Origin of the sequence: Arcticibacter tournemirensis (genome assembly GCF_006716645.1) — a bacterium.
Lineage (GTDB): Bacteria > Bacteroidota > Bacteroidia > Sphingobacteriales > Sphingobacteriaceae > Arcticibacter > Arcticibacter tournemirensis.
On record NZ_VFPL01000001.1, the window covers coordinates 1,671,492 to 1,729,162 of the forward strand.

Below are 57,671 nucleotides of genomic sequence, written 5' to 3' on the forward strand. Positions count from 1 at the left end.
TTTTTAGATTAAAAGTCACGGTTTTTGCACGCGGGTAGGCGGAATAGTCAAAGCCCGGAGTTAATGCCGAATTACGGACGGAGACCTCAGGGTCGATGCCCGAATAGTTCGTCCAGGTAAAAAGGTTCTGTGCAGAAGCTGAAATATATACACTGTTTACTTTAAGGGTGCTCAGGAACTTTGCAGGAACGTTGTAACCAAGAGAAACGGTTTTCAGTCTGAGATAAGAGCCGTCTTCAATTTCTCTTGACGAATATACTCCTCTTGGACCCTGACCGCCAACACGGGCCAGCGTATTACTGGGATTATCAGGCATCCACCGATTGTTATAGCTTGCATACTGGTTCAGGTTTTTATAGTTTAGCGCATTCCCCTCGAATATAATCCTGTTTGCGTTTAAGATGTCATTGCCGTATGACCACTGGAAGAAAACATTCAGGTCAATACCCTTATACCGGAAATTATTCGTAAAACCTCCGGTATGTTTAGGCATCGGATTTCCAATCACTGTTCTATCATCTGCATTCACCTTAAGGTCTCCATTCAGGTCTTTATATTTAATGTCTCCTGGCTGAACCGTACCGCCGTTATTTGTTATCCCTGGCTTAAGGGTGTAAACACCGTTCGCCACATCGAAATCCTCGTACTGGTATATGCCATCCCACTGGTATCCGTAGAATTGGGCAACAGGGTGTCCGACTTCTGCGACATAAAGCGGAGTTTTTTCGTAAGCTACCTCCCAGTTTATGGTCGAAAATAATGTCGATTCTTCTCCCGAGAGCCCCAGGACCTTGTTTTTGTTGAAGCTGATATTGAAATTACTGCTCCAGCTAAAATTTTTATTCTGAATATTGACCGTATTCAGGCTGAGCTCTACACCGCTGTTTTGCATACTGCCGATGTTCTTCAATGCTTTTACATACCCTGTACTGTAGGGCATGTTAGCATTCAGTAACAAGTCTTTGGTCTCTTTTTTATACCAGTCGGCCGATACAGAGATTCTGTTTTTAAACAAACCAAGATCATACCCAAGATCCAATTGTGTGGTAGTTTCCCATTTCAGGTCTCTGTTTTCAAGGGTTGCGGGAATCACCCCTTTTCCGGGAGTCTGGTTGTTAAATGAGTAGTTATTTGTCAATGTGATCAGAGGGTTAACTGGTGAAAAGCTAAGTGCGGAGAGTGCGGCGAAATCCGGGATCCTGTTATTACCTGTTAACCCATAGCTAACCCTTAACTTGGCATCTGAAACAGCAGTGAGCTTTTTCATGAAGTTTTCGCTACTCATACGCCATGCAAAGGCTGCCGAAGGAAAATATCCCCACTTATTATCGTCTACAAATTTCGACGAACCGTCTGCCCTGAAAGAAGCGGTAAGAAGATATTTCGATTTGTAATTATAGTTAATCCTTCCTAAAAAAGAGGCGAGTGTGTTTTCCGTCTCCGCTGCCACGGTGGAATAGGGAACCCCTTCATCTAAGCCGCTTAGACCCAGACTTTCATTTGGAACCAACTGCGAAGTAAACCCGTAGTTATTAGATGATCTGCCTTGTAAGGTAAATCCGCCGACCGCATCAAGCGTGTGCTGCCCAAATTTCTTTTTATATGAAAGAGTATTTTCATTCATCCAGGTATTGACTTCTTCATTTGCAATGGTCCCGAATACACCCCTGGTATTCGTCGGAATTAGCGGAGTACCTCTGGAGGTTTGAGAATTATAAAAGGCATCCTCCCTTAGCATCCGGCTATTAATGCCACCGGTAACCTTAAGGGTAAGATCCTTGAGAATTGAATATGTAAAATAAGCGTTCGCCGTTAGGCTGTTATTCTTTGAATGGAGCTGTTCATTATTTGTCGAGATGACCGGGTTTACCCGAAAATCGTTGGTGCTTTCAATTTCCGGGTCCACGAGGTTGCCGAGCAAATCTGCATTATTTCCTGCAACAGGGCGGTAACCCCAGATACTATAAAGCAAATAACTCGATGCAGATCCGCTGCTTCCCATTTCAGAAGCAATCCGTCCGTTGTTTTTGACGACACTGTAATTCGCTACAATTCCCGCTTTAAGTTTGGAGGAAATTGTCTGATCAAGAGAAATCCTTCCCTGATATCGTTTATAGCCAGAATTGATAATGATTCCGTCCTGATCATAAATAGACCCGGAAAGGGCGTAGCGTGTCTGATCAGAACCTCCGGAAAGCGATAAATTGTGAATCTGAACCGGTGCGGTTCGAAACATTTCAGATTGCCAGTCATATCCTGCTTCGGCACGGTACGAGTCAAGATCGCGGTCAGAAAGGTATTGTGCAGACGATAATACAGGATCAAGTTCCTGTTGCAGTTTCACGAATTCATAAGGGTTCATCAAATCCATTGTCTTCACAATGTGCTGAAATCCAAGAGAAGCGTCGTAGGTTAAAACGGGTTTGCCAACTTTACCTTTTTTCGTTTCGATTACTATAACTCCGTTCGCGGCCCTCGAGCCGTAAATAGCAGCAGCGGAAGCGTCCTTAAGTACGTCTATGGAAGCAATATCGGCTGGGTTAATAGCTGCGTTGGTAGGATCTTCAATTGGAAAGCCATCAATAACATAAAGAGGTGAGTTGCTTTGCGTAACCGAGTTTGCTCCGCGGATCACGATATCCACTCCAGCTCCTGGTTGGCCCTCATTAGATGAAACGCTAACTCCGGCTACCCGGCCCGCTAATGCATCCTCAAATGATGCGACCGGAGCTCTGTTCATATCCTCAATGTCAACTTTTCCGACAGATCCCGTGAGGTCCTTCCTGTTTACTGTCCCATATCCGATTACTACTACCTCATTCAGAGATTGAATATTCTCTCTTAATATCACGTCGATTACTCGTCTTGATCCAGCAACCTCTTCTAACGGATAAAAGCCGACGTAGCTGAACACGAGAACACTTGATCCTGAAGGTACCTTTATTTGGTACTTCCCATTTATGTCAGTAGCAGATGAAATAGCTGTTCCTATTACCCTGATACTCACTCCGGGTAATAGCTGATTTGCTTTATCTCTGACTACTCCACTAATTGTTATCTCCTGTTTAAAAATGGATATTGGAGATTCGCGTTTCAAGGATAATGAACTTCCGTGTGAGAAAGTCGGTGTTACCCAAAGGACTAAAGAAAGGATTAACAAGCGTCGCAGACACGATTTGTTTAACAAACTCATTGGATTAATCATTTAATGCTAATTGTTGGCGTGATTTAAAGAAAGGCTCCGGGTGCGTACCCGTTTTTAAAAATCTTTTCAAGAGGATTGTGAAAGAACTCATATTTAAATTTTAGTGAAAATGATGCTATGAACGCGAATGGTTATTATTTCTTTCTACGGTTACGTACACGAAAATAGATTATCCAATTTAAACATGCAAATAATAGTTAATATTTGTTAAAAAAAGATTTTATAAGCAGGATTTGGCGCTTTAGTGACTTGTGGATTTAATTTTGATCAAAATATATAGTTTTTATTAAATAAATTTAAGTATAAAGCATTAATTTCTATAAAATTGGTAATTTTCACATGTAATAATATCAATTGGCATATAATACGTGCGGTCTATGGAGGCGGAATGAACAAGATGGTTATATAGAAACATAATACCCCTGTATCCCTGTTCCTGAGGTTTCTGACAGATCAGGAAGTCAATTTTTTGTCTTTTGAGGTAGTCGATATTTTCCTTTATAAAATCATAACCTATTAAAACGATATCCCTGATGCCTGATTCTTCCAAAAACCGGGAAACAACAGAAACTCTCGAATTGGTTACAAATATGAGTCTCACATCTTTTGCCTGAAGAGCAAGTGTCAACTCCTTTTTTACCGAAGGATAATCTGTCCGCCTGATATCAGCCTTGGCTATACTCATTGATTTGCCATTTTCGCTAAAATATGCGCGAAATCCTTCTTCCTTGCGCAACAGATGATGGTGGTTGTCCATCTCCTGTGAAATATTCACAATTAGAATTTTATCCTCGTTGTTTATTAAATAATTGGCAAGATGAGCCCCAAGATATCCGCTACGATAAAGATCGGGCCCTATGTAGGAAAGGCAATTTGTACCTGGAACATCTGAGTTTATAAATATATAGGGTATGTCCCTCTTCTGGCACGCTTCAACAAATTCTTTTGACTCTTCCACAAACATGGGAGCCAGGAGCACGCCATCGTAATAGTCCTTTAAGACATTTCTGGCCTGCGCATGAAACGAGGCCTTATCATTCTGATCGAACAGAAATTTTTCAACTGTTATACCGTACGCCTTAATTTCCGCTTCAGCCTGAGAAACTCCCGTCAGAGGAGCATCCCAGTAGTCGGTTTCGGACGAGACAGAAGGTATAAGTACAGCTATACGAAGCACTTTTTTTGAGGCAAGTCTTCTGGCCATGATGTTTGGACGATAGTCTAGTTCCGCTATAATCGCATTTATCTTATCTTTTGTCTTCAAAGATACTCCTGTCCGATTATGCAATACACGGTCTACTGTAGCTATGGAAACATTTGCCCGGCGCGCTATCTCTTTTACACCGACCAGCTCCGTATCATTATTTTCTGTCATATTCAGGAAATGGTAATAAATAATAAAATACGAAAATACAATGTGTACGTAAACGAGAAGAAATAATCTTCAAATTTTGGATAAACAGATAAGTCTTTTTGACGGAGATCCGCTTCGTAGAGGATAAAACCGTGTCTGCAGTAAGAAACTGGCCCGCTATTTTAAAAATTGACGGATAAGAGTTTCCGTTTTGAGCATGTGTTTTATTTCCGCATATGGAACGAGCAGTTCCGTTTTTCCATCTGCATAGGGCTTTATTTCGTATTCGTTGTACAAGAACATAATTCCCTGAGGTGTGAAAACGTAGTTATTTGCAAGGCTAAACCTGTTGTTTTCAAAGAAATATGCGTTCGGCTTTAAAGGCTGGCCAGGATTCAGTCCCTCATTCTTTTTGAATATACGTTCAGCAACTTTCACTAAACAGTCCTGGTAATTATCATTTATAACGTCGTCGATGAAAATCATCTTTTTGTTTCTGATGTCGTAATTAAAAAAGTGGGTAAATGAGGCGCCATGGGCTCCGCCGCTGTAAGTATATGCATCCAACTGTAGAGTGAGGAGGTTGCCGAGCTCCTCCATGACCTTGGTAGAACTGATTAACCCGTATTTCCGTCCCTGCGAGTAGGGCTCTTTTTTAAATTCCTCGTATTTATCCATAAACTCCTCAGTTTGCTTATCAAGAGAAGGCATTACTGATGGATCCGTTCTTTCGAACGGATAAATTGCAAGAAGCATCGTCCTGATGGAATCGTTTAAAACCGGGTGATTGTCAAAAACATGATATTTAATGTTGACGATTCTGCAGTTTTTTTCCCTGGAAGTATCACATTCCGGATCGTCCTTCGTGATTGTTTTAAGAGTGTAGGTAACTGTGTCGAAGTCCAAACCCGGGCTTTTGCTGCTCTTTAGTTTATTCTGTGGTGTATTATTGCAAGCGGAGAGTAACGCTAATACGATTGATAGCGGATATATAAGTGAATTAAAGATCTTCATTGAGTCTCTTAACATCATCATGCTGTAAATGTTTAGTATTATACTATCAACATTTTCTTTTCCTGCTCTTGCATCTTGCGGTATTTTAGCACAGATATAACCGAAATAAGAAGCAGGATGCCTACTGCCCAGTACACCCAAACCGGTATGGGCACAGGATCTCCGGCAGCGTATGAATGAAGGCCCGAGAGGTAGTAGTTCACGCCAAACGATGTCATGACGATAGAAGAAAAAGCCCATAGACTGGCCAGGCTATAGGTAAGCATATTCTTCAGCGCCGGAATCAGACGGAGGTGCAATACAAAGGCATATACAATAACCGATATAAGCGCCCACGTTTCTTTCGGATCCCATGCCCAGTATCTGCCCCAGCTTTCATTCGCCCATACGCCTCCAAGAAAAGTACCTATCGTTAGCAGGAATAAGCCGATGGTAGCCGACATTTCGCTTACAATAGTTAACTCCTGCATGCTTATCCACCAGTTTGGTTTAGGGGATGCGGGCTTAAAAATGAGCAAAAGCAGGCTAAGCAGCCCGAGTATAGCAGTCAACGCCAGGGGCGCATAAGAGCTTACAATGATAGCCACATGAATTTTGAGCCAGTATGAATGCAGTACGGGCATCAGGTTGGTGATTTCAGGATTTAGCCAGTCGAGGAAACTTACGAAAAGCAATGTGCCCGAAAACAGCAGTGCCAGCGGAACTGTAAACTTCGACTTTGCCGAAAAGATCAGGCCAAATAGCAGCACACCCCATGCAACAAAAACGAGCATTTCGAAGCCGTCGCTCCAGGGTGGATGCTTTGCGATATACCATCGCAAGCCAAGATGGAAGGTAAAGATCAGGAGTCCCAGCCAGCTCAACGCCTTTCCGGCAATCCAGCCCCATGTTATGAGCTTCGACTCTTTAAATAACATCAATATCACGAGGGCAAGCATCAATATGCCTGTTAACCAGAAAGGGCCAAACAGTTTATTGCCGAGGCTTAATTTGTTGTAAAGGAGTTCGGCTTTAATGAGGCGCTCTTCCGGATATACTTTTTTTCCTGCTTTCTGCTGAAAGAGGTGCATATAACTTAGCGCCTCATCGGCCTGTGTCCAGTTTCTTTCCTGCAAGCCCTTTTGCAAGCCCGAAAGATACAGGGCAGTAATATTTTCAACAAAGCGAGCATCTTCTTCAGCAAATCCCTTTTGCGATTGCTGACTGGTAAACCAGGTATTGTTCGGGTCGTCTTTGTTCGGGAAGATACGCAGGAAGTCGCCGGTAAGAAGAGCATAGAATATATTAAACCGCTCATCTGTTTTAAGCAGTTCTTTATGCCCTTCGTTCCGCTCTGCCGGTTTAAGTTTGTTGGCCTCCTCTACCAGGTCCTGAAGCAGGTATTCGCCATCCTTATTAACAAAATCGCTGAAACTGATCCTTTCCGCCGGTTTTATTCCAAGGGCCAGGAATGCCAGGTGAGATTTTTCTTTGTCGATCCGGATAAGTGGAAGCCTGCTTGATAACACCGGATCCATCTGCACTGCCAGCAGGAATTGTTCAGGACTAAGTTTCGCACCACCGGAACTGTCGGGGAGGGCGATAGACGACTTGCCATTTAACTTGCGCAGAATTTCATTGGCAAGCGTATTGAGCGGCTTCATGCGCCCATCCAGGTCCTGGACGATAAGTTTTCCATATTCAGCCGCTTTTTCTGCAGGTACCAGGGGTAGTGTACCCGGCGACTGCGCGTTTGCGGATATGCACAAGAAGGTAAGGAGAGCAGTTAAGGCTGCGCCCGTTCTTTTTCGTATCGCTGTCAGTTTTTTATTCACGAGCCGGAAACGACTACCCTTGGTAAATAGTGTCAGAAACATACCAAGGCCGAGTAAGGTATATCCGAGGTAAGTGAGGTAGGTGCCGGGACGGTCACGGTTTACAGATAATACCGTACCTTTCTCGTCGGTGTCGTACGAGGACTGGTAAAAGCGGTATCCTTTGTAATCGAGTACATTATTCATAAATACCCGAAACCGGAAGTCATTTTCTGAATCCGTCACTCGTAGTTCGCTTGCATAACTCTCGGGACTCTGACTGCCGGGATAGCGCTCCAGCTGAAAATCTCTCAGATGAAGATTAAAGGGGAGTTTCTTAGCTTTAGGACCATAGGTCACCATATACTGTTTCCCTTTGTAAGTGAAGGGCTGCCATGAAGGATCAAGGCTGCTCATTCTGATATAGCTATCAACCAAGGGTTTTCCATGCTCGTCCGTTACTTTCAGCTTCACAACTTCTGGCAGATTCTTCGCCAGCTTTTCGTCTTTCTCTTGCCGGTATTTCAGCGTAGCCTTCTCATGAATCGCTTTTACAAGAAAAGCCACTCCTTCTGCCTGGTAGAGTGAGCGGAGCTTCAGGGGCTTGGTTTCTCCGGCGTGAAGTACGCCAATCTGCTGCGTTGCCATGTCCATCTGCTGCAGATGAACGGCCGAATGGATCATCCACGTTTTGCCCTGTTTAAATATCTTAACGGGATTCCGGCTGCCTTTTTGCGTTCCGAGTGAAAGTCCGCCCATCTGCAGTCCGTTGCCCTCTTTTATAACGTAATCTTGTCTTCCCTCTCCTGATGCCACTGCAAATTCCAGAAAAGTATCAGAGCCTGCCACGATCTCTTCTCTGGCGCCCGTTGTATACTCCTCAAAAATTACGGTAAATGTTTCATCGCCGAGGTTTGCCGAAGTAGCTTGAGGTTTGAAATTATGGCTGATCAGTGTGACCGGCTTTTGAAACTGTTTTCCAGATCCTTTATCTATTTGTTTGAGCTGCAGATAGCGTGCGTTGGTGTAGAAAGTGTCTTCCTTTTGCCCCTCCCGGATATGAATGACGCCTTCTTCGCTGAAATACCTTGTCACACCAGCTCCTATGATGATGATGACAAATGCGATGTGAAATAAGCCGATAGGCCACCTGTTTCTGTGAAAAAGTTTGTATTGCCTGATGTGGGCCAGGAAATTAACAGCGAGCCAGAGCAGAATGAACTCAAACCACCATGTCTCGTATACCAGTCCCCGGGCCACCGCTGTGCCATGGTCATTTTCGATAAAGGTGGCCACGGCCATAGCAGCGGCAAATGCAATAAGTAGTACAAGGGAAGTGCGGGTGGAAGTCAGGAATTTATAATATGTCATCCAGTATTAGTTAAGCATATTTACTTTTTGCTTTGCTTCCCTGGCTTTTCCTTCTTTGAGCCATTTAGGTACTACCTGTTCAAGGAAATTTGCTTTCTCCATTTTCTCTTTTTCGAGATCTACTCCTATATACGCCTGAAGGGCGGCTTTGCTGTTCAGGTCCGGCATTTTTACAGGCTGGTTATAACCAAGGGATGCGAGAACCCTTGCCAGTTCAATCCTTGCTTCCTGAATGATAGCAGAACCAGAAGCGAGGATACGGCTTGATTCGAGCGGAGCGTGGAATCCGGCGCCGTGCGAAGCTGCTATGTAATCCCAGCGCCACTGCGCGTGTCTGATCCCTTTCAGGATCTTTGCCATCTGGGGTTCTTTAGCTCCCAGCTTCCAGGCTTTCTCTGCCTCGAGGTGTGCCATCGCTATATGACGTTGTAGTTGAGATATGCCTTGTTTTACTTTAGTTTGCCGTTCGTAAACATCGCTTACCAGGTCGGATACTTTTTCCCTATGGCATACAAAGCAGGAGTTTTCGACGTTGGAGAGCGGCGAGCCTATGTGGTGGTCCGTAAATTTCTGTCCACCTTCTGTTCCATAAGGCATATGGCAGTCGGCACATGAAACCCCTCTTTTTGCATGTACGCCGAATGAGTAGATTTCGAAGTCGGGATGCTGAGCTTTGAGCATTTTCGCTTTACTCAAAGGGTGTACCCAGTCGGCAAATTCAATCTTGTCGTAATAAGCTTCCATCGCTTCAACGGTATGGCCATCTTTCCATGGAAAAGTGACATACTGGGCTTTTTCTTTACCTGGCTTGTGCTTATCGAAATAATATTCCACATGACACTGCGCACAAACAAGCGAGCGCATTTCCTGGTGTGAGGCTTTATTGATATCGCGTCCCATAGCCTGAAAAGCTTCTACTAATGCAGGTCGGGTGATCGTTAAATTCATCGTTTTTGGGTCGTGGCAATCAGCACAACCAATCGGATTAATGATCTGGCTGCCGAAATCTGACAATTTCTTGCTGTAAAACTCTGTTACGCCGAGTTCCTTCATCAGCCGGGGAACATCCGGGCTTTTGCATGTCCAGCAGGTGCTTGGCATTGCCCCGGAACCCGGCTCTTTAGGAGCCCCGATCCTCACCGAAGCGAGCACATCCCTTACCGCGTGATTATGCCCCCGGGGCTGGTTGTATCCTTTGCTGAAGGCATAGCCAGCCCATAGAATGATCGTCTCGGGATTTTCCTCTAAAGCATCACGAAATCCGCTGGTGTTGTATTTGCTTTTAAACGTAGTATCCTGAGTTTTCTGGTACGACTGATACTGCCGGGGATAGTTTAATCCCCAAAGTGAATCACGCGGCTCTATGCCTTTAATCTCAACCCGGGGGTGATAAGCAAATCTTGCCTCTGTCTTCCTGTCCATAACAGAATAAACAAGCATGGACAGTAAAAACACTATTAACACGGTCGCGATAAAAAGGATCCAGTTTCTCATCTTTAAATTATTTGGATTGTGCTGTTTTCTGTTCGTTCATCGATTCTTTGAGCCAGTCAGGTACTATCTTCGTTTCGGGAGTTGTATAGGCACGGATGGGTTCTATTTGAAAACCGACAGACGAGAGACTTTTTACTCTTCCGTGAGGTACCTCCCTGTGGCATTCCCAGCAGGTCCGGTCTGTCCTTTTTTCATAATGGTCTTCCACAAAGCCAGCCATCTTTGCGTCTGTAACCTGGTCCTGATGACAGCGGATGCAATTATCCTGTATGACCTCCACAGAAGCTCCTTTCGCTTTTATGACCTGTGGTTCTGCGCGAAGTGTGAAAATGGAAGCATGATACAGTCCATCTTTCGCCTTAAAGTAATATTTATTAAAAACGTTGTTATGAGGCACATGACAATCGTTGCAATGTGCAACCTCGCGGTGCGAACTATGATTCCAGGTGATATATTGAGGCGTCATCAAATGGCAGTTTACACAAGCTTGCGGATCGTCTGACAGATAGGAAGCAGCATTACTAAGCCTTATGATATATAGTCCCAAACCCACAAAAGAAGCAACTGCCATTATAGCGGCCGGCCGCCATTTTCTGGGTGGTATTAAGCTGTATTTGAAAAGAAAACGTTTGAATTTACGAAATCTAGCCATTGGTTAGCTCTTTTAATGTGCCCCTTCTCAACCATTCCCCCTTCGAATGATGTCTAAGATACTCAAAATACTTCTTTAATAACATATAGTAAAGAAGATGGTTTTAGAGAATAGTGCAATAAGGCACAATAGTCCCTGGAGGTTCATAGGTTACCTGAATTAAGGTTTGAGGCCGTGCTTTTGTATTATCGCAGGGTGTAAGGTGTCGGGCCTTTAAAGATTCCGTATAGGAACTTTAAAGGAATAACAACCAGAGGTATATTAACAAGCTATTTGATAACTTTTTTAACTCTTACCGCATTTAAGCCTTTTTGGCCCTTTTCGGTTTCGAACGTAACTTTGTCGTTCTCTTTTACAGGTTCGGTCAAGCCGTTAATATGAACAAAAATACTTTCCTGGCTCTGCAGGTCGTTGATAAAGCCGTAACCTTTAGCTTCGTTGAAATGTGTTACCACTCCATTTCTGATTGCATCTTCAGGCACATATTCCTGCCGGGCAATACCGATCTGAATATCCTCGGTGTTGATTTTTTGTTTTTTACCAGGATCTGGAGGTGTTGATGAAATATTTCCATTCTCATCCACGTAAGCCATCATTTCTTCCAGGCTTTTTCCTTTGTCAGAATTCGCTTTGCGGTCCTCTGCTTTTTCCTTTTTTTCCTTTTGCTTTTTTAATCTTTTCTTTTCTTTTTCTTTTTTGCTAAACGTTTCCGTTGATCTACCCATAGTATTAATCGTATTGTATTAAAATTGTTGCTGAAATAGCACTGCAAATATTCTCTTTATATTTTATAAAAGACAATTTGCGAAAATGTTTTTATAATTACTTCTTATTTATTTGTTATTTGATAGATGATATAAAATAAAAAAGCATTCTCCTCAAAAGGAGAATGCTAGACAAATGACTTTATAGTAAATTAAGCTATCTTTACATTTACTGCGTTAAGCCCTTTACGGCCTTCTTCGACATCATAGGTCACGGTGTCGTTTTCACGGATATTATCAATCAATCCTGAAGCGTGAACGAAAATTTCACTACCGCCATTTTCAGGTGTGATAAATCCAAAACCTTTACTCTCATTAAAAAATTTTACTTTTCCTTGTTGCATTATTTCATTAATTTTTATAAAATTAGTTAAAATAATTTAATTCTGCAATAATTTACTTCCCGCCAGAGGCACGGTCCCTCTATATTTGTTCTGACCGAACACTCTATTCCCTGCAGAGATATTACGTTAGTATCGTGTTGAACAGCCAGTCGCAGGGGTTGACACCAGGGTGATATTTTTTAAGGATCTCCTTGTTATACAGTTACTGAGTCGTATACAATTACTTTTTCCCAGAGATGACTGCAATCTTTAATAAACTGAAGATGGATAGGGTGAGTCTGGTAAACAGCCTGGCTATTGAGGTCACTAAAGAAAATGAGTTCCGACACCGACCAGCTGTTGTCTACAACGTCGCGCTTTTCGGTGCCGGCAACAATACCTACACGGATTTCTTTCACTGTTTCTATCTTCGACAATGTTTTCAGTCCGGTAATTAATTTATCCCGGTCTTCTGGTGATGCCGGATTCTTTAACCAAAAGAATACCTGGTGGACTACCGGATATTTTTTTTGAACTTTCGTTAATGTAATAGCTGATGCTGCGACTGTCCCTGCGGCAACAGTGGCGGCGGTGGCAATAAATTTTCTTCTGTTAGTTTTGCTCATAGCTGTATATGTGAAGGCTTAATTTACAAATAATTAATTGAAAAGAACTTTTACTCTTTATGGGATTTTGCTTCTAAAAGCTATTTCTATAAGTTTGTGTCGGGTATGTTTTATAGAGTAGCAGCAATTCTTCTGATTCCCCTGGTTATAGGCGTTAGCTTTTCGCGCCTGTTCGTTTATGCCTCTTTTGAAATAAACAGGGATTATATAGCTGCAGCTTTATGTGAGAATAAAGATAAGCCCTGGTTGCACTGCGAAGGGAAATGTTATCTGACAAAGAAGTTGAGGCAGGTTGAAGAAAAAGAAAAAAGTCAGGAGCGACAGCAGCAGAAAAACCTTATTCAGGATGCATTCCTTCCTCAGAAGTTCAACGTGCTATTTTTAACAAAGCTCATCAGGATAATCGGAATAAGAAATCCCGCGTTCATTCTTGGGAAACACTACGCTCTCATCTTTCAGCCGCCAAGGTTTTATTCTATTTCTTAACCTTCAGGATGGCGTTGATATGCAAAGTTCGGTCATCGATTGTTGTGTATCATTTTCGCCAGCGCTTGTCTGTTAAGACGAGTGAATAGAGATATCTTTTGTCTGTTTAATAACATTTAAAACCCTGCGCTATTGCGTCGTGGTCATACTATTTTAATATGAAAAAAATACTGTTGCTCATTATATCGGCTACCATTCTCCTTGGTTCATGTAAAAAAGATCACAAGGCGGAACCTGAACCTGTGAAAATTAAGATTGCAGAAAAAACAACGTCAGGCGGGCTTCGTATTGCTCTTTGGGCTGATAAAAGCGAATTCACTGTGGCCTATAATAAAGTTTATGTCAGCCTTGCAAAGCCCGACGGCTCGGAGGTAAACGATGCAAGCCTAACTTATCATCCGCTGATGAATATGATATCTATGCAGCATTCCAGTCCGGTAGAACAGCCTGTGTACATAAGTACAGAGCACCTTTATGGGGGAGCTGTGGTCTTTTCAATGCCTTCGGGTGAAATGGGAAGCTGGCAACTGACCGTCAATGTAAATAATGAACCGGTCGTTTTTGATGTTGCGGTAGCGCCGCTACCATCGGGCACCAAGTATACGGGGACGTTTGTTGGTACAGATGGAAATAGTTACACGGTTTCATTGGTAGAGCCGGTATTGCCTAAAATCGGTATCAATGATATCGATGTGCTTGTAAACAGAAGAGCAGATATGATGAATTTTCCTGCCGATGAGGGCTTTATCATTGAGTTAAACCCCGAAATGCCTTCGATGGGGCACGGTTCTCCCAACAATGTTAACCCGGCCCATAAAAGCAACGGGCATTATAAAGGAAAGGTCAATTTTACTATGACGGGCGACTGGCGTCTGCATCTAAAATTAAAGAAAGGTGAAACTGTGGTTGTAGAGGATGCAGCACTGGATCTTTTCTTCTGATGAACAATGCATGTCGTTTGGCTTTGCCTCTAATTGTGAATTAAATGAGAAACTACATAGTAGTGGCCTGCGGTATTATTGCCGCATGCCAATCTGCTTTTGCGCAGAAAACTGATTCGTCCGTAAATTACAATGTTTATAAATCATTGTTGCTGAGAGAGGTTTATATACAACCCGGTAAAAGTGTATCGCAGTCTAACGAGGAGCTGCAGACGGGAGGCCTTCAGGCTTTGTCCGATCAGATTCTGGAGAGAAACCCGGGAATTAATATGATTCGCAGAGGGAACTTTGCAATGGAACCTTCCATCAGAAGCTTAAGCGGAGGCCGTATAACAATGACAATAGACGGAATGCGCATTTTCGGGGCTTGTACTGACCGGATGGATCCGGTCAGTTCGTATATAGAACCTACAAACCTGGAAAGTATCCTTGTGAGTTTTAGTCCCGGTGAAGACCTACATGGCACCAGTATCGGCGGTGGCGTTGATTTTAAACTTAAAGAGCCGAAGTTTACTGAAGGAAGTCAGCTGAACGGCATGGTCGGTTCTGGGTTTGAATCGAACGGCAATGCCGGTCAGTTATTGGCCGGCATTGAATACAGTAGCGCGGACTTTGCCTTCCATGCTGACGGGATTTATCGCAGAAGCAGTAATTACCACGCCGGAAGGGGAACCGAAGTGTTCTTTTCTCAGTATCAAAAGTGGAATGGCAATATATCTGTAAAGGCAAAAACAGGTCTGAATAGCTACATAAAGGCCGATTACGTTCAGGACGAAGGTCGTGATATCGGCTATCCCGCGCTTACTATGGATGTTGGTTTCGCCAAAGCGAAGATTGCGGCCTTATCCTATATGCAAAAGGATCCGGAGACACATACGATGTGGGAGACGAAAGTGTACTATAATTTTATTGATCATGCGATGGACGACACAAGGCGGCCTGTTGAACAGGTGGCTATGCACATGGACATGCCCGGGACATCACGTACATTCGGTGCCTTTTCTTCCATTTCTTTTAAGCTTCGGGAGCACCATTATTTTAAGTTTCAACTCGATGGGTTCAGCAATAAGCTAAGTGCAGAAATGACAATGTATCCTGAAAACGCGGCCCCGATGTTTATGTATACGCTGCCCGATCCGGCCCGCACCAGCATAGGGTTTGATTTCTCAGATAAGGTTTTCTTAAATAGCCGTGCCAGCATTAAAATAGGAGGGAGGCTTGAATATCTGCATGATTTTCTTTTTACACAGGCCGGAAAGGATCAGGTGTCCGGGTTGTACAACGGAGATATTTCCCGGCAGAGGTGGATGAAGAATCTGAGTATTCAGGGTAGTTTTCATGTTAGTCCACGGTTTGATCTCTCAGCGCAGGTTGCTGCAGGCGCCCGCGCGCCCACTCTTCAGGAGGAATATAGTTTCTATATTTATGACCGTTTAGACGGACATGATTATATCGGAAATCCTCAGTTAAAACAGGAAAAGTCCATTAATTTAGATCTCAATGCCAATTTCCACACAAAGGAATTTAAGGCCGAGACAAATGTATTCAGCTATTTTCTACGCGACTACATTACAGGGAGCATACTTCCTGGTTACAGCACTATGACCATTGGCGCCAACGGTGTCAAGCAATTTATCAATATCTCTTCAGCAAGGCTATACGGTGCTGCTTTAGCGTTAAGTTGGTCTCCTTTTCCAGCATTTAACATTACAAGCACCAACACGTATACCAGAGGTACAGATCACAGAGCCAATGCTCTCCTTTTAATTGCCCCGTTAAAAAGTGTTAATACAGTGTCTTTCCAGGCAGGCAGGGGAACAATCTTTCATGTTGAATCTGTAAGCAATGCAAGGCAAAATCGTGTGAATACCGAGCTATATGGAGAAACTCCTACGAAGGGATCAACCATTCTGAATTTTGGTGCTAGCAGAAACCTGTTGTTTACTCCTGCAAAAGTGTTAAAGTTAAGCGGAGGAGTTACAAACCTGATGGATAGTCAATACTCGCAGCATCTTGATATAATGAAGGTTTTGCGGCCGGGCAGGAACTTTTTTGTCCGCATGACTTTGCTGTTTTGATATGCCCTGTCGACAAAAGTATAAGTAATTGCAGCAAATGTTTTAATTTGAGCGTATCTAAAATCGTTAGAATTGAGAAGTTTTAATTGACAGGTCACGCAGGGCCGGAAGTGATCCCATACTGTTTTTATCCTGAGGGCCGCTAAAGCGAAAGTAGGTATGAAATATATTAAGTTACTTGTTACTTCAATCGTTGCTATTTTCTCCTCAGCCTCTATGGCGCAGAAAAAGCCTAATATCATTGTGATCCTGGCAGATGATATGGGCTTTTCGGATATCGGAAGTTATGGAGGTGAGATACAGACGCCAAATATAGATAAATTGGCTTCAGAAGGGATACGTTACAAACAGTTCTACAATGCTGCCCGGTGCTGCCCTACGAGGGCTTCTCTTGTAACAGGTCTTTATCCGCATCAGGCAGGGATGGGATGGATGGCAGCCGCAGATCTGGGCACTCCTGAATATCAGGGAACAATTAATAATAAATGTGTAACCATTGCCGAAGTTTTAAAGACAGCAGGCTATTCAACCTACATGACAGGCAAATGGCACCTTACAAACGAACGGAAAATTGATGGAATGGTTACCGATAGCTGGCCGATGCAACGTGGATTTGATCACTATTTCGGAATTATCCCAGGGGGAGCGAACTACTACACCCCTACGTTATACAGTAATAACAGGAAGTATCCGGCCCCTGCAAATTTCTATTTAACCACAGCTATTTCGGATACCAGCGTGAAGTATATAGATCAGCATTTTTCGCAAAAAGGTACCGAACCCATGTTCATGTATGTAGCGTATACATCTCCGCACTGGCCTCTGCATGCTTTACAAAAGGATATCGATAAGTATAAAGACCTGTATAAGGCAGGATGGGATAAGATGAGAAGGAGCCGCTTTGAGCGACAGAAGGAGTTAGGACTAATGCCGAAGGATGCCGTGATGAGTCCCCGTGATGAAAAGATAGAAGCCTGGGATTCTCTGTCCGAAGAGAAGAAAAACGAGATGGCTATGCGGATGGCTATATACGCTGCCCAGATTGACGTTATGGATAATGGAATTGGTAAGATAGTGCAAAAGCTAAAGGAAAAGAATCAACTGGATAATACCTTAATCTTCTTCCTGAGCGATAATGGAGCCTGTGCCGAGTTCATTAGTAGCGGCAAGAGCAAAGAAGTAGATGGCAGGGAAGATACGTTTGAAAGTTATCGCATTAACTGGGCTAATGTAAGCAGCACACCGTTTAAGGAATATAAGCATTTTACACACGAAGGCGGCATTGCAACTCCCTTGATTGTACACTGGCCGAAAGGGATCGCCTCCTCTTTGAACAATAAATTTGTAGGCGAGTACGGGCATCTGACCGATATCATGGCTACCTGTGTTGATGTTGCCCAGGCCAGCTATCCTTCGAAGTTCAGGGGAAATGCGATCATTCCAATGCAGGGAAAAAGTCTTGTTCCTCATTTCTCCGGTAAAAGCAATAACAGGGGCGTTATCTATTGGGAACATGAAGCAAATATTGCAGTGAGGGATGGAAAATGGAAGCTTGTTGCAAAAACAGCCGAAAATGAAGAACTTTCAAAAGATGCCCTGGAGCTCTACGATATGAATGCGGACCCTGTTGAAATGCATAACCTGGCTTCGAAGTATCCGGAAAGGGTAAGTTCATTATACGAGGGATGGTTAAAATGGGCCAGGAGTATAAATGCCTTTCCATTGGATACGAGGGAATACAACATAAGGGCGCAGGAGTATAGAAAACAGGTTAACGGCTCTTTTGACGACAATCTTGGCGGCTGGACAGTGAAGAAAAATCAGGCACTTCGCGGCAGTATTGACGTGGATACTACTTCTCAAATAAGCGGGAAGAATTCAGCAAGGATCTCTGTAACCGAACCGGGCGAAAGGCTGGCCGCCCTGTCAATGAACTGGAGATTTGCTTCTAAAAAAGGAGAAAAATATATGATACGATTAAAAACCAAAGCGGCCGGGAACTCCTCGTACATTTTGCGCCTCGAAAAACCATCCGGCGAAGCGAAGTTAATCGATCAGGTAATAAACGCATCTGACAAGGTTGTCTCGATGAACACAGGTGTCGTTGAAGTTTCTGAGAACGGGCCGTATCAGTTAAGTCTATACTTTGGTAAGCTAAATAGGGGAGATGTGATTTGGGTTGACGACATTGACCTTATAAAATTGAGAAATTAATGAAATCAACCCGGGTGCCGGGGATGAGTTTTAAATGGTTTAATCAAAAAATCAATAACCTGGGGGATTATCTTCATTAAAGTAATACCTTTACAGGCAAACATGGAAGAAAGAAAATATTTAGCGACCTGGAACAGATATCTTCCGGTCATTCGTCTGCATCTTAAAAAAAGTCTCACAGAAGAACAAAGCTTTAAATTAAACATAACGGATTTTGAATCAGCGGGGGGCAGGGGAAAATCAGGTTATACTTTTAATCTGGCCCTTGAAAATGGAAAAGTGTCCAATAACATCAGTGGTTCTGCTGTTGCGCGCGATCTTTATGAAGCTCTGAAATCCGATGAGGCGATAAAAATGTTGTTGCAGAATAAGAGTGTAAAGATAAGTGTCGGAAAATCCTTTGTGCTGAGCATAAAGACCAGTCATATTTCTGCGTATAAATAGGAGAACCCTGTATAAGCAGCAGGTATCCGGAGCTATGTTAGCGATAGCTCATATTCTGAAGCTACAAGAACGTTGATCTGCCGGAATATTGCCGACAATAACTGAAAGAGCGGGTACAATAAAGTGCCCGCTCTTTTGCAAAAAGGTTTTTTTTATTACCTGTGTTGTTTCCACGCTCCCTTAAACAAGGTTCGATTGCTTTTCCAGAACCGATCTGGTAAACTCATGAACCAGTTCGCCCTGATGAGTAATCAAGGTTCCTTTCGTGATCTCTTCCTCCAGATGAAGGTTAAATCCTTCGGGTGTGGCAAGGTGAAGAAGAAGCGTTGAAATATTAGCGGCATAAAGTTGGCTGGCATTAACAGGGACCCTTGAAGGGAGATCTGCCTCGCCAATGATGGTTACGCCGTATTTGACAATGGTCTTATTGTATTGAGACAGCTCGCAATTACCTCCTGATTCTACTGCCAGATCGACGATTACAGAACCGCTTTTCATCGATTTAACCATTTCTTCTGTAACGAGGATAGGCGACTTTCTGCCCATTACCAATGCAGTGGTAATAACAATGTCTGCTTCCTTTATTTTGCTTTGAATCAGTTCCTTTTGCTTTTGCAGGAACTCCTGAGAAACTTCACGTGCATAGCCGCCCTGGATTTTTACGTCTCCGGCGCCTTCAACCGTGAGAAAGCGGCCTCCCAGGGATTCAACCTGTTCCTTGGTCTCGGGTCTGACGTCTGACACCTCAACCACCGCTCCAAGTCGTTTCGCGGTAGCAATGGCCTGCAACCCCGCAACGCCGGCTCCAAATATAAGTACCTTCGCAGGTTTAACAGTTCCCGCAGCAGTCATCATGAGGGGGAACACTTTTCCGAGCGCATCTGCTGCCAGTATCACAGCTTTATAGCCGGCAATATTGGCTTGAGAGCTAAGGGCATCCATTTTTTGAGCCCTTGAAATCCTGGGAACAGCATCCATTGAGAATGCAGTGATTTTTCGTGCAATAAATATCTCGATTAGTTCGGGTCTTAAATAAGCATGCAGCATGGATATACATGCAGTGCCTTCTTTCATCTGACCAGCTTCCTCCACGGAGGGTGCATCGACTTTTAATAATACATCGCAGTCATAAACTTCTTTTACAGAAGCAGCAATCTCAGCACCTGCCAATTCATAACTTTCGTCGGAAAAAAACGATCTTTCGCCTGCACCACTTTCAATTAAAATGTTAAATCCTTTTTTAACGAGTTGGTTTACGATATCGGGGGTTAGGGCCACCCTGTTTTCGAGAAGTTTCGACTCTTTTAGAACGCCTATCTTCGGAACAGGGACAAAAGTTGTGGAGAGAAGAGTAAAAGTAAGATATTAGCGGGCATAAAATCCATAAATGCACGAGTCGTTTAAAGCCCTACTTCCCTTGATTATTCCTGAAGGAGTATCCGATTATTTCCAATTGACAGATCACAAAAAAGACACTAGCGGGATTCATATTTACCTGGAAGAGATCAACTCCACTCCGGTGGAATACAAGACCAGTAAGTTGCTCTCAAAGGGCTTCTTTGATGAAGTCATTCTGCAGGACTTTCCTATACGGGGACAAGAAGTGTATTTGCATGTTAAGCGACGCAGATGGTGGAATCTGGATACAGGAAAGGTCGTTCACCGGGATTGGCGTGTTGTGGCAACAGGAACGCGGATCACCAGTGATTTCGCGGCTTTTTTAAAAGCAATCAGCCGATACCCAGCCGCATAGTCTACAGACGATTGCCTCCTTTTACGGGATCAAAGGGAAGAAGCTGCAGCGCTATTATCGCGATCAACTCAGTGAATACAAGAATTGGGAGCACTGTACCGATGCCCGTAAAGGCCTGATCTTCCCACAGAACATCGGTCCTTATCTCTCTATAGATGAGACCAGTCTTTCCCAGGGTGAGCTCTATACGGTGGTCACCAATAAAGAAGCCAGAGGCAAAAAGGGCACTCTGGTTGCCATTATGGAAGGTACCCGTTCAGAGAACATCATTCCACTGCTTCAAAAGATCCCCCAAAGACTGCGAAATAAGGTCAGAGAGATCACCCTGGATCTGGCGGGCAACATGAGTCTGATCGCTAAAAAGTGCTTCCCTTTGGCCTCTCAGGTCATTGATCGCTTTCATGTGCAGCAGTTAGCCACAGAAGCGCTGCAGGAAATACGGATCAAATACCGCTGGGAAGCCATTGATGCAGAGAATCAGGCTCTGGAAGAAGCCAAAGCAAGTAAAACAAACTATTCACCTGAAGTATTATCCAATGGAGATACCTTAAAGCAGTTACTGGCCAGAAGCCGCTATCTGCTCTACAAGGACCAGCAAAACTGGAGTGCAGAACAGGCAGAGCGGGCTTCCCTGCTCTTTGAGCGATATCCTTCCCTGGAGAAAGCCTATCAGCTAACCCGGGGCTTATCCTGGATATTCAGCAATACCAAAGATAAGCTCTACGCCTTTGCAAGACTGGCCCGATGGAATGAGAAGGTGGAGCAATCCGGCTTTAAATCTTTTAATACCATTGCCAGAACCATCACGCTCCACCACAACAATATCCTGAACTACTTTGATAACCGAAGTACAAACGCTTCGGCCGAATCGTTCAACGCCAAAATTAAAGCTTTCAGAGCCCAATACAGAGGCGTAGGAAATGTAAACTTTTTCCTCTTCAGACTCATGAAATTATTTGCTTAGTCCACAGGTTTTGGAACAGATCCCTATCTTCATTGATTAGTTATTTAAGAATTACCGGCTTAAACCGGCAATCGTAAGACAATGTTAAGCAACAAAGTTTACTATAGCAAGGCAGAGGGGGACTGATTTTGAAGAAATGACGCAGATCATTATTGTTAAACAAAAAAGTCCCGGCGAAAGCCGGGACTGGTACGATTAATGATTTATGTATTAATTAAATAACTTCTACATTTACCGCGTTCAGGCCTTTTTTACCCTTCTCAACTTCGTACTTCACATGATCGTTTTCACGGATCTCATCAATCAGGCCTGTAGAATGAACAAAGATATCAGGCTCACCATTAGATGGTACGATGAATCCAAAACCTTTAGTTGCATTGAAAAATTTTACTGTTCCTTCTTTTTGCATTACTTTAAATATTAATAAAGCCTGCAAGGTATGGATTATAATCCAAATTCTTCTGATTTTCAAATAATTATTTTCCGGAGATGCTTTTTTGCCCGTCGGTACAAAAACACTGAGCACCGGCATGATCCGCCCGTGGTAATTAATTTTATTCGCTGTTTTTATCAGGAACTGTAACAGAATTAGTTTTCTTTTGTTATTATCAAAGCCATTACTTTATTTAATTTTTTTAACGCTCTTGTGCGGTAATTAAAAAAATGAAGTGCTTTTATTAAAAAAAATGCAAAATATCAACGTTGGAGTTCATATATTAGTATTCCTATTCAATTTAATGTGTATTGGGTAAAGCAACAGGCATAAAGAAATTTACAGATGAACAGCTTTTAGCTGGGATTCGTAATTCTGATTACGAAATTTTTACCATACTTTATTCAGGCTACTTCCAAAGCCTATCCCTTGTGTCGATGAAATACGTAAAGGACGTTTTTATCGCGGAGGGAATCGTACAAGACGTATTTGTCAGGATGTGGGAGGATCCAACCCTTATCGAAACTGTTAAATCGATCCGGCCTTATCTATATCGTTCGGTAATAAACCATTCGATCAACTATATCAACCGGCAAAAAAGTATTGAACAGCACCACCTGAGGATAGCCGATCAAATGGAAGATGTAAACATCGAAACCCTTCATGAAGAGCAGGAACTCAAAAAGATTATTTATGCTGAGATTGATCGTCTGCCCGGGCAATGCAAAAGAATTTTTAAAATGAGCCGGTTCGAAGGCCTAAAATACAGAGAGATCGCTGCCGAACTGAATATTTCAGAGAGAACCGTTGAAAATCACATTGCCAACGCACTGAAAATATTAAGATCCCGCTTATTAGTAAACACCACCGGCAGAGGTGGACTGTATCAAATGAAAATCCTTATGTTTTTGGCTTTTTAAGTGCTTTTCTTGTTTTTTTATTATAAATCAGAGTAAATAACCTTTGTTGTTGTTTGTTTTAATTCTGTTTATATAACATTTACGGTATTTAATTTGGCTATTCGTGAAATCTTTAAAATAAACCAACTTTTTCGTGATCTTTTCTAGGGGTATAGGTAGTGGTTATTTGTCTTTGTTAAGTATTTGTAAATAATGATGAGTGAAAATAAGGATTTTTTAATAAAGATTGTTCAGTTTTTAAATGATCCCACAAACGAAAGTCTGGCCGCTGAAGTAAATGACTGGAGAAACGCTTCACAGGGAAACGAAGAGTTTTTTCAGCAGATAACTCAGCTATGGAATATGTCGTCAGGTTTGCAGGATCTGGATTCCCTGAATACCGACGAGGCAGTAGAACGTTTATCGATCAGATTGGGATATCCGCCGGTCGAAAAGCAACATGGTTTTATCTGGTTCAGAAATATAGCTGCCGCTGTATTACTTGCAGTTCTAGGCTATTGGGCGTATCATTCTGTGACGGAGGTTAGCTATCTTACGAAAACTACAGGTGCCATAATCGATTCTGTTTTATTACAGGACGGGACCCGCATATACCTCGCAGAGAATAGCAGTGTCAGGTATCCGGAAGAAATAAAAGGAAAAACAAGGAAGGTATATCTTCTCAAAGGAGAAGCCTTTTTTAAAGTGTCAAAAGATTCAATACGCCCGTTTGTTGTTGCAATCGATTCTTCGAAAGTAACAGTGTTGGGCACATCATTTAATATAAGTTACGCTCATGAGCAGATCGGCCTGTCCGTAAGGACGGGTAAGGTTAAATTCGAGGCACCTAACGGAAAAGAAACCTCTATACTAACGGCGGGCGACGGTCTGATCTATCACAGGCAAAGGGGCGTAACAGATCATTTTTTTGATGGCAGCGGGTCTGATTACGCCTGGCTGACGCATGAATTGAGCTTCGTTGATGCCTCTTTATCCCAAGTTTTTAAAAGCCTTGAAAAATATTACAAAGTAAAATTCAATGTCGAAGATTCATTGTCATCTTACAATAAATTCAACGCGACTTTTAAAGACAATGAGCTGGATGCAATACTTTTAATTCTTGAAGAAACCTATCCGCTTCAGATAACCCGTCAGGGCAGCCTTATCACTATCCGGAAAAAATAAGACAAAACATATAATACCAAATCAACAACTCAACAGGATTACTATGAACGAAAACCTTTACAAAAAGAAGAAGCGAAGATTGGAGCTTCTGCTGCTCATTGCAGTCATGGTATGTTCAGTTTTTACAGTCAATGCAGAAATGAACACTCAACATGGCGGCCTGGCATCGCAGAGGCTGGGAGATTTTATTAAAAGTCTGGAAAAGCAGTACCAGGTAAGTTTTGTATACGATGCCTCTCAGATTAACAAAGAAAGCATCATAGAAGCCGATAAAAATGCTTCGCCCCTCGAAAGAGCACTAAAACAGCTGCTTTCAAGCGGTATCACCTATAAGATCATAGATAATAAAGTAATCCTTAAAAAAGCTGAGCCTCACAAACCTCAGCAGGCAAAGGATATAGTTGTCAGAGGCACCGTAACCATCCAAACCAAAACGGGAGCAGAAACCACTCCCGGTATTTACGTTCTTGAAAAAGGAACAAAGAATGGTACTGCAACCGGAATGAACGGTGAGTATTCAATCCGCGTGAAAGATGGGGCAACGCTGGTGTTTTCGATGATTGGCTACAAGAGTCAGGAAGTGCCAGTGAACAACAGGACGACAATTAATGTAACCTTACAGGAGGATGTGAGTGCGCTGGAAGAGGTGGTTGTGACTGGATATCAGAATATAAACCGTAGGTTATTTACAGGGGCGGCCGTAGGCTTGAAAGGTGCGGATGTGAAACAGGAAGGTGTTGTTGACATCAGCAGAATGCTTGAAGGGCGTGCTGCCGGGGTATCAGTGCAGAATGTTTCAGGGACATTTGGTACGGCGCCTAAGATCAGGGTTCGCGGAGCCACTTCGATCAATGGTGATAATAAACCATTGTGGGTTATTGACGGGATTGTACTGGAAGACATTGTCAATATTTCGAACGACCAGCTCTCATCAGGAGATCCGACGACGCTTATTGGCTCTTCAGTGGCGGGAATCAACTCGGATGATATAGAGACCTTCCAGATTCTCAAAGATGCGTCGGCCACTGCACAGTATGGAGCCAGGGCAATGAACGGTGTAATCGTAATTACAACTAAAAAAGGGAAGTTAGGAACGCCTGTTGTTTCATATACCGGCAATTTTTCTACTCAGGCCAAGCCATCCTATAATGATTACAACTTGTTGAATTCCTATGATCAGATGTCGGTATACTCTGAATTACAACGTAAAGGCTGGCTCAATTTATCGGATGTGTCGCGCAAAGCCAATGGCGGCGTATACACCAAAATGTATGATATGATCAATACCTATGATGAAGCTAGCGGACAGTTTCTTCTAAAGAATGATCAGGCATCCCGGGAAGCATTTTTAACACGGTATGCACAAAGTAACACCAACTGGTTTGATATTTTATTCCGCCAGTCGTTAATGCAGGAGCATTCCTTAAGTATATCTTCAGGTACCGACAAATCCCTGCTTTATTTTTCCACGAGCTATCTGAACGATCAGGGAGCGGCCATGGGAAATAGCGTGAACCGCTACACGGGCAATTTACGGGCAACCTTCAACCTTTCTAAGAAATTTACTCTCGATGCAATTACTACCGGATCGATAAGACAACAGAAGGCGCCGGGAACGGTTACCCGAACAGGTAATCCGGTAGAAGGTACTTATAACCGCGATTTTGACATCAACCCTTTCAGCTATGCTCTGAATACAAGCCGTACTACTACAGCATACGATGAGAATGGTAATCTGGAGTATTTCAGAATGAACTTTGCGCCCTTTAATATCCTTCACGAATTAGATAATAATACGCTCGATCTTCATATGCTTGATCTGAAATTTCAGGGAACTGCAACGTATAGATTTAACGAGCATATAACGAACTCCATTCTTGGAGCTATTCGTTACGTTAAAACGGGAAGGGAACATAAGGTGACGGAGAATGCAAATATGGCACTCGCCTATCGTGCGATGGATGATGCTACGGTCAGGGAAAACAATCGGTTTTTGTATTCTGATCCCGACGATCCCAATGCTTTGCCTTATTCTATATTACCTGAAGGCGGATTTTACAATACTACAGACGATTATCTCATAAATTACAATCTGAGGAATACGTTCAGCTGGAATTCAAAGTTCAACGATAAACATTCCCTTGATGTGACGGCTATCCAGGAACTGAAATTTGCCGACCGCCAGAATAAATTCAATACAGGTTATGGATATCAGTTCGATAATGGCGGTATTCCATATATAAGTCCGGCTGCAATTAAACGTGCTGTTGAAGGAGGGCTTGATTATTATGGTATGGAAATGAAATACGATCGTTACCTCGCTTTCTCCGGGACAGCGCTCTATTCCTATAATAGGAAGTACATCCTTCAGCTCGTTGGTCGTTATGATGGTTCTAACCAGATGGGAAGTACTTCTACCGCAAGGTGGTTTCCTACATGGAATATAAGCGGTACCTGGAATGTGGACGAAGAGCAGTTCATGGAAAAAGTTCCTGCTATAAGCAGCCTTCGATTGCGCGGTGGGTATGGATTAACTGGAAGTATGGGACCGGCTACAAATTCTGCCCTCGTATTGCAGAACGTGAATACGACAAGGCCCTACCTTAACGAAATTGAACCTGCGATTAATATAAAATATCTCGAGAATTCTGAACTTACATGGGAGAAACAGTACGATGCAAGTATGGGACTGGAAGTGGGATTATTTAAAGATCGCCTGAATTTCGTGCTTGAAGGATATAAGCGAAAAGGCTTTGACCTGATCGGGAGTATCAGAACTTCGGGAGTCGGAGGAGAAGAGGTTAAAAAGGCCAACTATGCCGACATGAAATCTCACGGTGTTGACGTAGCCATTACAGGTATATGGTCAAAAAATCCAAAGGGCATTAGTGGTTCTTCTACCTTTACGATGGGCTATAACAAGAATGAGATTACCAATCTTAAATATCAGCCTCTTGTAAACGACCTGATAATCCCCGAAGGCGGTCCAATGGAGGGCCACGCCGTGCGCGGGCTTTATTCCGTTCAATATAAGGGATTAGACGAAACGGGGGTACCTCAGTTTTTAAATGAAAAAGGTGAGCTCTCAGAGAACGTTTACTTTCAAAGTATGGAGACCGCATACTTAAAATACGAGGGATCTGTAGATCCATTGTATACAGGTGGATTGTTCAATACCATAAGTTATAAGAATTTTAATCTATCTGCCCTGGTTACTTTCCAGGCGGGAAATAAAATCAGGCTGTATTCAAGCTATTCAGGTGAATATTCGGATATGAGCGCTCTGCCAAAGGAATTTGTTGAACGATGGGTTTTACCGGGGGATAATGGGGGGCCAGCTATTATTGATAAATATATCTCTGATGATCTGTCGGATATTGCAGCTTATCCTTATAACGCATATAACCGTTCTGATGAACGTGTCGCCGACGGTGGATTTGTTAGATTGAAACAATTAACGTTAGGCTACACTCTTCCCCTTGCATGGTCTAAATCTATTGGAACAAGAAGCCTTTCGCTAACCCTCGCATCAAATAATGTTTGGCTGATCTACTCAGACTCAAAACTGAAAGGGCAGGACCCCGAGTTCTTTAGCTCAGGCGGAGTAGCACTTCCTGTACCGCGCCAGTATACATTGTCGTTAAAGGTTGGTTTTTAATCGTAAGAAAAGATGAAAAGAATAATATATATAGTGCTGTTTCTATCGCTCGGGTTTACCGGGTGCGAAAAATATCTGGATCAGGCTCCCGATCAACGATCAGAGCTGACCTCTCCCGAAAAGGTTTCTCAATTGCTGGTATCAGCTTATCCTCAGAATGCCTACATGGTTTTTACCGAGTCTATATCTGATAACAGTGACGATAAAGGAGCCGGTGAAATTGGTGTTGAAAATCACGACCCTTACTTTTTTCAGGATCTTCAAACTCAGTCGGATGATACGCCGGATGATTACTGGAGAGCGTGTTATAAAGCTATTGCTGCAACTAACGTTGCCCTCGAAGCAATAGAAAAAGCGCCCGATCCGCAGCGATATACTGCGCAGCGCGGAGAAGCTCTTTTAGCAAGAGCATATTCACATTTTATGCTGGTTTCGCTTTTTGCTAAAACGTATGATGAAACAACAGCTTCATCTGATTTGGGCATACCTTATGTGACAGAACCCGAAACTGAGGTGATAAAGCAATATGACCGCTCTACTGTAGCAAATGTGTATAAAAAAATAGAAGAGGATCTGAAAGCAGGACTGCCCTTACTTCAAAATCAGTACAAATCACCGAAATACCATTTTACTACCGCCGCCGCTCATGCCTTTGCCGCCCGCTTTTACTTATTTAAAAAGGATTACCAGAAAGTAATAGATCACGCTAACGCAGCATTCCCCGGCACCACTATTCAGAATAATTTAAGGCCGGTAAACAGCACTTACAGACAAATGAACGATGCTGAAGCGAGGGCTCAATTAAACAATCAGGCGTCACTATCAGCAAATTTATTACTGGCTGAGCAGTTTTCATTGTATGGTTATTACAATATCTATGCACGTTACAGGTACGGCCCAAGTAATGATATTCTTTACAGTACTGTTTACGCAGCTAACGCTTCAGGTGCTCCCTGGGCGTGGTCTTCTATGGTAGTTCAGTATAGTGCGAATGACCCGTTCCTGGCGAAGTACGGTACCCGGATGAAGCTGGCAAGCCTGAACGCTAATTACGGTGATCCTTACTGTATCACTCCGTTGCTAACGACAGACGAACTGCTGTTTAACAGGGCCGAAGCCAGTGTTATGACCGGCAATTTTGCAGCAGCTATCACCGACCTCAATATGTTTCTCAGCCAGAATATTGAAGGATATATTGCCGGCGGGGATGATTTAACTGAAGAAAAAGTGAAAGAGTTTTATGAAACGGATGATACTAAAGAAGCATTGATCAAAACCATCCTTGATTTCAAGCGTACCGCTTTTCTTCATGAAGGGATGCGCTGGTTTGATATACTTCGTCATAAGTTGACAGTGGTGCATCGTACCGTAGACGGACAAGAGATGATCCTTGGTCCCGACGATCCCAGAAGAGTATTTCAGTTACCGGTGGAAGTTCAAAGTGCTGGTTTAGTGTTAAATCCAAGATAATTAGTCAAGAAAAGATGAAAAAGATATTCATTTATATAATGGTTTTCCTTTCTGTTGGAGTTGCTGTTACCTCGTGTAGTAAAGATGAAGATGTGGATTTAAGCGCTCCTATTTTAGGGCTCGGAGGTGACAAATGGGTGAAAAACGATATAGATAAATGGCTTGACACCGCCTTTGTTGATCCATACAACATCGAGGTGAAATATAGGTGGGATCCTTTCGAAGTGGACGTCAATAAAACCCTTGTTCCCGTGTTTGAGGATATGGTGGTTCCTGTAATGAGTATGGTTAAGATTACCTGGATAGAGCCTTATAACAAAGTAATTGACCCTGCCTTTATCAAGAAATATTGCCCTAAACAATTTCAGCTGGTAGGTAGCGCCGAGTGGAACACTAACAACACCATTACGCTGGGAACGGCCGAAGGTGGCCGGAAGATCGTTCTGTTTCAGATAAATTCTTACGATGAAACCGACCGCGAGCAGATAGAACAGATGTTACATACTATCCAGCATGAATTTGCTCATATCCTGCACCAGAATAAGGAATTCTCTACTGAATACAGAAACATTACCCCTTTAGGATATTCTGCTAACTGGCAGTTGGATACTAATCCAACCAAGGCTCTGAATGAAGGTTTTGTTACCCCTTATTCCAGATCGAATGAGTTTGAAGACTTTGTTGAAATGGTTTCTACCATGCTGGTAATGGGTAAACCGCGTTACGATACAATGATCAACGGAATTACCAATGCTACAGGAAAAGCCAATTTGCGAAAGAAAGAGCAAATGGTGGTAGATTATTTTAAAAATTCATGGGCAATCGATTTTTATCAGCTTCAAACAGAAGTGCAGCTCGGGATACAAAAGGTGATGACACGATAAGTAAGAACGGACTATAAAGAAATTGAATATGAAAAAAATATTATTGGGTATTCTTGCTTTTTCTCTGTTGCTGGGAGCCTGCAAGAAAGACGATACGGTAAACCCTGAGGATAAGCCAGATGCAAAACTGATTAAAGTACTGGATGATTATAAATCGCAGTTGACAGGCGCACAATTTGGCTGGAAGGCATACCTCATGCCTGATGGAGGAGGTGTATATTCTTTCCTTTTTAAATTCGATGAGAACGAAAGAGTTCAAATGCTCTCGGACATAGACCCATCATTCGAAGATGCCGCCTTTGAAAGCTCATACAGGCTTAAGGCAATACAACGGCCTTCCCTCTTTTTTGATACATATTCGTACATCCATTTATTAGCAGATCCGGATAGGCCGTTTGAGGGTTCGTATGGAACTGGTCAATACTCAGATTTTGAATTTTCATTTGTTTCGGCAAAAGAGGACACCATTACACTTGAAGGCAATTATAATCATAGTAAACTGTTGTTAATAAAAGCCAAGTCGCAGGACGAGTTCGATGACTTTATGGGCAATATCCAGGCAGTAGCCGGGAACTTTTCTAAATTGAGGACATATTTTAAGAGAATGACCGTTGGGGGAGTGGAATATGAGTTAAATATTAATCCGGCTCAAAAAGCTATCTCTTTTGCTTATTCCGATGGAGGGAGTATCAAGAGTCATAGTTCGTTTTTTTATATTGATGGAAACAATGTCGTTCTCACTGATCCATTTGTCAATGGAGGAACAACGATATCGAGCCTTTCAGGTGTAAGTTACAATGCATCTGGATTTATCAGTGCTTCGATCAATGGAAGTACAGTACAAATTGTAGAAGCTATTCAGCCAATGTCTTATGACTTAAATGCAGCCTCACGATTTAATTCGGTTGAAAGGCAATATATTTCTTACGATGGTTTTACGAGAGATGGAAATCCAGACTCGTATAATATCAAGTCGATTCCTGGACTCAGCTTTTTGCTTTTGTGGACAAAATACAGTCCCTCATACGACCTGGCAGGGTTCACCTTTGGTAATTCAATCAGATATGGGCCTGCCGTTACGCCTCAGGTCAAGTCTGATGGGAAAGTATACTATACCTTTTTAGGAACTCTTGGGTCTATTCCTGCCGCGTACCGCTCCATTGTTCTTAATACCGGAAATGCGTTTGGAGAAGAACAATCGGGTTTTTATGTTATCCAGGTAAGCAATAATACTTACGATCTTGTGAGCGCAGATGATGCCAGAAAGTGGATACGTTTCGAGTAGTTAGTATTGGAATGTATTGAGGCTGACTAAGGGGTTAAGTAATATCGTATAATGGACGAATTAATAAATCAAAGAAATCTATTAATACTATTGGGCCTGATCTTTATTGCCCAACAGTTTTATAGAAAGTCCGAAAGATTCAAAAGCAGGCCGTTCGTTGTAATCGGCATATTGATTGATATCGCGGTTCTAATATGGCTCGGGAAGGAGCTTAGCAGTGGCCTGCCTTGGATTTTCTTTAGTGTGTATATTTTTATGAATGCCTTTTCCTGGTATTTTTTGCTTTATCCAGAGCAAAAAGAGAGAGGCGTTTATAAGGTTTATTATTGCATTGAGGTTTTAACCGGAGTGGGCCTCTCAGTCTTTTTTTATTATTATTATATACGTTAAGCTTAAGAAGCTCAAAACAATCTTATAAAGAGCGTTTATATGACTGACTTACGGGAGGAAATGTTTTGATCATTTCCTCCCGTATTTGTTATCTGACATCCCCTAAGGATAAGCTACTATTTGAGGTACTAGCTTATCTGATTTTTTAATCAGGTATTTTAAAAACTTTAATAAGCCAACCAGAATAGTGTAACGCTTGATACTTCTCCGTTAGTATTTCCGGGTGCCTGGCTATTAAATGCGTAAAAATTACCATTTTTGCGTTAATACACTCGAATATGAAATCCAGGCTTATATACAACCTCAGTGTTTTTGTTTTGATCACCTTTTGTCAGGCGGCTTCCGCACAGTACAAGCCTTCTCCTGTAATCCCTGATTTTACCTTTCAAACAATGGATGGGCGCTCATTTACGCAGCGTGATCTCATAAATAACAAAAAGATAATCTTTATCCTTTTTGATGTTACATGCGACCATTGTCAGCATGAAATGCAGGATATAGGTAGGAGGTATGCCGATTTCAAGAATGTTGTTTTTTATCTTGTCTCGATGGATACAAAGCCTGCTATTCTCAAGTTTATGTCGTCGTACGGCCGGTTCCTTAATGGAAAACCCGGTGTGACGATTCTTCACGATTATAAACCCGAGTTTGTGCAAAAGTTTGGGCCTGACAAGTTTCCTGCAATCTTTGTTTACTCGGAAAAAAGACACCTGATTAAGTATCTGAGCGGACAGAAAGATGTCGCGGAGATCGTGAAAGCGACAAAGTGAAAGTTTCTGATTGGAGTGCAGTGAAGGATGAAATACTCGTTAGGGCAAAGACAAACGCACGGAACTTTCAGAAGGTCCGGGTTTTAAGGGTTGTGCTTTTGTACTTTTTTCTTTGACCGCAAAGAAAAAAGCTACCAAAAAAGAAACTCGTTGCTGCTTTCATTGCTTTGAAAGAGGCTGCTGATACGAAGTTTAGAGCTGCCGCAATGAAAAAGGCCGCAAGATCGGTTATGGCAGGGTGGTGATGGTAAATCGGAATAAGGGATAGGGACATAATATAGAGGAACAAAAGATAGATACAGAGTTGACGTATTTGGTTATTACCGCCGTAATGAAGATGTTAGCAGGCCAGTAATAGCAAAATGGAAACAGAAGATAGGGCTAGAATATTTAGTTGTTGATTGCAAACCGAACGCTAGTTTGGGCTTAGTAATTGAAAAGTAAAAGATGCTGCTTTTTTCATAAATTAGAACCTTTATTTATGGGAGAAGAATATAGTTTTCTACGCGGAGGTGGGAGTATGGGGGGGCTTATACGGAATAAGGATTGGTCGGAAACTTCATTGGGGGACATATCAATATGGCCTCAAAGTCTTCGTTCGGCTGTGAGTATATGTTTAGGCGCTAGTTTCCCTGTTTGCATTTATTGGGGTGAGGAGCTTTCCCTTATCTATAACGATGCCTGGAGCGTAATACCGGCGCAGAAGCATCCCTGGGCTCTGGGTCGTACCGCAAAAGAAGTATGGCCTGAACTTTGGCCCAGAATAGGAGCCATGTTTCAAAGTGTATTAAGGGACGGAGTTTCTACACATTCTAAAAGCGAACTTTTGTTTATGGAGCGGGCTGACTACGTGGAGGAAACATATTATGATTATGATTTCAGTCCGATACGTGGTGAAGATGGAAATGTTGCAGGTGTATTTAATGCAGGTCTTGAGACAACCGCTCATATCCTTTCAGAACGACGTACTGCTTTGCTTCATAATCTATTTAACAGCGTTTATATAGAAAATTCAGAGGAGTCTGTCTTTTCGAAAGCGGGAAACGAAATAAAGAAGCTGCCGCATGATATTCCGTGTTTCATCTTGTTTGCAAAGCAGGGGGATATGCCTGTTCCCGCTGTTTGGCATGGTGTGGAAGTCGCAGGAGATAATATGGTATTACCTTTTGAAGAGGTTGTGGCAAAGGGAGATGCTCCACTCGTTGACATGCGGCAAATTATGTCCATTGAGCGGAGTGAAAAAGTGTGGCCACTGGCTTGCAGTAAGGCTAAACTATTGCCACTAAAACTATCGTCTGGCGAGATTTGTGGGTTTTTCCTGGCGGGAATTAGTCCGAATCGCCCCTTTGACAATGACTATCAGGTTTTTTTACAGACGATCGCTGCGCATATTTCGTCTGCTATAACGAACGTAAGGGCCCAAAAGGAACGCGCGCACTCTGTCAGGCAACTGCGTAGCCTCTTTGTTCATGCACCTGTTGCAATAGCATTGCTTCGGGGACCGGATTTTATCGTGGAGGTAGCTAATGAACGTGTTTTAGAGATCTGGGGAAGGACGGCAGACATTGTGGGTTTTCCCTTATTCGAAGTGTTGCCAGAGGTGGTTGGGACACCTATTGAAGAAATACTAAAAGAAGTATACTCAACAGGAAGGAGGTTTTCGGCGGGAGAATACCAGGTTGATTTAATCCGTAACGGACATCTGGAGAATCTTTTTGTGAATTTTGTATACGAACCTCTGGTGAATAGCAACGGGTTGGTTGAGGGTATTATAACAGTTGCACATGAGATAACCGATTTAGTGACTGCCAGAAAGCAGGCTCAGAACAATGCAGAATACCTTGCCGAGTTGATGAAGCAAAAGGATGAGTTTCTCAGCATTGCCAGTCACGAGTTAAAAACTCCGGTGACAAGTGTAAAGGCTTATATTCAGTTATGCCAAAGAGTACTTAACTCACAGGAGAGAGCCCTTGTTTTTGTTAATAAGGCCTCAGACCAGGTTAACCGGCTGGAGAAGCTTATCTCAGACTTGCTTGATGTATCTAAGATTAATGCCGGGAAAATGGTATATAATCTGGAGCCTTTTGACTTCAATTTATTACTTAAGGAAAGCATAGAAAGTGTGCAACACACCTCGCCGAAGCATCACATTATACTTGAAAGTTCAGAGGATGCTGTTGTTAGTGGCGACAGGTTGCGCATAGAACAGGTCATTAATAATTTTCTTACGAATGCCGTGAAGTACTCACCAAATTCAGACAGAGTTATTATAAGATCAGAAGTCAGACAAAATAACGTCATCGTAAGCGTGCAGGATTTCGGGATAGGAATAGAGCGGGAACACATAAACAAGCTGTTCGACCGGTTTTACCGCGTAGAGAATACCGCCATGAAGTACCAGGGGCTGGGATTGGGACTTTATATTTCTTCAGAAATTCTTAAACGCCATAATGGGAGTTTTTGGATTGAAAGCGAGCCGGGCAAGGGATCTATATTTTATTTTCGTATTCCTGTCAACATGCCTGGGGAGGAAGTGCCCCAGGTGATAGATAACGGAATGTACTATAAAGACCCGCAGCTTAATATTCGATATAATAGAGAGAAATCGCGCGTCGAGGTGGAGTGGACAGGCTTCCAGGATCTTGAGTCGGTGAAGCACGGCTGTATGGTGATACTTAGATTTCTGAAAGCGAATAACTGCTCTTCAGTTCTAAATGATAATCGCCTTGTAGAAGGCAATTGGTCCGAAGCATCTGACTGGCTTGCCTTTGAATGGTTTCCTACGATGGAAGCCGCAGGACTGAAATTTCTTGCATGGATACTTTCTTCGAGTACTTTCAGTGAGCTGGCTGCACGAAAAAGCATAGAGATGGTTAATGGTAATTTTACTACAGAGTTTTTTACAGATATATCAGAAGCAGAACAGTGGCTGGACAGATTAAGTGACTAATTATAAAAAAATGATATTAGATTGTAAATGTACTTGTCGTACAAAAATTTTGTATAAGTTTACAGTCGTTTTTAGCGGTAACCTCGCATAAGAAGTGTTAATCATTACTGTTAAATGGATTCCATTAATATCAAACAATTAGCCGAAAAACTCAATCTTTCGACATCTACAGTGTCCAGGGCATTCCGGGGGCATAGTGATATTAATAAAGAAACTAAAGAGAAGATTCTTGCTATGGCCCGGGAGCTTAATTACCAGCCCAATCACATGGCTAGTAATTTGCGGGATAAAAAGAGTCGGACGATCGCGGTTATCGTGCCCGAGATAGCCAATAATTTTTTCTCACGGGCGATTAACGGAATCGAAAGGGTTGCGAGAGATAATGGTTACCATGTGCAGATATACCTAACGAATGATGATTTTGATCGGGAGGTTGCTTTTATCTCCCAGTTGCACAATGGCAGGGTAGACGGGATTATAATGTCAGTTACCGGCGAAGCAAATGATCACAGCTACATGCACAAGTTTCGGAAAAAGAGCATTCCTCTGGTGTTTTTTGATCGCATGTATGATGACATAAATGCTTCTAAAGTGTCTACCAACGATTATGATAGCAGCTTTGCTGCTACAAAACACTTAATTGACAAAGGCTGTACACGAATAGTGTATCTCGTTGTGAATAAAAACCTCTCCATAGGAAAGATGAGAATGCAGGGGTATAAGGATGCGTTGGAATCTGCGGGATTACCGTTTGTAGAAAATCTGGTGATTGATTGCAGTAATGAGCTGATTCATAATATCGATATACTTGAAGGCGTTTTCAGAGTAATTAAACCGGATGGTGTATTTGCTTCTGTGGAGAGATTGGCGATTGCAAGTTATTATGTGTGTCATAATATGAACCTTAAAATAGGTGATGACATTAAGATCATTTGTTTTTCCAGTCTCGAAATAGCTTCCCTGCTGAACCCACCCTTATCCACAATAACTCAACCTGCTTATGACATGGGCGTGGAGGCCGCAAAAATTCTTTTCAGGCAGCTCGGAATGATAGAAGAACGAACTGGGAATAACGACGAAAATGTATCAGAACAGGTTGTTCTCCAATCGGATCTTGTAATCAGACAGTCCACTTTAGGGTTAAAATAAATTCAGCAAATACACTTTATTTGTCTGAAATCTGGAGTTGCAGGTTGTACTATTTATTTAGTTTTCAACATTTATTAACAACTGTTTCGGTATCGTTCCCGTAAATGTGATTGCGGGGTTAAATTTGCTTAATCGATTTACCTCTTTTTTCAAATTAATGATTTTCAATATGTTATGAATTTTACATGCTGTGTGTAAACTGTACACTTAGTATCAGTGCGGATGCTTGGTAATTTTTGTGGAAAACTTATTGCCGTTTTTCTTTTTTTCGGGAACGTTCCCGATTAACTTTACAAAGTATTAAGCATTAGTGTGACTAACCACATATGTTGAACTTAAAATAAAATTAAATGAAAAAACATTACATGAAGAGCGTGTTTCTTCTGCTCAGTCTCGTCCTGTTTTCGATCCAGGGGTTTTCCCAGACCGGAAGTATCAGTGGACAAGTAGTAGACGAAAAGGGGCAGCCCCTTCCGGGCGCGTCAGTTAGTATCAAGAATATTAACAGGGGAACCTCTACTGATGAAAAAGGAGTGTTTAGGTTGAATGCCGTGGCTAATGGTAGTTATGTCCTCACCGTTAGTTTTATCGGATACCAGGTTTTGGAAACACAGGTGACGGTAAACGGAGAAAAGAGGGTGGCTTTGAAGCTGGTGCCCAATGCTCAGAACCTCACTGAGGTGGTTGTAATTGGGTACGGTACACAAAGAAGGAAAGAAGTTACCGGATCTATTTCCACAGTAAGTTCGAAGGATTTTCAAAAAGGTAATATAACGACACCTGAACAGCTTATAGTAGGTAAGGTAGCAGGGGTGCAGGTTACAACCAATGGCGGACAGCCTGGTAGTGGAAGTACCATCCGTATCAGAGGTGGAGCGTCTTTAAATGCCAGCAATGATCCTTTGATCGTGATAGACGGGGTGCCTGTAAGCAACGCCACTATTCCTGGTGTTAGTAACCCTCTGGCAATGATCAATCCTAACGACATTGAGACATTTACTGTACTGAAAGACGCAAACGCAACAGCAATTTATGGATCACGTGCATCGAATGGTGTTATTTTAATTACCACCAAAAAAGGGAAGAGTGGAGCTCCCTCGATAAACTTCAGTAGTCAGAATTCAATAGCTACTGTTGCAAAGAAAGTGGATGTTCTAACAGCAGATGAAGTGAGAACATACGTAAACGCAAACGGTTCGGATGCGCTCAAGGCTTTGCTGGGAACAGCGAATACGGACTGGCAGGACGAGGTCTTCAGAAATGCAGCGACTACTGATAATAACTTAAGTATATCAGGTACATCGAAGAATATGCCTTACCGCGTTTCTTTTGGGTATCTGAATCAAAATGGTACGCTGATTACCGATAAATTAGAAAGGGGAACCGCTGGTCTTAGCCTCAATCCCCGCTTCCTTGATAACCATCTGAAGGTGGATTTTAATGTTAAGAATTCCCTGGCAATCTCGCAGTTTGCCAATCAGGATGCAATTTCCGGTGCTGTTCAGTTTAACCCCACCTGGGCTGTAAACAGTGCAAACAGTACTTATGGAGGCTATTTTGAATGGTTAAGGCCGGATGGTACCTTAAATCCGAATGCTCCCAGAAACCCTGTCGGTGCGGTTAGGTTGAAAGATGACAGTGGTAATACAATGCGTAGTTTTGGCAATCTGCAACTAGATTATTCTTTCCATTTTCTTCCCGAGTTACACGCCAATGTGAACGTGGGTTATGATGTGTCAAGAGGCAAAGGTATTGTATATATTCCAGCAGAGGCTGCTATCAGCTTTAGCACCAGGGGGAACTACAATCGGTATAAATCGACCATTTCTAATAACGTAGTGGAAGCTTATCTGAATTATAATAAGGATATCTCTTCAATAAATAGCAATATCAATGCGACTGCAGGTTACGGCTACTATGCTAACCGTACCAAGAATTACAATTTTGCAAGCTACGAGGCTGACGGAAAAACGGTTAAAAGTACTCCGAAGTTTCCGTTTGACATTCCTGAAAACAGACTGTTGTCCTATTACGGACGTTTAATATATACCTTAAATAACCGGTATATCTTCTCAGGAACTGTCCGTACCGATGGTTCTTCACGGTTCAGCGAAGACAACCGTTGGGGGGTATTTCCTTCAGCCGCTTTCACATGGAGAATTAATGAAGAAGGCTTCCTGAAAGGCACAAATGCATTATCAGATCTGAAATTGCGTTTAAGCTATGGCGTTACCGGGCAGCAGGAAGGTATTGCTAATTATTCCTACCTGTCAAATTACTCAGTAAGTAATAATGAGGCTATGTATCAGATTGGCGATACCTATTATTACATGAATGCGCCGGTTGCTTATGATGAGGATATTAAGTGGGAAACAACAGAAACCTATAACGCTGGTATCGATTACGGTTTCCTGAACGGACGTATCAATGGTAGCATCGACGTTTATAGAAAGAAAACAAAGGATCTTCTAAGTGTAATTCCTATTCCTATCGGATCTAATTTTAGCAATCAGCTGCTGACAAATGTTGGAAATATGGAAGCAGATGGAGTAGAGCTAGCCATTAACGCGAAGCCTATATTGAAAAAGGACTTTTCATGGGACCTGGGCTTTAACTTTACCTATAATAAGACGAAAGTGACCAATCTTACAGCCTCTTACAATCCCGATTATATGGTTTCGGTAGGAGATATAACCGGCTCTACCGGCAACAAGATCCAGGCACATGCTCTCAACCGTTCTCCTTTCTCATATTATGTATGGAAACAAGTGTACGACGAAAGTGGAAAACCTTTGAGTGGGGTTTATGCTGATCTGGATGGTGACGGAACCATTACGGAGGCCGATAAATATTTTTATAAGTCACCTCTTCCGAAGTACAGCCTTGGTTTTTCGACATCTGTGTCGTTACGCAAATGGACGCTTAGCACGGTGCTGAGATCGAATATTGGAAACTATATTTATGACAACGTAAGCTCAAATCTTTCTTCTAGGACAGTGATCCTGGATGCTACTTCGGGCGTTGTGAACAATGTAGTAAGAGATTTCCTGAACACAGGGTTCTCGGCTAATCAATACTATTCGGACTATTATGTAAAGAACGCTTCATTCCTCAAAATGGATAATCTGGGGCTCGCTTATGATGCAGGTAATATCGCTAGAAATGGTAAGATGAATCTGACCATATCAGCGAACGTGCAGAACGTGTTTGTAATATCAGATTACGAAGGTGTTGATCCGGAGAATAATAAGGGTATAGATTACAAGTTTTATCCAAGACCAAGGACCTATGTACTGGGACTTAATGTTGGTTTCTAAAAATATTGAAAGGAATTAAAAATGATCAATCGTAATTATAAAATATTGGCTATGGCAACGGTGTTGTTGCTGGCCTTCAGTTCCTGCAAGAAGGATTTAGATCTAACGCCTACGAACGATATAACAGGCGATAAGGCATATGCAGATTTTAACGGATACAGAAGCGGAGTTGCTAAAGTATATGGAAGTTATGCAACACCAAGTAACACTGGAACGAATACCAGTGATGTTGCTGGGCAGGATCCCGGATTTGCGGATTTCTTAAGAGGGTATTGGAACTTGCAGGAGTTGCCTACTGATGAAGCTGCTTGCGCATGGATTGGTGATGCCGGTGGTGGTATCCAGGGTCTGGATTATAACAGCTATGTGCCATCGAATGTATTGATATTGGGTATGTATGCCCGTAGTCTATATCAAATATCTGTGGTCAATGAGTTTCTAAGAGAGAGTACCGACGCAAAGGTTGCCTCGAGAGGGATTAGCGGAAATGACGCCCAGGAGATTAAATATTTTGCAGCCGAAGCTCGTTTTATCCGTGCATTTCAATACTGGCTGTTGATGGATCTTTTCGGAAATCCTCCTTTTATAACAGAGGAAAACAAAGTAGGAAAAGAATCGCCACAGCAGATCACCCGTGCAAAACTGTTTGAATACGTTGAATCTGAATTATTAGCTATTGAGCCTTTACTGAAAGAAACCAACGAATATGGTCGTGTTACAAAGGCTGCTGATTGGGCATTATTAGCGAGATTATATCTTAATGCAGGGGTTTATACTGGTACAATCAAATACAATGAGGCTGCACAGTATGCTGCAAAGGTTATTTCTTCAGGTCGTTATTCATTACATCCTGTGTACGCAAATCTGTTTAAAGGGGATAATGATAAGAATAATCCTGAGGTAATTCTTTCCATCAATTATGATGGGGTTAAAACCCAGAATTATGGCGGAACTACTTACCTCATCAATGCGGCAGTAAACGGAGATATGGGGCCGGCTGGATTTGGTATTCCTAATGGCGGATGGGGCGGTAACCGCAGTCGTCCGAACCTTCCAAACTTATTTGGCGACTATAAGAATACCAAGGATAAGAGAGCGATGTTCTGGGGCGATACTCCGAATATCACCGATATTTCGGTATTCAAACAGGGACTGGCAGTTGTGAAGTTTACAAACCTCACCTCAACCGGCGCAACCCCGGCATCAGTAGGTGGTACCTATTGTTCTACAGACTTCCCATTATTCCGTCTTGCTGAGATGTATCTGGTTTACGCTGAAGCAGTAGCCAGAGGTGGTTCAGGAAGCACAGCTACTGCACTGGGCTATCTTAATTTGCTCCGTCAGAGAGCTTATGGGGATGCATCCGGAAACCTTAGTTCCTTTACCGTTGACGATATTCTCAATGAAAGAGGAAGAGAATTATACTGGGAAGGATTCAGACGCACGGATCTTATAAGATATGGTAAATATACATCTGATTCCTACTTATGGCCATTTAAGGGAGGCGTAGCTAGCGGAAGAGGTCTTGAAGCTCATAAAGCGCTATACCCATTACCGATCAGTGATGTCATCGCTAACACGAATCTTACTCAAAACCCCGGTTATTAATAAAATCTGAAAGACATGAAAGCGATATTTAATAGATTATTTTTATTCCTTGCTGCGTCGCTGCTGTTTGTCTCCTGTGAGAAAGACGAAACCAAGGTAGTAGCTACAGGAGGAACTTCTCCTCAGCTAACGGTAACTCAGAGCAAACAGGTTCTGACAGAAGCACAAAAGAACGATACGGCTGTGGTCTTTTCGTGGACAAAACCCGATTTCGGTTACAGTGCTGCCGTAAGTTATTCGATACAATTTGCAAAAAAGGGAACCAATTTTACACCCGCTAAAACAGTTTATCTAAGCAATGTACAGCGTAAGGGATATACTGTAGCTGAAATGAATGCAATTGCTGCTGAAATCGGATTGGCTGCTTTTACAGCCGGAGAAATGGAAGTGAGAGTAAGCGGTGAGATATCTGCGGAAATAGCGGCTGTTACTTCAAATACAGCCACAGTGAATATCACTCCCTACTTATCAGAGCCGGAGTATCAGGTGATCTTTATGGTTGGTGACGCTACTGAAGGAGGCTGGGATAATGCTAAAGGAACAGCGATGTTCAGAGATGACAACGATGCCTTTATCTACACATTCACCGGGCGTTTTAAAGCCGGAAACCTGAAGTTTCTCGGTATTTCCGGAAAGTGGGCACCTCAGTGGGGCGCAAATGCACAGGGTGGTGTTGCATTCAGGGCAAAAGATGCAGATCCTGATCCGGGCTCGTTTAGCGTGCCTGCCGACGGCTACTATACTGTGATCTTAAACATTCGTAACAATGTCTTTTCGATCACTCCTTTTGACGCATCGGCAACTACTTCATATAGCTCCATCGGAACGATTGGCGATTTTAATTCATGGTCAGATATAGCGCCAATGAGTAGTTCATCATTCAATCCGCATTTCTGGCATTCTAAACAGACATTCGGAGCCAGTACAGGCTTGAAATTCAGAATAGCATCAGGCTGGAGCGTCAACTGGGGACCTGCAAAAGGCCATGAAACTGAATTGCGCGGAAAGGGAGTAGCTGGCGGTGAGAATCTGACGGTACCCGCCGGCACTTACCAGGTGTACTTCGATGATATCACCGGACATTACGTGTTCGTTAAAGAATAGTGACAAAGGCAATGCAGGCACGGCATGTTCTGCCTGCACTGCTTTTTGTATAGACTAAATCCTACAAATGCGATCAACGAGAAATCACAAATGAAATTAAGTCCTCTCAAAAATAACGGTAAAGCTGTGAGAAGCAAGTCTGTAAAAGCAGGTAGTACTACAATGTTTCTATTCTTCTTTTTTAGTTTGCTATTCTCTACAGTTGTTTTCGCTCAAATTCCCTCACTCGAGCGGGTAGAACCTTCCTTCTGGTGGGCCGGGATGAAGAATCCTGAATTACAATTGGTGGTTCACGGGAAGAATATTTCGGAACGGGAAGTGAATCTGAGTTATGCCGGTGTGAAACTGGCAAAGGTGCACAAGGTTGAAAATCCGAATTATCTGTTTGTTGATCTTCTGATCGCCCCGGAGACAGCTCCCGGAATCTTTACACTTAATTTTGAGAAGAAAGGTGCAAAAAGATTATCATACAAGTATGAGTTAAAGGCGCGCGATACATCTCCAAACAGGATTCAGGGCGTAACGAATAAAGATTTTATTTATCTCATCATGCCCGACCGCTTTGCTAACGGGGATAAGAAAAACGATGTTGTTAAGGGAATGCAGGAAACTGCTCTAAACAGGGACTCGATGTATTACCGCCATGGCGGCGATATTCAGGGTATCATTGATCACCTCGATTATTTCCAGGATCTTGGCGTTACGGCCTTATGGCTTAACCCTGTGCTGGAGAATGATCAGCCGCGCACTTCTTATCACGGTTACGCAAATACCGAAAATTATAAGATCGATCGTCGCTACGGATCGAATGAACTCTACAAAAAGCTGGTAGACGAATGTCATTCAAGGGGAATGAAAATGATCAAAGACCTTGTCCATAACCATCTTGGAAGTCAGCACTGGATTATAAAAGACATGCCTTCCAGGGATTGGGTTCATCAGTGGCCTTCTTATACGAAGTCTTCTTTCCGGGATCAGGTTTTGTTTGACCCTTATGCTGCCGAATCAGAAAAGAAACTGATGACCGACGGCTGGTTTGATAATCATATGCCGGATATGAATCAGGCAAACCCATTTGTAAGGAAGTACTTTACACAAAGTCATATCTGGTGGATTGAGTATGCCGGACTGGATGGCTTCCGCCTGGATACATACGCTTATAATGATGCTGAGTTTATGGCAGAATGGGCAAAAGAAATTAAAAGAGAATATCCGCGCTTCACCTTCTTTGCCGAGACATGGGTGCACGGCGTACCTAATCAGGCATTTTTTACACAAGGAAATACTATAAACCGGGGCTTCGATACGGAACTTCCGGGAGTAACCGACTTTCAATGTCTGTGGGGCATAAATGAAGCTTTAAACGGAAAGTTTGGATGGGATGAAGGCATTACAAAACTCTATACTACTATTGCCAGTGACTTTGTTTATCAGGATCCGACGAGAAATGTTGTTTTTCTTGATAATCACGATTTGAGCCGTTTTTATTCGGTCGTTGGAGAAGATTTCAATAAGTATAAATCGGGCATCGCATGGCTGCTCACCACCAGGGGAATTCCGCAGATGTATTATGGTACCGAAATTCTGATGAAGAATTTTTCCAATCCTGATGGTCTAGTACGTGAAGATTTTAAGGGCGGTTGGACGGAAGACAAGGTGAACAAGTTTAAAGCAGAAGGCCGTTCTGAGAAGGAGAACGAAGCTTACAATTTTGTCCGCACCCTGGCAAATTACCGTAGAAATAATCCGGTGCTTCAGACTGGTAAGCTTATGCAATACGTACCTGAAAATGGCATATATGTGTATTTCAGATACAATGATGATAAAACTGTGATGATTATCATGAACAGTAACGACAAAGAAGGAAGTGTCAATACCGCAAGGTTCACTGAACGGGTGTCGGGTTACAGCAGTGCTGTGAATGTAATTTCGCAGGAGAACATTGGGGCTCTGCAAACTATAAAAGTTCCCGCTAAAACCACATTGGTACTCGAGTTAAAGAAATAATATGTCCGAAATAAAAGCTTGTTTATTTGATCTCGACGGGGTCATCGTGGATACCGCTGTGTATCATTATCGCGCCTGGAAACGCCTGGCGAACGAACTGGGGTTCGATTTTACAGAAGAAGAAAACGAGAAACTTAAGGGGATCAGCCGTGTCAGGTCTCTTGAACTTATCCTCGAATGGGGAGGTGTTGTAAAATCTGAAGAAGAGAGATCAGAACTGGCAACACGAAAGAATGATTGGTATGTAGAAATGGTAAGCAGCATGGATCCGGAAGATATTTTACCTGGTGCAGCTGAGTTTCTCAGAAAAGTGAAAGCCGCAGGATTAAAAACGGCACTTGGGTCGGCGAGTAAGAATTCGGGACTGATCCTTGAAAAAACAGGGCTCTTGTCACTTTTTGATGCAGTGTTGGACGGGAACTCGGTGACCACTTCAAAACCCGATCCTGAGATCTTTTTAAAGGGGGCCGAGGCCCTCGGAGTACGGCCGGAAAACTGTGTGGTTTTTGAGGATGCCGTGGCAGGCATTGAAGCGGCAAAAGCCGGAGGTATGAAGGCTGTTGGTATCGGGTCCGCTGAGATATTGAACAAAGCTGATCTTGTTGTCAGGGGACTCTTTGAAATGAGTGTGGAACAGCTTGATAATTTATGAGGTGAGATAAGTTTTACATGAAGAATTACATAAAAGTTGATGAGTGGAAAATCATAGAGGAAGGGTTTGATCCACATGTGAATAAGATATCAGAAAGTATCTTCAGCATTGGCAATGGCCGCATGGGGCAGAGAGCCAATTTTGAGGAAAAATATACAGGCGAAACGTTGCAGGGAAACTATGTCGCCGGAGTTTACTATCCCGATAAGACCAGGGTAGGCTGGTGGAAAAATGGCTATCCTGAATACTTTGCAAAAGTGCTTAATGCGGCAAACTGGATAGGAATCGACATCCGGATTGGCAATGAGACTCTTGATCTCAATACATGTAAGGTAAAAGAATTCAGCCGGATACTTCACATGAAGGAGGGCTACCTGGAGCGTTCGTTTATCGCAGAGCTTTCAGGAGGAAGGGAGGTGAAAGTTCATTCCAGGCGTTTTTGCAGTATTGTAGATGATGAAACCGGGGCTATATTTTACTCTGTAACCCCCCTGAACTTTAGTGATGTGGTAACTATCACTCCTTTTGTCGACGGAGATGTGAAAAATGCAGACTCGAATTATGACGAAAAGTTCTGGGATGAAGTTCATCAGGAAACTGGTGATAAAAGCGCCCTGCTGGTAATGCGTACTAAAAAAACAGGATTTAATGTATGCACCGGTATGATGTTCAGCGTGGTTTCTGCCGACGGACAAGGCGACTATCCCTCTCAACCATTCAGCCGTAATAAGTACGTTGCTCATGAAGTAGAGGTTAACGGTGTAGAGGGTAAGGAGATTACAGTACGTAAATATGTAGCTAACCTTTCATCTGAAAACTACCCTGTTGAAATCTTAAGAGATGAATGCCAGAAGACGCTTCGTAGAATCGCAGCCAAAGGCTTCGATAAAATGCTCGTTGAGCAGGCGGCGGCCTGGGCCCTGAAATGGCAGGAAAGTGATATAGTGATAGAGGGCGATGCGGCAGCGCAGCAGGGAATCCGTTTTAATATCTTTCAGCTCAATCAAACTTATACCGGTGAGGATGCACGGCTCAATATTGGGCCAAAAGGGTTTACAGGCGAGAAGTATGGTGGTTCTACTTACTGGGATACTGAGGCTTATTGCGTGCCTTTTTATCTCGCTACAGCTCCTCCTGATGTTACGCGAAACCTGTTGATCTATAGATATAAACATCTGGAAAAGGCTATTGAGAATGCAGCAAAGTTAGGTTTTACTAATGGTGCGGCTCTTTATCCCATGGTTACCATGAACGGTGAGGAGTGCCACAACGAATGGGAGATAACGTTCGAGGAGATTCACCGCAACGGAGCTATAGCGTACGCGATTTTCAATTATATCCGCTATACAGGCGATAAGGAATACCTAACAGACTATGGACTGGAAGTGCTGATTGGTATTGCACGCTTCTGGCGCCAGCGGGTAAACTGGAGCTCCGACCGGAACCAGTACGTTATGCTGGGAGTTACGGGGCCGAATGAGTATGAGAATAATGTGAATAACAACTGGTATACCAGCACCATTGCATGCTGGTGTATGGAGTATGCTATAGAGGCGATGGGCTATGTACGGGAAAGCAACGCGGAGAAATACCGATCCCTCGTTTCAAAACTGCACCTTAACGAACATGAAGAAACCTCTGCCTGGAAGCATATTATTGATAATATGTATTTTCCGGAGAGCAAGGAGCTGGGTGTGTTCCTTCAGCAGGACGGTTACCTCGACAAGGAACAAACGCTGGTAAAGGATCTGAATGAAGCGGAACGACCGCTGAATCAGAAATGGAGCTGGGACCGCATTCTGCGATCTGTATTTATTAAACAGGCTGATGTACTGCAGGGTATATACTTTTTTGAAGAACGGTATGACGAGGCTACCATACGCAGAAATTTTGACTTCTACGAGCCACGGACGGTGCACGAAAGTTCTCTGTCTCCCTGTGTTCATGCGATACTTGCCGCTAAACTAGGGGATGAGCAACGGGCATACGAGTTTTACCTCCGTACGTCAAGGCTGGATCTCGACGATTATAATAACGATACAGAGGATGGATTGCACATTACGTCTATGGCTGGTACCTGGATGAGTGTTGTTGAAGGCTTTGCGGGCATGAGAGTACGCAATGATGCCCTTCATTTTAATCCTTTTCTTCCTGCAAAGTGGAGTTCATTTTCATTTAATATTCTATTTCGCGGAGCTATTTTGAATGTTAGGATTGAGCGCGAATATGTAACATTGAGTAACCAGTCTGAAAAGCCATTAACGGTTTGTGTCTTCGATAAGCCATATGAAGTAAACGGAGGAGGAGAGGTGCGCGCAGAGTATAAGCCCGTTGCGGGAAATGTCTGAACTAAAGAACATCAACAGCGTAAAAAGAGGACAATATTTTTAAATATGAAAAAGCCGGTTTCTGTTATCCGTTGTACAAATTCGTCCTTTTCGGGCATGCGGGCACTTATATTTTTCTTTGCTGCACTATTTTTGACTGCCTGTGGTGGTCAATCTAAACACAAGGAAAGTATGGCATCAAATCAGAGGTCCGCTGATACCATCAGGAAGGATAAGATTGTTATTTATCAGATGATGGTTCGCCTGTTTGGTAATAAGAACACGACCAATAAGCTTTACGGCTCGAAGGATGAAAACGGGACTGGTAAATTTGAAGATATTACAGATAAGGCGCTGGATGAGTTAAAGAAGCTTGGGATATCCCATGTATGGTACACAGGGGTAATTGAGCATGCTACTATGACGGATTATTCCTCTTTTGGGATAAAGCCCGATGATCCGGATATTGTAAAAGGCCGCGCCGGATCTCCTTATGCTATAAAAGACTATTACGACGTGGATCCTGATCTGGCTGTTAATGTGAAAAACAGAATGGCTGAATTTGAGAAATTGGTAGAAAGGACGCATAAGAAGGAGATGAAGGTGATTATTGACTTTGTACCGAATCATGTTGCCCGCACATATAACTCAGACGCAAAACCTAATGGGATTCGTGATTTTGGTGCGGATGACGATAAGAGCAAAGTGTTTGATCCGCGGAACGATTTTTACTACATACCGGGTAAGTCGTTTGTCGTCCCCAAGGGCACAAATGCGGGAGGCGATGAATTTAAAAGTCCGTTGAAAGACGGAAAGTTTAGTGAAACGCCCGCAAAAGCAACAGGAAATAATGTTTTTTCTGCAAGCCCCGGACTAGGCGACTGGTCTGAAACTATTAAACTCAATTACGGCGTGGATTATCAGAATGGAGAAAAGGCACAGTTCGATCCCATTCCGCCGGTATGGACAAAGATGAGGGATATCCTGCTTTTTTGGGCCGGGAAGAAAGTAGACGGGTTCAGATGCGATGTAGCAGAGATGGTTCCTGTGCAGTTTTGGAACTGGGTAATCCCCCAGGTAAAGAAGGATCATCCGGAGATCTTGTTTATCGCAGAGGCCTATAATCCCAAAGAGTATAAGAAATATCTCAGCGTTGGTAAGTTTGATTATCTCTACGATAAGGTCGGCTTATACGATGCTCTGAAGAGATTGATAAGAAATGAGGCAAAAGCCGACGTGAAAGATATCAGCCATGTTTGCAACGTCGAGAGTAAGGGCTTTTCATCCAGGATGCTGCGCTTTCTCGAAAATCATGACGAAGAGCGTATAGCTTCGGCTGGTTTTGCCGGAAATCCATGGCCTGCGGTGCCTGCCATGGTGATATCGGCTACTTTATCCGGAGGCCCGGTGATGATTTATTTCGGTCAGGAAGTAGGTGAGCCTGGTAAAGGCATAGAGGGCTTTGGCGGCGAAGATAACCGTACTTCTATTTTTGATTACTGGGGAGTGCCCGAACATCAGAAATGGATGAACGGCGGAGCTTTTGATGGCGCACTTTTATCGCCCGACCAGAAAAAACTAAGAGAGTTCTATTCAACGCTATTGAAGTTCAGTGCTGCTAGTCCCGCGATAACAAAGGGTAGTTTTTTGGAGCTCAAAGGGGAGAAGGGCTGGAGTAAAAAAGCATATGCTTTCATTCGGTATACAGCAAAGGAGCGGGTACTTGTAGTAGCTAATTTTGACAGGAAAAAAGAATTGAACACCACGATTTATCTTCCTGATTCGTTGTTGCAAAAGATAAAGACAAACTCAGGCAAGCCTCTTATTGTGAATGGTGTTCTAAGCGGCAGTTCTTATACTATAAAGGATCTAAAAGCTGGAGTGCCGGTAAAGGTTGGCCCTTCGCAGGCAGAGATCCTGAGTTTTTGATGAAGAATTAAAACTTCATTTTACTTATATCGTAGAACTTACTACTTACAACTTAAAACGTATAACTTACAACCAATATATGAACAATATTATTGAGAAGCCGCGGCTCTCTTTCTGGCAAATATGGAATATGAGCTTTGGCTTTTTTGGAATCCAGTTTGGTTTTGCTCTCCAGAATGGGAACGCCTCAAGAATTTTGCAAACCTTTGGTGCCGATGTAGAACACCTGTCTCTCTTTTGGTTGGCAGCCCCTATTACAGGGATGATTGTTCAGCCGATTATTGGGCATTACAGTGATCGCACATGGAACAGGCTGGGCCGGCGACGCCCGTATTTCCTTAGCGGAGCGCTGCTTGCCGCCCTTGCATTGATATTTATGCCTAACTCGGCTTTCCTTGCCTATTTGCTGCCTCCCATACTCGTCGGTGCTGGTTTATTAATGCTGATGGACGCTTCGTTTAATGTAGCAATGGAGCCTTTTCGCGCGCTTGTGGCGGATAATCTTCCAGACTCGCAGCGTAGCGTAGGGTTTTCCGTTCAGACGTTCCTGATCGGCGCAGGTGCAGTTCTAGGATCATGGCTTCCTTATATCTTTTCAGAATACTGTGGAGTTTCCAAAATAGCGGAGCCGGGGCACGTTCCCGAAAATGTGGTTTATTCCTTTTATGTAGGAGCGGCTGTGCTGGTGGCAACGCTATTGTGGACCGTTATAACGACAAAAGAGTATTCACCCGAAGAACGTTTGCAGTTTCATCCGGAAGAAGGGGACGCAGACGCTGATGAGAAAAAGGGAATTCTGTCTATTTTCACCGACTTTTCGAAGATGCCGGTTACAATGCGTCAACTTGGGTTGGTACAGTTTTTCTCCTGGTTTGCCTTATTTTCCATGTGGGTGTTTACGACGCCAGCGGTTGCCGAGCATATTTATAAAGTTGCCCCCGGTGATACGTCATCTGTTCGTTTTGCCGACGCCGCCAATTGGGTGGGGATTCTATTCGGCATTTACAATGCGGTATCGGCAGGCTACGCTTTGTTGCTGCCTGCTATATCACGTATGACCAGCCGCAAGATAGCCCACGCATTTTCACTCACGGCTGGTGGTTTAGGACTTTTGTCCATTTACTTCATTCAGGATCCTAAAATGCTCATCTTTTCCATGGTCGGCATCGGTTTGGCATGGGGTAGTATTCTGGCTATGCCTTACGCGATATTATCCGGCTCTATTCCGGCTCGCAAGATGGGTGTTTATATGGGCATCTTTAACTTCTTTATCACCTTTCCACAGATTGTGAACGGGTTTTTCGGGGGTATTATGGTGAAACAGCTGTTTCATGGACAGGCGATTTATGCCCTGGTGCTGGGTGGTATCCTGATGATTCTCGGCGCTGTTTCAGTATTGTATGTACAGGATGGGAAAAAGCTGAAGAAATAGGAGAAGCGCAAACCGCTAAAGATATTTATTACTAACCGATTGATAATCCGGCTAAAGCTGATGCTTTAGCTTAAATGAACTGCTATGAAAAAAATTATCGTACTCTTCCTTTTACCATTGCTAATTATCTCAGCGTGCAAGAAGAGAAACCCTGCCGAGGATCCTGAAATCCCGGGAACAGAAATACCGGCAGGAACGGAGGCGGGACTGATGACTTTCGCTCCTTATTTTCCTTCGGGAGATGAAGCTCTCACAATCACGCTTGATGCCTCTAAAGGCAATGAGGGGCTAAAAGGTATCTCCGGGGATGTCTATATTTATGCTGGTTTGATAACCGACAAGAGTACAGGCCCCGGCGACTGGAAATATGTGAAGAGCAGCTCTTTCAATACTGCTGATCCTGCTTCAAAAATGACTCCTGCCGGCAATAATATTTTCAAGATCACACTCACCCCACGTTCATTTTTCAACGTTCCGCCCAGCGAGAAGATCTTGAAGGTGGTGATGGTTTTCAGGAATACTGATGGAAGCCGGGTCGCCAGAAATAAAGATAACAGCGATATTTATCTGCCGCTTACGGAAGCGGGGAAGCTGGCCGTTCGCTTTATAACTCCCGAGTTTGAGCCATTGTTTACTCCCGAGCCGGCGGTTAAGATACAAATGCTTGGACAAGAGCTAAGCGTGACAGCGGTTTCTTCTAAAGCTGCCGATCTTACTTTAACTCTCAATGGAACCAGCTTTGCTACTGCTGCAAATACTACCTCCATCAGCGGAAAAGTAAGTATAAGCGGTACCGGGTCGCAACTAGTAAAAGTGAGAGCTGCAGATGGAAGTGCAACAGCTGAAGCCTCCTTTACACTTGCTGTGAATGGAACTGTGCAGGAAGCTAACCTTCCTGCAGGCGCCAGGGATGGCGTTACCTTTATAAATGGCGGGCGGTCAGCTATCGTCAGTCTTTATGCACCGGGGAAACAGTTTGCCTATCTGATAGGCGACTTTAATGAATGGAAAGCAGATGCCGCTTACTTTATGAAACGTACGCCCGATGGCAACCGGTGGTGGATCCAGGTAGATAACCTTAATCCGCAAACTGAATATGCATATCAGTTTTGGGTAGACGGAATGTTAAAGGTTGCCGATCCTTATTGCGAAAAGGTGCTCGATCCTCAGAATGATTCTTATATCCCGGCTTCCACGTACCCCGGCCTAAAGGCTTATCCTACTGGAAAGACAACTGGGATCGTGAGCGTAATGCAGGGTACTCCTGCAAGCTATTCGTGGAGAACCACAAACTTTAACAGGCCGCAGAAGAAAGATCTTGTTATTTACGAGTTACATCTCCGTGATTTTCTAAGTTCGGGTAATTACAGTACACTGAAGGATACTTTAAATTATCTTTCGCGTCTGGGGGTAAATGCCATTGAGCTGATGCCTGTAAACGAGTTTGAAGGCAATTCAAGCTGGGGTTACAATACCTCTTTCTACTTCGCTGCTGATAAGTATTATGGAACCAAGGTGGCCCTTCAGGCGTTTATCGATGAGTGTCATACGCGGGGGATCGCTGTAATTCTTGACATGGTGCTGAATCACTCGTTTGGTCAGTCGCCTATGGTGCAGCTCTATTTCGATAATGCAACTGGTAAGCCCTCTGCTAATAGTCCCTGGTTTAATGCCAATCCTACACATCCCTTTAATGTTGGTTACGACTTCAATCACGAGAGTGCAGCGACAAAACATTTCGTAAAGAACGTGATAGAGTTCTGGATGAAAGAGTATAAGGTAGATGGCTTCCGGTTTGATCTTTCAAAGGGTTTTACCCAGAAGAACTCCGGTACATCCGATGCTTCTGTAAACGCCTGGAGCGCCTACGATGGCAGCCGCGTGCAGATATGGAAAGAATATAATACGTTTATAAAATCTATTGACCCTGATTTTTACGTAATTCTGGAACATTTTGCTGCGGATGCGGAGGAGAAAGAACTATCGGATGCGGGGATGCTTTTGTGGAATAACCTCAATTATAATTTCAATGAGGCTACCATGGGGTACGTAGCAAATTCGGATTTCTCGCGGGCGTTTTACGACCGGCATAGTTTTACCCAGCCCTACAATCTCGTTACTTATATGGAGAGCCATGATGAAGAACGTTTAATGTATAAAAATCTTCAGTATGGAAATGTCTCTGGAACATATAGTATAAAAAATCTTAATACAGCTCTGAAGAGACAGCAACTGGCAGCCGCTTTCTTACTTGCAGTACCTGGTCCGAAGATGATCTGGCAATTTGGAGAGCTGGGCTATGATGTGTCTATTGAACAGAACGGGCGGACAGGGGAGAAGCCAATCCACTGGGAGTACAAGAGTAATTCGGGAAGAAAAGAATTATACAGTGTTTATTCTAAACTGATAAAGCTAAAAAAGAGCAATGCAGTGTTTTCAAGCACAAACTTCCAGTACAGCCTGAATTCGGGTGTGAAGTATATTGTACTGAAAAGTCCGACTGCGAATGTATTTGTAGTAGGAAATTTTGATGTGGTCTCTAAGCAGGCAAGTATTGACCTTCCGATAGGGGGAAACTGGTACGACTGCCTTTCAGACCAAACGATTAGTGTTTCAGGTTCGAGTTATTCTTCAACGCTCGCTCCCGGCGAATATCACATTTATAGCAGCACGCCGCTTTATTAAAAGCAAGAAGGGCGTCGTTCAAAAACGACGCTCTTCTTGCTTTTAATAGCTGTTGGCTGTTGGTTATTAGCTATTGGCTTTCACCTTTTAGCATCATCTCGACTCCCTTACAGCTCTTTCCTCAGCCGGGCTACCGGGATATTCATAGCTTCACGGTATTTGGCAACGGTGCGTCGGGCGATGTTATATCCTTTTTCTTTAAGTATTTCTGCTAGTTTCTCATCAGCCAGGGGATGACGCTTATCTTCATTGCCTATACATTCTTCGAGGATCTTCTTCACTTCTTTATTCGATACCTCTTCTCCGCTCTCCGTCTGTATGGCTTCAGAAAAGAAAGATTTCAGCAGGAAGGTGCCAAATTCCGTTTGTACATATTTTGAATTTGCCACCCGTGAAACGGTAGAGATGTCCATCCCGATCTTGTCGGCGATATCCTTCAGGATCATGGGGCGTAGATTTCTTTCGTCGCCGGTAAGGAAGTAATCGTACTGGTAATGCATAATTGCATTCATCGTCTTCAAAAGCGTCTGTTGTCGCTGCTTGATGGCGTCGATAAACCATTTTGCCGAGTCGAGTTTCTGCTTTACGAATTGTACAGCTTCTTTGAGCTTTTTATCTTTCTGTGAAGCCTTATCGTAGTGTTCAAACATTTCCTGGTAAGACCGGCTTACCTTTAGCTCGGGTGCATTCTGCGAATTGAGCGTCAAGATAAGAAAGCCGTCATTGTTTGAGATGTGAAAGTCGGGGATGACCTGAAGCTGTTTTGTGTTTACCTCACTCGAATCGCCCGGCTTAGGATTAAGTTTTAAGATCTCATTTACGATCTCGCGAAGTTCTTCGGAGCTGATATTCAATGCCCGTTCAAGCTTTTCATAATGCTTTCTTGTGAACTCATCAAGATACTGTTCGACAATTTTAATCGCTTTCAGAATAATCGGATTAGTCTGATCTTTCTTTCTGAGCTGAATAAGAAGACATTCCTGTAAATCGCGCGCGCCAATGCCTGCAGGTTCAAAAGACTGTATTACTTTCAGCATCTCCTCCACCTCTTCTTCTTCTGCGAAAATATTCTGCGAAAAAGCAAGGTCGTCTATTAAAGATGTGATAGAACGCCGTAAATATCCATCATCGTCAAGGCTTCCGATCAGTTGTTGTCCTATCTGGAAATCTTTATCAGAAAGCGGGATAAGATCTAATTGTTGCTGGAGATTCTCATAAAAAGAACTTTGCACAGCAATTGGTATTTCTTTACGTTCCTCGTCGTCGTCCCCATTATGATCATATTTGGAGCCATAGTCGTTGAGGTTATCTTCCTGAAGATAGTCGTCTATATTGAACTCATCGGGTTCATCATGACTTTCTTCTTTATCATAATTTGTATCGTCAGGATCTTTATCAGGATATTGTTCAATAGGTTCGTTCAGATTCGTAAGGCTAAGATCTTCAAGCGCTGGATTCTCTTCAAGCTCCTCCTTAATACGGGCATCGAGCGCAACCGTTGGCACCTGCAATAGCTTAATAAACTGTATCTGCTGAGGAGACAGCTTCTGAAGAAGTTTCTGTTGTAAGTTTTGTCTTAGCATAAATATTGTGCCAAAATTACATATTATAATTTATATGGCGTAGAACCCGTTTTTAAACTCTGTAATGTTGTTGTAACAGAATTTAAGAAACTAGGTTTGTTTGGAAGTTAAAAGTTTAAAGTAAGTTGAAAGCTCAAAGTTGAAAGTTGAAAGCTGAGGGGTGATAGATGAAAGCCAAAAGGTCAAAGGTCAAAACTGAAAGCCGAAAGTCGGCTATTGACAGCCGGGAGTTAAGCGTAGGTATAGCGACAATGGGAACGGTGACCTGTTTATGATATCCGAATCTCGTCAAATTCCCGTAGATTCGTATCATGTTTACAGGTATTATCGAAGCTGCGGGTGAAGTAGTTGAACTGCAGAAAGAAGGCGGAAATCTCCATATTACAGTCTGTTCCGCTATTTCAAACGAATTGAAAATTGATCAGTCGGTAGCTCACAACGGTGTCTGCCTTACTGTTGTGGCAATAGGCGATAACACGCATACTGTTACCGCAATAGAGGAAACGCTTTCAAAAACCAATCTCAATACTCTGGTGGCAGGCGACCTTGTGAACCTTGAACGTTGTATGCAGATGAATGGCCGCCTCGACGGCCATATCGTTCAGGGACATGTAGATCAGACTGCTGTTTGTACCAGTGTTAAAGAAATGGATGGAAGCTGGTTCTACACATTCAGCTACGATCCTTCTTACGGCAACATAACTGTCGAGAAAGGCTCAATTACTGTTAACGGAGTTAGCCTGACGGTTGTTAATTCAAATGATGACCACTTTTCGGTTGCCATTATCCCTTACACTCACGAGCATACCAACTTCAAAAATGTGAAGTTGAACGATGTCGTAAATCTTGAATTTGATATCATCGGAAAATACGTAGCTAAATTGTTTCGTAAGTAGCTATTTGGTTATTTCCCTTAGTCGTGTCTCTGCATAAACAATGTAGGGCCTTTGTTTTGCGTTCTGCGACACCGCTGTTTTTAAAAATTTCCTGAAATAGATCGCAGCCTTCTGTTTGTTTTTAAGTGCCTGGTCGTAAAGGTTAGCAATCATATAATAGGTGAACGCATTTTCTTCAAACTGCAGGCTTTTAAGGTAAGAATTCAGAGCGCCTGTGGCCTGTTTAAGTTTTTCCTGCGAATCACCTGCCTCTGTGTAGTAGTTACCTACATTTGGAGAAATAGACGATTGGATAGTCTTTCTGAAATATTTTACGGCGTTGCTGTGATCATTCAGATTCTTATAGCTCTTGGCCGTAAAGTATAGCGAGCTTTCTTTTTCTAAACCTAATTTTTCGATAGACTGAAATGTCTCTATACATTTTTTATATTGTTTGATGTAGTAATATCCCTCACCGAGCCAGTTAATGACGATCATCGATCCGTCGCCTGCTTTTATAAGTTTGGTGCAGAGTTGAACCAGTTCGGTCCAGCTGTCGCGCGAGTAGGCCAGTTTCGCTTTTGTACGGATTAATAACAGATTGGTGGTGTCTGCCTTAATTGCATTGCTTAATACTGTGTCAGCTTTCCCAAACTGTTTCGTTTGAATATATAGATTAGCCAGATCATAAGCGACATCGGCATCGTAACTATTGAGATGGTTGGCGCGACTTAGATAGCCAACCGTGTTACTATCACCCGTAATTTCACCTATCTGCCCCAACTGTTTATAAACGGTAAAGTTGAGCGTGTCGCGGAGCACTAGCTTTTTAAGATAGTATGTAGCTTGATGGTAATTTCCCCTTTTTAGCTGAACATTCGCCAGGTTTGATAGTAGTGTATTATTAAGGGTGTCTTTATCATAAAGTGCAGTATAATTTCTTTCAGCTTCGGCTAAGTTTCCAGCCATGTAATTGCAGTAGGCCAGCCTGGACAGGGCTTTAACATCGCTCACATCATCGTGATACACTGATTTTATAAAGAGTGCAGCCTCTTGATATCTCTGGGTCTGCATCAGATCCAGCAACTTTTCATTATCAAGAGCTCCAGGGGTTTGTGCATTTGTATTAATCGCGAGTACAATCAGCAAAGTAGGAAGGATTATTTTAATCATGGCTAAGGGTTTTGAGGTTAAACAACTAATTTCGTAGTTCTATAACGAGTTTTTTAGTTTAAAAGTATAGGGGTTGTATTTCCGGGCAACCAACTTAATTCTAAAGACGTCTATGGGAGTTCACAAGACGTAAAAATCCACGAATAGGTACTGAGTTTTCTCAGTAGGACGGCCCGATTTAGACGCCAGCCGAATGTCGTGATTGAAAAAATGTTAATAATAGAAGTTTTTCTCCGGTGAATATTTTAAGTATTATATTTTTACGGGATATAATTAACGATATGGTAAAAATTAACTTTTTTATTTAAAATATTTGCAAAATATTGCCACTGCCTTTATCTTTGTATCAACAAGTTCTTTAAACGACAACGTTAATAATGTAGGGTGGTGAAACTGGCAGACACACCTCCTTGTCTCGGTGGCGGAGATT

39 protein-coding genes and 1 tRNA gene (2 of these 40 cut by a window edge) are annotated in these 57,671 nt (G+C 42.8%); 27 read left to right on the forward strand and 13 right to left on the reverse strand.

Features of this window, described 5'->3' with window-relative positions; genetic code table 11:
• From BDE36_RS07185 to BDE36_RS07225, 9 genes are all read right to left on the reverse strand, one after another.
• A protein-coding gene (locus BDE36_RS07185) for a SusC/RagA family TonB-linked outer membrane protein (protein ID WP_141814329.1) crosses the window boundary here: on the reverse strand, nt 1–3,193 show its 5' portion. 11 nt of this gene lie to the left of the window's left edge; 3,193 of the gene's 3,204 nt are visible here — the first part of the coding sequence; its start codon is at nt 3,191–3,193; its stop codon lies beyond the left edge, outside the window.
• A 322-nt stretch (nt 3,194–3,515) separates the two neighbouring features.
• Nucleotides 3,516–4,580, reverse strand: coding sequence for a LacI family DNA-binding transcriptional regulator (locus BDE36_RS07190; RefSeq protein WP_141814330.1), 1,065 nt, complete (start codon nt 4,578–4,580; stop codon nt 3,516–3,518).
• 156 nt (nt 4,581–4,736) lie between these two features.
• Nucleotides 4,737–5,594 carry a DUF3298 and DUF4163 domain-containing protein gene (locus tag BDE36_RS07195; RefSeq protein WP_141814331.1) on the reverse strand — a complete coding sequence of 286 codons (858 nt, stop codon included), beginning with the start codon at nt 5,592–5,594 and terminating at the stop codon, nt 4,737–4,739.
• A gap of 17 nt (nt 5,595–5,611) precedes the next feature.
• Nucleotides 5,612–8,737, reverse strand: coding sequence for a cytochrome c biogenesis protein CcsA (locus BDE36_RS07200; protein WP_141814332.1), 3,126 nt, complete (start codon nt 8,735–8,737; stop codon nt 5,612–5,614).
• A 6-nt stretch (nt 8,738–8,743) separates the two neighbouring features.
• Nucleotides 8,744–10,231 (reverse strand): ammonia-forming cytochrome c nitrite reductase, encoded by a 1,488-nt coding sequence (gene nrfA / locus BDE36_RS07205; RefSeq protein WP_141814333.1) that lies wholly within the window; start codon nt 10,229–10,231, stop codon nt 8,744–8,746.
• A gap of 7 nt (nt 10,232–10,238) precedes the next feature.
• The gene (gene nrfH, locus BDE36_RS07210; protein ID WP_128770325.1) at nt 10,239–10,883 is read right to left on the reverse strand and encodes a cytochrome c nitrite reductase small subunit; all 645 of its coding nucleotides are present in this window, start codon (nt 10,881–10,883) and stop codon (nt 10,239–10,241) included.
• Nucleotides 10,884–11,152: 269 nt separating this feature from the next.
• Nucleotides 11,153–11,608 (reverse strand): cold-shock protein, encoded by a 456-nt coding sequence (locus tag BDE36_RS07215; protein WP_128770326.1) that lies wholly within the window; start codon nt 11,606–11,608, stop codon nt 11,153–11,155.
• A 191-nt stretch (nt 11,609–11,799) separates the two neighbouring features.
• Nucleotides 11,800–11,991 (reverse strand): cold-shock protein, encoded by a 192-nt coding sequence (locus tag BDE36_RS07220; protein WP_128770348.1) that lies wholly within the window; start codon nt 11,989–11,991, stop codon nt 11,800–11,802.
• Between the two features lie 194 nt (nt 11,992–12,185).
• Nucleotides 12,186–12,596, reverse strand: a complete 411-nt coding sequence (locus BDE36_RS07225; protein ID WP_141814334.1) for a Dabb family protein — start codon at nt 12,594–12,596, stop codon at nt 12,186–12,188.
• A 105-nt stretch (nt 12,597–12,701) separates the two neighbouring features.
• On the opposite strand from BDE36_RS07225, the gene BDE36_RS07230 reads away from it, so the two are divergent.
• The 5 genes from BDE36_RS07230 to BDE36_RS07250 all read left to right on the forward strand — a co-directional run bounded on the left by BDE36_RS07230 (nt 12,702) and on the right by BDE36_RS07250 (nt 18,759).
• Entirely contained in the window at nt 12,702–13,082 is a 381-nt protein-coding gene (locus BDE36_RS07230) for a hypothetical protein (RefSeq protein WP_141814335.1), read from the forward strand.
• A 158-nt stretch (nt 13,083–13,240) separates the two neighbouring features.
• Complete coding sequence (locus BDE36_RS07235) at nt 13,241–14,023, forward strand: FixH family protein (RefSeq protein ID WP_141814336.1); 783 nt, start codon at nt 13,241–13,243, stop codon at nt 14,021–14,023.
• Between the two features lie 44 nt (nt 14,024–14,067).
• Nucleotides 14,068–16,101: a TonB-dependent receptor plug domain-containing protein gene (locus BDE36_RS07240; RefSeq protein ID WP_141814337.1), complete on the forward strand. Its 2,034-nt coding sequence runs from the start codon at nt 14,068–14,070 to the stop codon at nt 16,099–16,101.
• Nucleotides 16,102–16,260: 159 nt separating this feature from the next.
• Nucleotides 16,261–18,315, forward strand: a complete 2,055-nt coding sequence (locus tag BDE36_RS07245; RefSeq protein WP_141814338.1) for an arylsulfatase — start codon at nt 16,261–16,263, stop codon at nt 18,313–18,315.
• 102 nt (nt 18,316–18,417) lie between these two features.
• Complete coding sequence (locus tag BDE36_RS07250) at nt 18,418–18,759, forward strand: hypothetical protein (RefSeq protein ID WP_141814339.1); 342 nt, start codon at nt 18,418–18,420, stop codon at nt 18,757–18,759.
• A gap of 180 nt (nt 18,760–18,939) precedes the next feature.
• Here BDE36_RS07250 and BDE36_RS07255 read toward each other — a convergent pair whose 3' ends face one another.
• The gene (locus tag BDE36_RS07255) at nt 18,940–20,076 is read right to left on the reverse strand and encodes a Re/Si-specific NAD(P)(+) transhydrogenase subunit alpha (protein WP_141814340.1); all 1,137 of its coding nucleotides are present in this window, start codon (nt 20,074–20,076) and stop codon (nt 18,940–18,942) included.
• 70 nt (nt 20,077–20,146) lie between these two features.
• Between BDE36_RS07255 and BDE36_RS23970 the strand changes: the two genes are divergently transcribed.
• Together BDE36_RS23970 and BDE36_RS07260 are read left to right on the forward strand one after the other, a co-directional pair.
• Nucleotides 20,147–20,512 carry an ISAon1 family transposase N-terminal region protein gene (locus tag BDE36_RS23970; protein ID WP_202616981.1) on the forward strand — a complete coding sequence of 122 codons (366 nt, stop codon included), beginning with the start codon at nt 20,147–20,149 and terminating at the stop codon, nt 20,510–20,512.
• Between the two features lie 43 nt (nt 20,513–20,555).
• Nucleotides 20,556–21,476 (forward strand): ISAon1 family transposase, encoded by a 921-nt coding sequence (locus BDE36_RS07260; RefSeq protein ID WP_420836619.1) that lies wholly within the window; start codon nt 20,556–20,558, stop codon nt 21,474–21,476.
• A gap of 214 nt (nt 21,477–21,690) precedes the next feature.
• Here BDE36_RS07260 and BDE36_RS07265 read toward each other — a convergent pair whose 3' ends face one another.
• The gene (locus BDE36_RS07265; protein WP_128770333.1) at nt 21,691–21,885 is read right to left on the reverse strand and encodes a cold-shock protein; all 195 of its coding nucleotides are present in this window, start codon (nt 21,883–21,885) and stop codon (nt 21,691–21,693) included.
• Between the two features lie 335 nt (nt 21,886–22,220).
• Here BDE36_RS07265 and BDE36_RS07270 point away from each other — a divergent pair, with 335 nt between their 5' ends.
• The 18 genes from BDE36_RS07270 to BDE36_RS07355 all read left to right on the forward strand — a co-directional run bounded on the left by BDE36_RS07270 (nt 22,221) and on the right by BDE36_RS07355 (nt 53,610).
• Nucleotides 22,221–22,829 carry an RNA polymerase sigma-70 factor gene (locus tag BDE36_RS07270; protein WP_128770334.1) on the forward strand — a complete coding sequence of 203 codons (609 nt, stop codon included), beginning with the start codon at nt 22,221–22,223 and terminating at the stop codon, nt 22,827–22,829.
• Nucleotides 22,830–23,021: 192 nt separating this feature from the next.
• Nucleotides 23,022–23,993 (forward strand): FecR family protein, encoded by a 972-nt coding sequence (locus BDE36_RS07275; protein WP_141814341.1) that lies wholly within the window; start codon nt 23,022–23,024, stop codon nt 23,991–23,993.
• A gap of 43 nt (nt 23,994–24,036) precedes the next feature.
• Nucleotides 24,037–27,651, forward strand: coding sequence for a SusC/RagA family TonB-linked outer membrane protein (locus BDE36_RS07280; protein WP_141814342.1), 3,615 nt, complete (start codon nt 24,037–24,039; stop codon nt 27,649–27,651).
• A 12-nt stretch (nt 27,652–27,663) separates the two neighbouring features.
• Nucleotides 27,664–29,121 (forward strand): RagB/SusD family nutrient uptake outer membrane protein, encoded by a 1,458-nt coding sequence (locus tag BDE36_RS07285; RefSeq protein ID WP_141814343.1) that lies wholly within the window; start codon nt 27,664–27,666, stop codon nt 29,119–29,121.
• A 14-nt stretch (nt 29,122–29,135) separates the two neighbouring features.
• Nucleotides 29,136–30,005: a zinc-binding metallopeptidase gene (locus BDE36_RS07290; protein ID WP_141814344.1), complete on the forward strand. Its 870-nt coding sequence runs from the start codon at nt 29,136–29,138 to the stop codon at nt 30,003–30,005.
• A gap of 28 nt (nt 30,006–30,033) precedes the next feature.
• The gene (locus tag BDE36_RS07295) at nt 30,034–31,290 is read left to right on the forward strand and encodes a DUF4302 domain-containing protein (RefSeq protein ID WP_141814345.1); all 1,257 of its coding nucleotides are present in this window, start codon (nt 30,034–30,036) and stop codon (nt 31,288–31,290) included.
• Between the two features lie 668 nt (nt 31,291–31,958).
• Nucleotides 31,959–32,450 carry a peroxiredoxin family protein gene (locus BDE36_RS07300; RefSeq protein ID WP_141814346.1) on the forward strand — a complete coding sequence of 164 codons (492 nt, stop codon included), beginning with the start codon at nt 31,959–31,961 and terminating at the stop codon, nt 32,448–32,450.
• 481 nt (nt 32,451–32,931) lie between these two features.
• The gene (locus BDE36_RS07305) at nt 32,932–35,400 is read left to right on the forward strand and encodes a sensor histidine kinase (RefSeq protein ID WP_141814347.1); all 2,469 of its coding nucleotides are present in this window, start codon (nt 32,932–32,934) and stop codon (nt 35,398–35,400) included.
• Between the two features lie 114 nt (nt 35,401–35,514).
• Nucleotides 35,515–36,549: a LacI family DNA-binding transcriptional regulator gene (locus BDE36_RS07310; protein WP_141814348.1), complete on the forward strand. Its 1,035-nt coding sequence runs from the start codon at nt 35,515–35,517 to the stop codon at nt 36,547–36,549.
• 350 nt (nt 36,550–36,899) lie between these two features.
• On the forward strand, nt 36,900–39,866 hold the full coding sequence (locus BDE36_RS07315) for a SusC/RagA family TonB-linked outer membrane protein (protein WP_141814349.1): 2,967 nt from the start codon (nt 36,900–36,902) through the stop codon (nt 39,864–39,866).
• 21 nt (nt 39,867–39,887) lie between these two features.
• On the forward strand, nt 39,888–41,474 hold the full coding sequence (locus tag BDE36_RS07320) for a RagB/SusD family nutrient uptake outer membrane protein (protein ID WP_141814350.1): 1,587 nt from the start codon (nt 39,888–39,890) through the stop codon (nt 41,472–41,474).
• A gap of 15 nt (nt 41,475–41,489) precedes the next feature.
• Nucleotides 41,490–42,578 (forward strand): SusE domain-containing protein, encoded by a 1,089-nt coding sequence (locus BDE36_RS07325; protein WP_141814351.1) that lies wholly within the window; start codon nt 41,490–41,492, stop codon nt 42,576–42,578.
• A 90-nt stretch (nt 42,579–42,668) separates the two neighbouring features.
• Nucleotides 42,669–44,585 carry a glycoside hydrolase family 13 protein gene (locus BDE36_RS07330; protein WP_235904255.1) on the forward strand — a complete coding sequence of 639 codons (1,917 nt, stop codon included), beginning with the start codon at nt 42,669–42,671 and terminating at the stop codon, nt 44,583–44,585.
• 1 nt (nt 44,586) lies between these two features.
• A complete protein-coding gene (pgmB, locus tag BDE36_RS07335; RefSeq protein ID WP_141814352.1) occupies nt 44,587–45,237 on the forward strand; it encodes a beta-phosphoglucomutase in 651 nt (216 codons plus the stop codon).
• Between the two features lie 17 nt (nt 45,238–45,254).
• The gene (locus BDE36_RS07340) at nt 45,255–47,585 is read left to right on the forward strand and encodes a glycoside hydrolase family 65 protein (protein ID WP_141814353.1); all 2,331 of its coding nucleotides are present in this window, start codon (nt 45,255–45,257) and stop codon (nt 47,583–47,585) included.
• Nucleotides 47,586–47,630: 45 nt separating this feature from the next.
• Complete coding sequence (locus BDE36_RS07345; protein ID WP_235904256.1) at nt 47,631–49,493, forward strand: alpha-amylase family protein; 1,863 nt, start codon at nt 47,631–47,633, stop codon at nt 49,491–49,493.
• Between the two features lie 79 nt (nt 49,494–49,572).
• On the forward strand, nt 49,573–50,925 hold the full coding sequence (locus BDE36_RS07350; protein ID WP_141814354.1) for an MFS transporter: 1,353 nt from the start codon (nt 49,573–49,575) through the stop codon (nt 50,923–50,925).
• An 84-nt stretch (nt 50,926–51,009) separates the two neighbouring features.
• Complete coding sequence (locus BDE36_RS07355; RefSeq protein WP_141814355.1) at nt 51,010–53,610, forward strand: DUF4961 domain-containing protein; 2,601 nt, start codon at nt 51,010–51,012, stop codon at nt 53,608–53,610.
• A 107-nt stretch (nt 53,611–53,717) separates the two neighbouring features.
• On the opposite strand, the gene rpoN is transcribed toward BDE36_RS07355, so the two are convergent.
• A complete protein-coding gene (gene rpoN, locus BDE36_RS07360; RefSeq protein ID WP_128769528.1) occupies nt 53,718–55,193 on the reverse strand; it encodes an RNA polymerase factor sigma-54 in 1,476 nt (491 codons plus the stop codon).
• 311 nt (nt 55,194–55,504) lie between these two features.
• Here rpoN and BDE36_RS07365 point away from each other — a divergent pair, with 311 nt between their 5' ends.
• On the forward strand, nt 55,505–56,089 hold the full coding sequence (locus BDE36_RS07365) for a riboflavin synthase (protein ID WP_141814356.1): 585 nt from the start codon (nt 55,505–55,507) through the stop codon (nt 56,087–56,089).
• On the opposite strand, the gene BDE36_RS07370 is transcribed toward BDE36_RS07365, so the two are convergent.
• A complete protein-coding gene (locus tag BDE36_RS07370) occupies nt 56,090–57,241 on the reverse strand; it encodes a tetratricopeptide repeat protein (protein ID WP_141814357.1) in 1,152 nt (383 codons plus the stop codon).
• Nucleotides 57,242–57,619: 378 nt separating this feature from the next.
• Between BDE36_RS07370 and BDE36_RS23625 the strand changes: the two genes are divergently transcribed.
• Nucleotides 57,620–57,671 (forward strand) — tRNA-Asp (locus tag BDE36_RS23625) (it continues 58 nt past the right edge of the window).

Excerpts from the sequence above, each read along its gene's own strand:
- BDE36_RS07295 (WP_141814345.1), top strand. The coding sequence starts at position 30,034 with ATGAAAAAAATATTATTGGGTATTCTTGCTTTTTCTCTGTTGCTGGGA.
- rpoN (WP_128769528.1), bottom strand. The coding sequence starts at position 55,193 with ATGCTAAGACAAAACTTACAACAGAAACTTCTTCAGAAGCTGTCTCCT.
- BDE36_RS07280 (WP_141814342.1), top strand. The coding sequence starts at position 24,037 with ATGAACGAAAACCTTTACAAAAAGAAGAAGCGAAGATTGGAGCTTCTG.
- BDE36_RS07190 (WP_141814330.1), bottom strand. The coding sequence starts at position 4,580 with ATGACAGAAAATAATGATACGGAGCTGGTCGGTGTAAAAGAGATAGCG.
- BDE36_RS07365 (WP_141814356.1), top strand. The coding sequence starts at position 55,505 with ATGTTTACAGGTATTATCGAAGCTGCGGGTGAAGTAGTTGAACTGCAG.
- BDE36_RS07355 (WP_141814355.1), top strand. The coding sequence starts at position 51,010 with ATGAAAAAAATTATCGTACTCTTCCTTTTACCATTGCTAATTATCTCA.
- BDE36_RS07245 (WP_141814338.1), top strand. The coding sequence starts at position 16,261 with ATGAAATATATTAAGTTACTTGTTACTTCAATCGTTGCTATTTTCTCC.
- BDE36_RS23970 (WP_202616981.1), top strand. The coding sequence starts at position 20,147 with ATGCACGAGTCGTTTAAAGCCCTACTTCCCTTGATTATTCCTGAAGGA.
- BDE36_RS07340 (WP_141814353.1), top strand. The coding sequence starts at position 45,255 with ATGAAGAATTACATAAAAGTTGATGAGTGGAAAATCATAGAGGAAGGG.
- BDE36_RS07250 (WP_141814339.1), top strand. The coding sequence starts at position 18,418 with ATGGAAGAAAGAAAATATTTAGCGACCTGGAACAGATATCTTCCGGTC.
- BDE36_RS07315 (WP_141814349.1), top strand. The coding sequence starts at position 36,900 with ATGAAAAAACATTACATGAAGAGCGTGTTTCTTCTGCTCAGTCTCGTC.
- BDE36_RS07320 (WP_141814350.1), top strand. The coding sequence starts at position 39,888 with ATGATCAATCGTAATTATAAAATATTGGCTATGGCAACGGTGTTGTTG.
- BDE36_RS07220 (WP_128770348.1), bottom strand. The coding sequence starts at position 11,991 with ATGCAACAAGGAAAAGTAAAATTTTTTAATGAGAGTAAAGGTTTTGGA.
- BDE36_RS07235 (WP_141814336.1), top strand. The coding sequence starts at position 13,241 with ATGAAAAAAATACTGTTGCTCATTATATCGGCTACCATTCTCCTTGGT.
- BDE36_RS07265 (WP_128770333.1), bottom strand. The coding sequence starts at position 21,885 with ATGCAAAAAGAAGGAACAGTAAAATTTTTCAATGCAACTAAAGGTTTT.
- BDE36_RS07325 (WP_141814351.1), top strand. The coding sequence starts at position 41,490 with ATGAAAGCGATATTTAATAGATTATTTTTATTCCTTGCTGCGTCGCTG.
- BDE36_RS07350 (WP_141814354.1), top strand. The coding sequence starts at position 49,573 with ATGAACAATATTATTGAGAAGCCGCGGCTCTCTTTCTGGCAAATATGG.
- BDE36_RS07200 (WP_141814332.1), bottom strand. The coding sequence starts at position 8,737 with ATGACATATTATAAATTCCTGACTTCCACCCGCACTTCCCTTGTACTA.
- BDE36_RS07275 (WP_141814341.1), top strand. The coding sequence starts at position 23,022 with ATGATGAGTGAAAATAAGGATTTTTTAATAAAGATTGTTCAGTTTTTA.
- BDE36_RS07240 (WP_141814337.1), top strand. The coding sequence starts at position 14,068 with ATGAGAAACTACATAGTAGTGGCCTGCGGTATTATTGCCGCATGCCAA.
- BDE36_RS07215 (WP_128770326.1), bottom strand. The coding sequence starts at position 11,608 with ATGGGTAGATCAACGGAAACGTTTAGCAAAAAAGAAAAAGAAAAGAAA.
- BDE36_RS07310 (WP_141814348.1), top strand. The coding sequence starts at position 35,515 with ATGGATTCCATTAATATCAAACAATTAGCCGAAAAACTCAATCTTTCG.
- BDE36_RS07225 (WP_141814334.1), bottom strand. The coding sequence starts at position 12,596 with ATGAGCAAAACTAACAGAAGAAAATTTATTGCCACCGCCGCCACTGTT.
- BDE36_RS07345 (WP_235904256.1), top strand. The coding sequence starts at position 47,631 with ATGAAAAAGCCGGTTTCTGTTATCCGTTGTACAAATTCGTCCTTTTCG.
- BDE36_RS07370 (WP_141814357.1), bottom strand. The coding sequence starts at position 57,241 with ATGATTAAAATAATCCTTCCTACTTTGCTGATTGTACTCGCGATTAAT.
- BDE36_RS07300 (WP_141814346.1), top strand. The coding sequence starts at position 31,959 with ATGAAATCCAGGCTTATATACAACCTCAGTGTTTTTGTTTTGATCACC.
- BDE36_RS07330 (WP_235904255.1), top strand. The coding sequence starts at position 42,669 with ATGAAATTAAGTCCTCTCAAAAATAACGGTAAAGCTGTGAGAAGCAAG.
- BDE36_RS07230 (WP_141814335.1), top strand. The coding sequence starts at position 12,702 with ATGTTTTATAGAGTAGCAGCAATTCTTCTGATTCCCCTGGTTATAGGC.
- BDE36_RS07305 (WP_141814347.1), top strand. The coding sequence starts at position 32,932 with ATGGGAGAAGAATATAGTTTTCTACGCGGAGGTGGGAGTATGGGGGGG.
- BDE36_RS07290 (WP_141814344.1), top strand. The coding sequence starts at position 29,136 with ATGAAAAAGATATTCATTTATATAATGGTTTTCCTTTCTGTTGGAGTT.
- nrfH (WP_128770325.1), bottom strand. The coding sequence starts at position 10,883 with ATGGCTAGATTTCGTAAATTCAAACGTTTTCTTTTCAAATACAGCTTA.
- pgmB (WP_141814352.1), top strand. The coding sequence starts at position 44,587 with ATGTCCGAAATAAAAGCTTGTTTATTTGATCTCGACGGGGTCATCGTG.
- BDE36_RS07195 (WP_141814331.1), bottom strand. The coding sequence starts at position 5,594 with ATGATGATGTTAAGAGACTCAATGAAGATCTTTAATTCACTTATATAT.
- nrfA (WP_141814333.1), bottom strand. The coding sequence starts at position 10,231 with ATGAGAAACTGGATCCTTTTTATCGCGACCGTGTTAATAGTGTTTTTA.
- BDE36_RS07285 (WP_141814343.1), top strand. The coding sequence starts at position 27,664 with ATGAAAAGAATAATATATATAGTGCTGTTTCTATCGCTCGGGTTTACC.